Here is a 54,628-nt window from a genome sequence, read left to right as displayed (position 1 = left end):
ATGCTAAGCGGCTGCTCCGGCCAAGTGGTCGCAGACGCCGACGAAGCGGCCGCCGCCGAGGCTGTGGAATCGACGATCACGCCGACGCCCTCGGCAACACCTTCACCGACGCCGACCCCTGCGCCGGAGCCGGAACCCGAGCTCGAGCCGGAACCCGAGCCTGAGGCGAAACCCGAGCCCGAGCCGGCTCCGAAGCCAGCCACTGACCCTCGGTTCGACACCTGCGGAGACGCGATCGACGCCGGCTACGGGCCTTACATTCGAGGGGTCGACCCGGAGTATGACTGGTACCGCGACGGCGACAAGGACGGCGACGTCTGCGAGTCCTAGATGCTTTACCTCGTCATGGCATGGATGCGGTCGAAGCTGACGCTCGTCTGACCGTCATGGAATCCGGGGTCCAGGCCAGGCTCCGATCGGCTGGACCCACCGGTCGAGCAGCGCGACCCGCGCCCGCCCGTCTCCGAGCGGGCGCGGGCCGCGGCATCCGTCACCCCTTCAAGGACGTGAGCGGGCCCGTCAGTCCCCCTTCACGTTCACCACCTGCCGCAGCGTGTGCCGCACCCGCACGAGCGACGCGGCATCCGCCATCACTCGGTCGATCGGCTTGTACGCCGCCGGGATCTCGTCGATGAACGCGTCGGTGTCGCGGAACTCGATGCCGGCCATCGCCGCCCGCAGCTGCTCCTGCGTGAACGTCCGCCGGGCGGCGGAGCGCGAGTACGTCCGACCCGCGCCGTGCGGCGAGGAGTTCAGCGACATCCGATCACCCAGGCCCTCGACCACGTACGACGCCGTGCCCATCGAACCCGGGATCAGGCCCGGCCGGCCCGCGTCTGCCTGGATGGCGCCCTTCCGCGACACCCACACCCGCTTGCCGAAGTGCTCCTCGCTCTCGGTGAAGTTGTGGTGGTGGGTCAGTTCAGCAGCGCGAAGTGCTGCGCCCACCGCAGCTCGGCCCGGCAGAGCTCCTGCGCGACCCGGATGTGGTGCTGCGCGATCCGGTTGCCCACGCCCCGGCTTCCGGAGTGCAGGAACAGCCACACGGCATCCGCCTCGTCGAGCGAGACCTCGATGAAGTGGTTGCCGCTGCCGGGCGAGCCCAGCTGCAGCCGCCAATCGCCCCGGTAGTTGGCCGGGTCGAACCCCGTTGCCTCGGCGAGGGCCTCGAGCTCGGCGATCCGCGTCGTCCGCTCGGTGCGCGCCATCCGTCACGCCTCGAACGACTGACGATCAGTACCTACCTCTCGATCGCCAAAGCGATACGCCGGAGCCCTTCGGGCGCACCGTCGACGCCCACGACATGTTCGGGGTGTGCGTCCGCCTTGGCGAGCATGACCCGGAGCCGCTGGCGATCCTTGGGGGTCGTCGCGCGGAGGTCGCGCGCGCTCACGAGCGGCGCGAGGTTGCAGAAGTCGATGATGTGCCGCTGGCCACGCACCCCGTCAGGGATGCTCACGGCGGCCGCCTTCGCGACGAGCGCGCCGAGCAGGTTCGGGCGCCGGATCAGGCCCACTCGACCGCCGTGCTGCACGCGAACCAGGCTCGCCCGGTCGAGCGCCTGCGTGGTTCCGGGCGCCTGAAGGGTGGTGGCACCGCCCGCACCGGTCGCGCGACCTGCCCGCTCTCCGACGCCATCGGGCAGAAGCACGTCGATCGAGGCGGTTCCACGCGTCCATCGGTGCTGGTGTCCGTCAGCGCTGATGCCGTCCGCCGAGAATCCGAGGCGCACGAGAGCACCGGTGAGTGTGCGAAGCATGGTCGGGCGGGCACGGACATCCACGACCGCATCCCCATCATCGGTCGGACGCGTCGGGACGGCGCCGCGCTCGAGACAGTGCAGCAGCACCATGAACCCGCCGATGAGGCACCAACCGTCAGGCACCTCGTCGGCGAGGTCGAGCACGCCCGTCCATGACTCATCGGCAGCGCCACCCAGGGGTGGCAGCTCGATGAGCGGTGGCTCGGGCGCGTCGCTCATCGGCGAAGCTGCTCGAGCAGCGACTCGGCCTGGCCGAGCTCGCGCGGGCCGGCATGGTCGAGGAGGTCTGCGATGACGAAGCCGATCGGCACCTGTCCCGAGTCATCGGGCGCGACATCCGAGGCATGGAGCCAGACGTTCGGGCGGTCGCTCTCGACGAGCAGGTAGTCCCTGATCAGCGCATCGAGGTCAGCCGGCGCCACATAGCCCTCGGCGACAGCGGATACCGCGAGCCCGGCGCGTGGATCGGAGATGCCCGAGCGCGCCAGCCGAGGGTCGTCGAGTAGGTCGGGCAGATCGGACGCACTCGCGCTCAGCGCAAGACGCGGCGCGCGGATTCGCACCCAGCTCCAGAGTTTCTGCAGGTCGACCTCACCGGCTCGGACTCGGCCGACCTTCTCCGCGATGCGCCGGCGGACGACGGGATCCGACGCGTCGATCTCCTGACCCGAGAGCGCCTCGAGAAGACGCGCAGCGTTATCCGCCGACATCGGCCGCGACGACGGCGACACCGCAGCCAACGCCGGCTCGGGCACGACCCACTGCGAACCCACCCGGTACGCCCCAACTGATCCGCTCCGCACGCGCTTGTACGCCGCCGCTCGGGACACCCCGAGCTTCTCCGCGTACTCAGCGACTCCATAGGGCATGACACAAGGATAACAGTTCTGATACCCATGTGTCTCCTGCTTCCCTCATCGCGGCCCGCGTTCGGGGACTCCCCCACAGGCCCACGCGGCTGTCAGGATCGAGCGACCCTACCGCCGAGGAGACCCATGAGCAGCGAACGCATCGGCTCGTCCTCCCTCACCGACCGCCGCCCCGCGGCATCCGTCATCGCCCAATGCCTGCGCGTCCAGTCGACAGTGCCGCCGAACACCGCCGCGCAGCGGTTTTTCGGCGTATCGCCGCTCGGACGCGACGCCGAACCCTGGTACGTCGGCGCACTCGGCGAGCTCGAGGTCGCGCGGCGCCTCGAGGCGCTCGGGCCGGGGTGGGTCGTGCTGCACTCGGTACCGATCGGTACCGGGTCGAGCGACCTCGACCACGTCGTGATCGGGCCGGCGGGCGTGTTCACGATCAACACCAAGCACCACCGCGGACAGACCGTGTGGGTCGGCGCGAAGCGCATCCTCGTGAACGGGCAGCGCACCGACCACCTGCGCAACGCCGCGTACGAGGCGACGCGCACGGCGAAGCTATTGTCGGCCGCCGCGGGCACGCCCGTGGAGGTCACCCCGATCATCGCGATCGTCGCGTCACGCCGCATCACGGTGCGCGAGCGTCCGGACGATGTGGTCGTGCTGCCCGAGTACGAGATCGTGCGGTGGATGAGGCGGCAGCCGATCATCCTCACGACCGACCAGGTTCAGCACATCGCCGCAGTGGCGGCGCAGCCGGCCGCGTGGAGGCGGGTGCCCGAGAGGAACGCGGTCGATCAGGCCGCGTTCGAGCGGCTCCAGGCGGCGGTCGGCCGCGCCAGGCGCCGACGCATGGGATGGGCTGTCCTCGTGGTCGCCTCGATCCCGTTCGCGTTCCTCGCGCTCTGGTCATCCCTCGTCCCGGCACTGATCGCTGTCCGCTGAGCGCCACGGCAACCACGCGCTCATCGGACTGTCCGTTGCCCGGCGGGACACGTGCCGCGCTGGGTCGGCGGTGAACATGGCTCGAACGGGTGGCGTGTCGGAGCACGGCGATGTCTTCGCGTTTCGAGAGCATGGGGTTCACTCACCTGAGCCTTTACCCCTACGAAAGGGCGCCATGAGCTTCTTCGACCGACTCTTCGGGAGAGCCGACCGCCGCAAGTCCGCACCGTCGCACCCGAGCGCTGGCGAACTTCTCCAGCAGGCGGAGGCCCGTCCTCAACAGGGCGGCGACACCCTGGAGCAGGCGAGCGTCACCGCCCACCAGGCGGTTCCCTCATTCGCAGTCATCGATGTCGAGACGACCGGCCTGTCCCCGAAAGCCGGCCGGGTCCTGGAACTGGCCGTCGTGCGCGTCGATGCGCGAGGCGCGATCATCGACGAGTGGACCAGCCGGTTCAATCCCGAGGGTCCCGTCGGTGCGACGCACATCCACGGGATCACCGATGCGGATGTCGCCGACGCACCGCTCTTCCACGAGGTCGCGGGATCCATCGTTGATCGCTTGGGCGGTCTCCCGGTGGCGGCGCACAACGCGAAGTTCGACCTCGCCTTCCTCCGTTCGGAGTTCACCCTCGCCGGCTGGGACATGCCGTGGCTGCCGTCGTTCTGCACCCTCCACGGCAGCTACCACTACCTCCCCGACATGCACCGGCGGCGACTCGCTGACTGCTGCTGGGCCACGGGCGTCGCCCTGAGCGATGCGCACTCGGCACTTGGCGATGCGCGAGCCACCGCGGGCCTCCTGCGCTACTACCTCGATCGTGCGGCTGCACGCGATGTGCACGGCGATCTGGTCGGAATCTTCGAGCAGGCTCGCGCCGTGTCCTGGCCGGATGGACCGGTCCGGGCCCCGCGCTCCCGACCTGCTTCAGCACAACCGACCACCCCTTCGACCCGGACGGGCGCGCCTCGACCGGCGCAGCCTCCGCTCCTGGAGCAGCTGACGGGACTCAGCCTGCTCGAGGTGCTGGACGAGGGCGCGCCCGAGGGCACGATGACGTACCTCGAGGCGCTCCTGGAGGCGCTCGAAGACGGCGAGGTTTCGGAGGATGAGGCAGTCGTCCTCAACGACTACGCCGCGATCTATCAACTGGATGTCGCGGACATCCAGTCCGCAAATCGGGCATTCGTGCTCGCGCTCGCACACCGAGCCGTGGACGACGGCCACGTCTCGCGAGACGAACGAGCGCAACTGAACGCGGTCGCCGAACTGCTGGACGTCGACCAGAACTCCGTGCTCGACATCGTGAAGCATGCGGACGAGGCACGGGCCGCGAGGCTGGGACAGGGGCTTCAGCCACTCTCGGTGGACTGGTCGCACGGCGAACCGCTGCGCGTAGGCGACAAGGTCGCGTTCACCGGGTGCGATGACGCCGTGCGCGATCGCCTCGAACGCCGCGCCGGAGAACTCGGCATTCGAGTCATGGGGAACGTCTCGCGGTTCACGGCGATGCTGGTCACGGATGGCTCGTTCACCGGCGGCAAGCTCAAGCGGGCACTCGAGCTGAGCACGAGGATCGTCGACCCCTCGACGTTCGAGATGTTGCTGAACCACGTGCAGCCCGCGCTCGCGACTCCACCCGCAGCGACCGACGTCGAGCGTGCGGAAGCCCCAGCGCCCTCGCCGCAGGATCGAGAAGTCGCGCCCTCGGCCGTCGTCGCCACGACGGCCGCGTACAGCGGACCTCCGCCCGCGGTGATCCGGCAGTGGGCGCTCGAGAACGGCTATTCGGTCGGAGTCCGTGGGCGCCTCCCGCGCGAGGTGCTCGAGGCATTCAACGCCGCCGGCAGCGCCTCCGGCTGAATGGCGACGAGCGACTCGGAACCGTCCCTTGCGTGCGAGGATGGCATCGAGTCATCCGCTCTTTGACACCGAGCCGCACCCCGCGGCCGGTCGTCGTACGTCGAATCGCGACGAAGGAGTGGATCATGACCGAACAGCAGATTGCCGTGGACCGGGTGGCGGAGTTCCTGAACTTCAACTACCCGTGCAAGTGCACCGACGCGGAGTGCCCCGGGGCAGCACCGATGAGGCGTTCCTCATCGTCGACATCGTGGTCGAGACGCTGCTGCCCGACGCGCACGCGTACATCCGGTCACTGCAGCAGCAGCTCGCCGAGGCCCTCGGGCTCGGCGGGGCCACGACGCCGAGGACGAGTGAGCGCGGGGCCGTCTCGCGCCGAGCGACGCGAGACGGCCCCGCCGTCCGGATCAGGCCCCGATGATCCCGCCCCGGACGTCGATGACGAACCCGCCCGGCCAGGCGCACCCGTCCGGGCCTCGCTCGATGATCTCGTCGAGCGCCCGGAGCGGCGTGACCCCGGACCGGGTCATCGGGAGCCAGTCCGTCCAGTGCTCCGCGACCAGTGCGACGGACTGGAACTCCAGCCGCTGCGTGTCCACGACGAACCGTCCGTCGCCGCGCGCCAGCAGGCGCTCGAGCCGCTGCTCGACGCAGAGACGGAGGAGGTACCAGTCGGCCGCGGTGAAGCCGATGCGGTGGAACGCGGCAGCCTGCCACGCCCAATCGTCGAGGGACGCCACGCGGCCCGATCGGATGCGCTTCTGGATGAAGAACATCACCGTCGGGCCGGGGAACACCGGCGGGAAGTCGTGCAGGGCGCGGGCCCAGTCCAGCCGTTCATCGATGGGGACCTCGCCCCACGGGTCGACCGAGGCGGGCGCGTCGGCCGATACAGCCGGCTGGGCCGGGCCGCTCGACTGCTCGGGCTCGACGGTGCTCTCGAAGTACTCATCTGCGGGCATGGTGAACTCCTCTCGCTCGGAGGCGCGTCACCTCCGTCGACTTGCCCGAGACGGATGCCGCGGGCCGGTTCTTCCCCTGGGGCACCCCGCTCGACGGAGGGGGGTTGCCGGGCAGCCGGCCAGGTACCGACAGCTGCCACTCGTGAACCTGTGACGGCGTAGAGGAAGGGTGCGTCATTCGGCCCCGCGCACGCACAACGGAACGCCGCGACCCGCGCCCGCCCGTCTCCGAGCGGGCGCGAGCCGCGGCATCCGTCACCCCTGCAAGCAGGCGACCGGCCCCTCAGTCCCCCTTCACGTTCACCACCTGCCGCAGCGTGTGCCGCACCCGCACGAGCGACGCGGCATCCGCCATCACCCGGTCGATCGGCTTGTACGCCGCCGGGATCTCGTCGATGAACGCGCCGGTGTCGCGGAACTCGATGCCTACCATCGCCTCCCGCAGCTGATCCTGCGTGAAGGTCCGCCGGGCGGCGGAGCGCGAGTACGTCCGGCCCGCGCCGTGCGGCGAGGAGTTCAGCGACATCCGATCCCCCAGGCCCTCGACCACGTACGACGCCGTGCCCATCGAACCCGGGATCAGGCCCGGCCGGCCCGCATCGGCCCGGATCGCGCCCTTGCGCGACACCCACACCCGCTTGCCGAAGTGCTCCTCGCTCTCGGTGAAGTTGTGGTGGCAGTTGATCCGCTCCCGCTCCTCCACCGGCACGCCGACCCACTCCGAGACCTGCCGGATGACCCGGTCCATCATCTCCTCCCGGTTCAGCAGCGCGAAGTGCTGCGCCCACCGCACCGGCAGAGCTCCTGCGCGACCCGGATGTGGTGCTGCGCGATCCGGTTGCCCACGCCCCGGCTTCCGGAGTGCAGGAACAGCCACACGGCATCCGCCTCATCGAGCGAGACCTCGATGAAGTGGTTGCCGCTCCCGAGCGACCCCAGCTGCAGCCGCCAATCGCCCCGGTAGCGGGCCGGGTCGAACTCCTTCGCCTCGGCGAGGGCCTCGAGCTCGGCGACGCGCGGCTCGGCGGTCGCGACGACCTTGCGGTTCGCGTGACCGGCCGACAGCGGGATGGCACGCTCGATCTGCTCCCGGACCTCCCTCCGGTCGGAGGGCAGGTCGGATGCCGCGAACTGCGTCTTCACGGCGATCATGCCGCAGCCGATGTCGACCCCGACCGCGGCCGGCATGATCGCGCCGAGCGTCGGGATGACCGACCCCACCGTGGCGCCGAGACCCAGGTGCGCGTCGGGCATCAGCGCGAGGTGCGGGTAGATGAACGGCATCGTCGACGACGTGCGGGCCTGCTCGACGGTCTTCTCGTCGATCAGGCTCGCCCACGAGACGAGCCGTGCGGAGAGCTTCTCCATGGTCCTTTCCTGTCTGGTTGCGTTGCGTTCAGTTCGCACTGTTCCGCTCCCGCGTTCGCGGGCGGACGGGTCGGTGCGGATCGCGGAGCCCGAGGGCTCCCGTCGCGCGCAGACGGAAGGAAACCCCGGGCCTCGGATGGCACGGGGTGACGCGATTCTCGCGGCCATCGGGCCGCGGCCGCGTCAGCGTGCCGGTTCGAGCACCTGCTCGAGCGTGCGAAGCCGCCGCGCTTGGCGGCGCTTCGCGGGCTCGACGAAGGACTGGCGATTCGTGTGCTGCAGATACACGGCGGCTCGTCCTTCCTCGCGCAGGTCTCCGGGATGCCACGCGGGTGCGCAGCCTTCGAACGTTAGCGGTGGGGCGGGGCGACGTCAATGGCGGGTTTCGCGGCATCCGCCCGGCCGCCGCTCCGCGGCCCAGAGCGCGCCGCACCGCGGCATCCCCCGCCCACGGTCAAGCGGCATCCGCCCACGGTCGGTGTGTGCACTCGAGGCACACCTGCAATCGACCTCGAACGCACAACACGGCCGTCCGCGTCGCCTACGCGTGCCCATCGTGCATCTGGTACCGGAGGATACTCTGGTACCAAGGAGTCGACATGGCAACCTTCACCCCGATCAAGATCGATCCGGCGACCGACCGGCTGGTCGCCGACGCTGCGCACGTGCTCGGGCGGACCAAGAAGGACATCGTCGCCGCCGCCGTCCGCGAGTTCGTCGAGGTGCACCAGGCCGAACTCCGCGCCGGCGTCACCGCGACGGCCGACCGGCTGGCGAACCCCCGCGCCAGCGCGCCGCGCGCCGGCCTCGGCCCGCTCCGCACGCGCCTGAACGCCCGGCGCGAAGAACTCGTCGCCGCGCTCGAAGAGCTCGGCGCCTCGAACATCCGCGTCTTCGGGAGCGTCGCCCGCGGCGACGAGTCTGCGACCAGCGACATCGACCTGCTCGTCGACCTCGCCGACGACGTCGGCATGTTCGGTCTCGGCACGATGCGCAGCACGGCGGAGCGGATCCTCGACGCCCCGGTCGACATCGTCCCGGCGTCGAGCCTCAAGGCGGATGTCGCCGACACCGTGCTGCGCGAAGCGAGACCCGTGTGAGTCGCTCGTCGCGCGCGCCTCGGCGACATCCTCGCCGCGTGCGCCTCGATCGAGGACTACGCCACCCGAGCCGGCGACGACCCGATCGTGTTCGACGCGATCCGCATCCGCCTCGTCGAGATCGGGGAGGCGGTGAAGGATCTCGAGCCCGCCGTGACGTCGGCCGAGCCGGACATCCCTTGGGCCGAGATCGCGCGGATGCGCGACCAACTCGCCCACCGCTACTTCGACACCACGCACAGCATCGTCATGACGACCGCGCGGCGCGACGTGCCCCGCCTCCGTGCGGCGGTCGAGCGCCTCCTCGCCGATGGTCGGGGCGAGTAGGCGGAACGCGCTCGCACCGCGCCACCCGCTCGGCAACCGCACCGCGGCATCCGCTCGGCGGCCGCGCCGCGGCATCCGCTCGGCCTCCGCCGCGCGGCATCCCCCACGCACGGTCGAGTTGTGCGGTGGAGGCACACCTGCGATCGACCTGCACCGCACAAGGCGGCCGTCGGCGCGCGCTGCTAGCCTTCGAGCACCGTGCAACCGACCGAGGAGGTGAGACCCATGAACGGAACGACGTGGGTGCTCCTCGCAGAGGTCACGGTCGGGCGATAGGTCGCCAGGGAGCGCCGCTCAGGCATCCTCCCGAAAGGCACGACCATGCACTTCACCACCGAACTCCGTCACGATGACGGCGTCGTCGAGCGCGCGTTCACGCTCGACGGCATCCCGGGCATCCTCTGGATGCCGGCGACGCCGATGCCCACGCCGCCGGCCGCGCTCGACGCCGGGTCCGCACCGGTTCCGCTGATCCTGCTCGGTCACCCGGGCGGGCTCGAGCGGATGCGTCCGCGACTCGCGGCCCGCGCCCGGCAGGCGGCGCACCAGGGCTTCGCCTCGGCCACGATCGAACTCCCCGGGAGCGGCGAACGGCCGCCGTCGCCCGACGCTGAGCAGGCGCGCGCCGAGTTGCGCGCCGCGATCCTGGCCGGCGGCCGACCGAGCGCAGACGTCGTCGACCGGCTCGTCCTCCCGCTCGTCGAGCAGGCCGTGCCCGAGTGGCAGAGACTGCTCGACGCCCTCCTCGAGCTGCCCGAGATCGGCGGCCCCGTGGGGTTCTCCGGCGGCGTGATCGCCATCGGGGTCCGGCTGGCGGCGGTCGAGCCGCGCATCGTCGCCGCCGGGCTCTTCGCCGGCAGCTACGTGCCCCGCGCGATCATCGACGAGGCGCGCACCGTCACCATCCCGCTGCACGTCCTGCTGCAGTGGGACGACGTCGACAACGATCGGCAGCAGGCCCTCGACCTGTTCGACGCGTTCGGCTCGACGGAGAAGACGCTCGTCGCCAACCTGGGCGGGCACACGGGCGTCCCGGCATTCGCCGGGGAGGACGCGGCGCGGTTCTTCGAGCGGCACCTGAAATAGCGGATGGCCGATTCAGCGCACCGACGCCGTCACCCGCACGACCCCGAGGTCGCGGCGCGCCAGGCTCAGCGACTCGCTCGCGAGGGATGCCGCGCGCAGGGCGAGCGCGATGACGCGCGCCCCGAGGTCCGGGTCGGTCGCCACGATCGTCGCGGACACGCTGCCGAGCCCGGTGCCGAGGTCGCCGAGGCAGTGCGCGAGGTCGATGCGGATGCGCTCGGACTCCGCCAGCCTTGCCATCGCCTCGGCGCCGACTCGGCCCGGGTGCCCGGCGACGGCGTCGCGCGCGGAGACGAGACGGCGGTCGACGTCCGCCAGCGCGTGCCGCACCTGGGTCACGGGCGCGACCGGCGCCGGCTTCGGTGCGCCACGGTCGGGCGGATGCCGCGCCGCCGACTGCGATGCCACGTACCCCTCGGCATGCGGCCGCGGACCCGGCTCAGGGCCCGGCCCGGGCCTCGTCGACGGCGCCCACCCGCGCCCCGCGGCGAGCGCGGCATCCAGCCGCGCGAGCGCGTCGCACAGCCGCGCGAGGTGCGCGACCGGGTCGGTGTCGACGCCGACCGCCGGTATGGCGGCGAGGCTCGCCCGGACCTCCGCGATCGCGTCCGCGACGCGGGCCGTGTGCGGCTGCCCGAGCGCGATCGTGAGGCTGCGCCGGGCCGTCTCGACGAGCTCCGACAGGGTCGCCTCGGCGCGCAGCGCCTCCACCTCGAAGCGCTCCACGCCGTCGAGCAGCGCCGCAGCGCGGTGCACCGATCGAACGGATGCGTCGAGTGCGACCTCCGCCTCGTCGCGGCGGCCGTCCATGAGTCGCCGTTCAGCGACGCCGGCGCCGTGCTCGGCGAAGCCGAGCAGTCGTTCGGCCTCGGCGGCGTCGGCGGTGGGTGCGGCGAGCGCCTCGGATGCGTAGCGCGCGGCGAGCCGATCGAGGGTCTCGCGGGCGTGCGGGAGGCGTGCGCGCAGCCGCGCGACATCGGCGCGGACGCCGGTGATGCGGTCGGGTGCACGGTGGGCCCGCGACATCCGCTCGCCCAGCGCGGCGAGCTCGTCGTCGAGCGCGCGCTGGACCTCCTCGCACAGCTCGACGATGCGCTCGGTGCGGGCGTGCACGTCCGCGGCGGTGCCACGGAGCGGGTCATGGTTCAGCCGCTGCAACCGGAACGCGTCGCCCAGCTGCCGGCGCGCCGCGACGCAGACCTCGCGGAAGCCGGCGAGGTCCTCCGCATCGAGCGCGGCCTCGGCGAAACCGAGCTCCTCGGCGGCGGCGCGCAGCCGTTCATCGGCGGCGACCAGCGCGGATCCGGCCCGCGTCGCCAAACCGGCGTCGTGGGCCTCGAGTTCGGGCGCACCCCGCCTGCGCCTGGCCCAGAACCCGGCCATGCTCGGATTCTACGATCGCCGCGCGCGATGTCCTACGGTTGCCGACCAGTCCGGCCGAGACGACTCGCGACGGCCGGTCAGACCGTCCCCGCCGGCGGCCACACCCCGATGATGATCGCCATCACGACGACCGTCACGAGCTCGTGCGCGATGTTGAGGATCGTGAGCGACGACGGACGCCCCTCGAACACGTCGTGCGTGATGACGCGCGCCGCGGTGAAGCCCGCCCACAGGATGATCGCGGTGAACAGCGCCGACATCAGGTAGCTGCCGCCGTAGAAGTGCCACGCGATCGTCGAGGCGCCCGCGAGCACCCACGCCGTCACGAAGCTCACGAGCACCGTCACCACGATCGGCATCACGGCGGTCGACGCGGCGCGATCCATGTCGACCTTCGCGAGCGTCGCCCAGCGCGTGCCGAACACCCCGCGCGCGTACCAGACCGTGCCGACGAGCATGCTCGACAGCGTCGCGAGCAGCACCGCCCAGTAGTTGATCTCGGGGACCATCATCTCCGCCTCCTCGCCGCCCGGCCGGGGCCGCGCTGTCGCCGTGCCCGCACCGCGCCGTCGCGGTGCGTCGGGGTGTCGCTCGGCGCGAGCGTACTCCCGCGCACGTCGCGGCACGCGGTGCCACTCCCACCGGCCGTGCGCCGAGTGTCCAGTTCCGGTGGGATGGCGCTCGCTCGACCCGCACGAAGTGGACGCTCGCGGCGGCGGCATCCGCCCTAGGCTTCGGTGCAGGGGTGCGCGATGGCGAAACGGATGCCGAAACCGCTGTACAAGCAGGAGCTGAAGGCCCTGCAGGCGAGGCTCGTCGAGATGCAGAAGTGGGTGCAGCAGTCCGGCGCCCGGGTCGTGGTGATCTTCGAGGGGCGGGATGCCGCCGGCAAGGGCTCCGCGATCAAGCGCGTGTCGGAGTACCTGAACCCGCGGGTCGCGCGCATCGTCGCACTGCCCGCGCCGAGCGAGCGCGACAAGACCAGGTGGTACTTCCAGCGGTACGTGCCGCACCTGCCGGCGGCGGGCGAGATCGTGCTGATGGACCGCTCCTGGTACAACCGCGCCGGCGTCGAGCGCGTCATGGGCTACTGCACCAACGAGGAGTACCAGCGCTTCCTGCACCAGGCGCCGATCTTCGAGCGGATGCTCGTCGAGGACGGCATCATCCTGCTGAAGTACTGGTTCAGCGTGTCCGACGTCGTGCAGGAGGAGCGCTTCCGCTCGCGCCTCAACGACCCGATGCGCCGCTGGAAGCTGAGCCCCACCGACCTCAGCTCCATCACCAAGTGGGAGGACTACTCGCGCGCGAAGGACACGATGTTCCTCCACACCGACATCGCCGAGGCCCCCTGGTACGAGATCGAGAGCGACGACAAGCGCCGCTCCCGCATCAACGTGATGGCCCACATCCTCTCGAAGGTGCCGTGGGAGCAGGTGCCGCAGCGCGAGATCGAGATCCCCGAGCGCCCGCCGTCGGCCGGTTACGAGCGCCCGCCCCGCCAGTGGACGAACTCGGTGCCCGACTACGCGCGCGAGCTGGAGAAGCGGGCGGGGGCGGCTGACTGACCGCATCTGCGGGCAACCCCGCGTTCGGGGACTCCCGTCCGCATCCGGCGCACTGCGAAGATCGAGCGACCCTACCGCCGACCGAGATCGACGACACATGACCCAGCCTCAACCGGTGCCGACCGCGTCCCTCGGTCACCGCCTCCCCGCGTCGTCCGTCATCGCGGAGTGCCTCCGCGTCCAGGCGGCCGTGCCGCCGAACACCGCGATCCAGCGCCTGTTCGGCGTCTCACCGCTGGGGCGCGACGCCGAACCCTGGTACGTGGGCGCGCTCGGCGAGCTCGAGGTCGCGCGGCACCTCGGCCGGCTCGGGCCCGGATGGTACGTGCTGCACTCGGTGCCGGTCGGCGCCGGCTCGAGCGACCTCGACCACGTCGTCATCGGCCCGCCCGGCGTGTTCACCGTCAACACCAAGCACCACCGCGGGCAGGACGTCTGGATCGGCGCGAAGCGCATCCTCGTCGCCGGCCAGCGCACCGACCACCTCCGCAACGCCCGCTACGAGGCGAAGCGCACGTCGAAGCTGCTCTCGGCCGCCGCGCGCATGCTCGTCGACGTCACCCCGGTCATCGCCATCGTCGGTGCGCGGCGGATGACGGTGCGCGAGCTCCCCTACGACGTCGCCGTGCTGCGCGACACCGACCTGGTGCGCTGGCTCCACCTGCGGCCGGCGATCCTCACGCCCGAGCAGGTGCAGCACGTGGCGATGGTCGCCGCGCTGCCGGTCAGCTGGAAACGGCTGCCACCGGCGGAGTCCGCCGACCACGCGGCGTTCGATCGGTTGCGCCGCGACGTCGATCGTGCACGCCGTCGCCGCGCGGGATGGCTTCTGCTCGCGATCGTGGCCCTGCCGTTCGCGGCGCTCGCGATGTTCTCAGCGGCGGTCAGCACCCTCTTCGTGCGGTGAGGTGGAAAGGTATCCGCCGGATACCTTTCCACCTCAATCGGGCGAGCACGACGGTGCCCAGCGGCGGGAACGTCAGGCGCGCAGAGGCGCGAGCGTCAGGCGCGCAGAGGCGGGCGCGGCGGGAGCGCGGCGGGAGACGCGCCGGACGCCATCACGCGGACTCGCCCTCCGGAGGCGCGCCGGTCAGCCGACCCCGCGCACCGCCACCGGCACGTCGTCGATCGAGACTCCGACCCGCTCGCCGAACTCGACGCGCTCGCCGACCGGGTGCTGCATGCGCAGCAGCCCGCCGCCCTCGGTGCGGAGCAGGGTGCGGCGGAGGCTGCCGAGGAAGGTGCTCTCCTGCACGACCGCGATGATCGGGCCGCCGAGGCGGACGTTCTCGGGGCGCACGAAGACCTCGGCCGGGCCGTCGGGGTGGTCGCCGATCGCGGGCAGCGACATCCCGAGCACCTCGGCGCGGCCGCCGGCGATCGTGGCCGGCACGATGCTCGAGAGGCCGACGAACTCGGCGACGTGGGCGGTCGCGGGGCGGAGGTAGAGCTCCTCGGGCGTGCCGATCTGGTCGATGCGACCGGCGTTCATCACGGCGATGCGGTCGGAGACGGCGAGCGCCTCCTCCTGGTCGTGGGTGACGAACACGGTCGTGATGCCGAGGCGCAGCTGGATGCGGCGGATCTCGTCGCGGAGGCTCACACGCACCTTCGCGTCGAGCGCCGAGAGCGGCTCGTCGAGGAGGAGCACGCGCGGCTCCGTGACAAGGGCGCGCGCGAGCGCGACGCGCTGCTGCTGACCGCCCGACAGCTCGTGCGGGAACCGGCCGGCGAGGTGGCCGAGCCCGACGAGTTCGAGGGCACCCGCCACGCGGGCCGCGGCATCCGCCTTGGGCACCTTGCGCATGCGCAGCCCGAACGCGGTGTTCGCGGCGACGTCGAGGTGCGGGAAGAGCGAGTACGCCTGGAACACCATGCCGAGGTCGCGCCGGTTGGTCGGCACGGCCGAGACATCCGCCCCGCCGATGCGGACGACGCCGCCGTCGGCGCGCTCGAGCCCGGCGAGCACGCGCAGCGCGGTCGTCTTGCCGCAGCCCGACGGGCCGAGGAGCGACACGAACTCCCCCGGCTCGATGGCGAGGTCGACGCCGTGCAGCACGCGCGTCGCGCCGTACTCCTTGACGACGCCCTCGAAGGCGACGGGGGTACCCGCGCCGCGGGCGGCGAGCACCGCATTGTCGACGGTGGCGATGAGGGCGGAGTCGGTCATGGGCGGGCCTTTCGAGAAGTGCGCGGGGCAGGTCGGGAGCGCCGGGCGCCGGCCCGGCCGATGACGACGAGCAGCAGGAACGCGAACGCGAGCGAGCAGAGCGAGAGGATGACCGAGGCGTACGGGTCCTGCTTGCCGACCACGACGAGCGCGGTCTGCAGGTTCTGCCGACCGAGGAGGGAGGCGATCGTGTACTCCCCCAGCACGACGGCGACCGAGATGAGGGATGCCGCGACGAGTCCAGGTCGCAGGTTCGGCGCGAGCACGCGCCAGAGCACCTGAAACCAGCTCGCGCCGAGCGAGCGCGCCGCCTCGGCGAGCGTCGCGAGGTCGACGGCGTCGATGGAGGCCTGGATGGCGCGGTAGGCGAACGGGAGCACGGTGACCCCGTAGGCGAAGGCGAGCGTCCAGATGCCGGTGCCGAACGTGCGGCCGATCACGAGGTAGACGGGCGCGAGCCCGACGACGAGCACGATCGCGGGGATCGTGATCGGCAGTAGCGCGAGGAACTCGAACGGACGCCGCAGCTTCGGGAACCGCAGGTGCACGAGCACCATGGTCGGGGCGAGCAGCACGAGCACGATCGCGACGGTCACGAGCGCGAGCACGAGCGAGTTGCCGAGGCCCGTCCAGATCGGGCGGTACCGTCCGGCGTTCGCGGGGTCGGCGAGTGCGGCCCAGTTCGCGAGGGTCGTGCCGCCGTCGACGTCGCGCAGCGTGTAGAGCAGCATCGACACGATCGGGATCGCGAAGAACGCGACGAGCACGACGCCGATCAGGGTGCGGGCGGCGGGCGAAGGGGCGAACGCCGGTCGTGCGGCGCTCATCGCTGCCACCTCGCGGCGCGGCGCTGGATGGCGGCGTACGCCCACATCGTCAGTGCCATCACGGCGATCATGCCGAGCGCGAGCGCGCCGGCGAGGTTCTCGCGGCCGAGCAGGGTCTCGCTCGTGAGGGCGGTGCGGATCTGCAGCGGCACGATCTGCGAGCCCTGGCTCGCGAGGGCGGCGGCCGTCGCGTACGACGAGAACGCGTTCGCGAACAGCAGCAGCAGGCTCGCGACGAACGACGGCGCGAGCACGGGCATGCCGATGTGCCGCCAGAAGCCCGCGTGGGTGCCGCCGAGCGTGAGGTTCGCCTCGGCCCACTGCGGCTTCAACGACGCCATCGCCGGCATGAAGGTGATGATCATGAGCGGCACCTGGAAGTAGACGTACGGGAGGATGAGGCCCGGCAGCGCGTAGATCCACGCGCCGTCGGCGTACAGGTCGACGCCGAGGGCGTCCTGCAGCCACAGCGTCACGACGCCCTGCAGGCCGATCGTCGCGATGAACGCGAACGCGAGCATGACGCCGCCGAACTGCGCGAGCACGCCGCTCGCGGCATCCACCAGCCCGCGCACGCGAGTGCCCTCGAGGCCGAGGAGGGCGTAGCAGGCGAGCGCGCCGAGCACCGCGCCGACCACGGCGGTGAGCGCCGACAGCCAGGCCGAGTTCCAGAACGTGGCGAGGATCACCGGATCGGCGAGCCCGGCGACGTTCGCGAACGTGAACCCGCCGTCGCCGTCGAAGAACCCGCTCGCGACGGCGAGCAACGTGGGCAGGGCGAGGAACAGCAGCACGTACGCGGCGAACGGCACGAGGCCGAGCCAGGCGGGGGCGCCGGATGCCGCGCGGCGCGGCATCCGGTCGGGTGACGCCGCAGGGTGCGGGGCCGGCGCTCCGGCCGTCCCCGCACCCGTCGTGGGCGTCGCGGTGGTCGCGACGATCATGGTCAGCCGACCGCCGAGGCCCACTTCTCGCCGAGCAGCGTGCCGGCGTTCGTCGACTGCTCCTCGGTCGGGACGACGGTCTCCTCGGGGGTGGCGGGGAGCGCGTCGAACAGGTCCTGGTCGATCGTGCCGGCCTCGGCCATGGCATCGGCGCGCACCGGGCGGGCGCCGCCCTTCAGCCAGAGATTCTGCACCTCGTCGCTGTAGAGGAACTCCTGCCAGAGGCGCGCGGCCGCCGGGTGCGGGGCGTCGACGTTGATGGCCTGGTTGTAGTAGCCGGCGTAGCCGGTGCCCGGGAGGATCACGGTCGTCCAGTCGGGGTTGTCGGCCGTGTGCGCGGCGTTGAGGTAGTCCCAGTCGAAGACGACGGGGGTCTCGCCCGAGGCGACGGTCGCGGTGGTGACGTCGACCTTCAGCATGTTGCCCGCGTCGTCGAGCTGCGCGAAGAAGTCGATTCCCGGCGTGAAGTCGTCGAGCGTGCCATCCGACTGCACCGTCGCGAGGCCGACCGCGGCGAACGCCGCGCCCGCCTGCGTCGGGTCGCCGTTGATCGCCACGGCGCCCTTGTAGGCCGAGCCGAGCAGGTCGTCGAGCTCGGCGGGCCCGTCGAACTTCGACGCGTCGTAGCCGATCGACATGTACCCGCCGTAGTCGCCGACGAAGAGGCCGCTCGGCTCCTTGAGCGCGTCGGGGATGTCGTCCCACGTCGACACCTGGTACGGCGCGAACCGGTCGGTGTTCTGCAGTGCAACCGTGAGGCCGAGGTCGAACACGTCGGGCGCGGTGTCGAGGCCCTCGTTCGTCTCGGCGGCCTGGATCTCCTCGGCGCTCGAGCCGTCGGGCAGGGCCTCGTTGATGGTGATCTCGGGGTAGCGCTCGGCGAACAGGTCGAGGATCTCGCCGTAGTTCGCCCAGTCGCGCGGCAGCGCGATGACGTTGAGCTGGCCCTCGGCCTTGGCGGCCTCCTCGAGCGCGGCGAGGTCGCCGAAGTCGGCGAGGCTCGTGGCCGTCGCGGCCTCCGTCGACCCGTCGCCCGACGCCCCCGCGGCGCCGCTGGCGCAGCCGGTCAGCCCGAGCACGGCGGCGGCCGAGATGCCGAGCACCGCCAGGGTGGTCTTCTTCGTGAACACGTGTCCTCCGATGGGCACCCGGCAGCCGCCCGGTGGAGAGCGGGCGTGAGGACTGCGGGGGACCGCACGGAACGCTAGGAGGCCGATCCGACCGGATGGCGCCGCAGCGATGAACCGCGGATGAACCGGGATCGACCGGACGGCGTCGCGGCTGCCGGTGCCGGTGCCGGTGCCGGTGCGATCAGTGCGAAGCGGATGCCTCCAGCCCAGCCACGCACGCACCGAGCAGTTCGCGCAGCCGCACCTCCTGGTCGGCATCGAGTCGCGCGCTCATCCGCGCCTCTACGGCGCGAACCACGACGCTCGCCTCGGCGATGCGCTCGCGCCCGAGCGGGGTGAGCTGCGCCGGCAGCGCGCGACCGGCGACCGGCTCCGCCGGCCGGGTGACGAGTCCGTCGCGCTCGAGTCCCTGCAGCAGGACGTTCATCGACTGGCGCGTCACGAACGCACCGCGGGCGAGCTCGGAGTTCGAGAGCCCGGAGCGCTGTGCGAGCAGCTCGAGGCACGCGTACTGGGGCACCGTCAGGCCGAGCGGCCGCAGCGCGGCATCCATCGACGAGCGCAGGGCGCTCGCCGCCTGCTTGAGGAGGTAGCCGAGCGAGGAGTCCAGGTCGATACCGGCGGGAACCCGATCCATGTCAGTAGTCTGACATAGCGTCGTTTATGTCAATGTTCTGACACACAGGAGGAAACGACATGTCCACCATCGGTCCCGACTTCATCTCGCTGCAGGTCCGCGACCTCGAGCGCTCGGCCGCGTTCTACGAGGCGCACCTCGGCCTGGCCCGCGCCGAGGTCTCGCCGCCCCACGCCGTGGTCTTCGCCACGCAGCCCATCGCCTTCGCAGTGCGCGAGCCACTGCCCGGCGTCGACCTCGACGCGCTCCCCCGCCCCAGCGGCGGCGTCGGCCTCTGGCTCCGCGCCGACGACGCGCAGCAGCTGCACGACGACCTCGTCGCCGCCGGCACCGAGATCGCCGCAGCCCCGATCGACGGCCCCTTCGGGCGCACCTTCACCCTCGTCGACCCCGATGGGTACCTGGTGACGATCCACGACGCCGGTTGACCGCGCGGCGGTGCCACTGCGCGATGCACGGCGCACCGGGCGAGAAGCGATCTCCAGCGCGCACCGGGTGAGATGAGGCCCACGTGATCGGAGGGGGAAACGGTATCCGCCGGATACCTTTCCCCCTCCGCGCGCGAACCGACCATCGCTTTCCCCTGGCTCGAGGCCTCCCCAAAACCACCCGTTCTGGGCACAACCGCCCCCAGATCGCCGGCTCGCGCTCTGCGACGATCGGGGCATGAGTGATCCGAACACCCCTCCGGCCGGCTGGTACGACGACGGTTCCGGCACGATGCGCTACTGGGATGGCACGGCGTGGACCGACCACACCACTCCGAAGGCGGATGCCGCCGCCGACGCAACCGTCGTCGCCACGCCCGTCGAGACCGCCGGAACGGCCGAGGGAACCGCAGCGATCCCGCCGGTCGAGCCGGCAGCGCCTGCGGCCGCGACGGCCGCGCCGGTCTCCACCATGGCCGCGCCGCAATCGGACGCCGCGTTCGCGGCAGTTCCCGGGTCTGCCGACGCCAAGCCGCACGTGCTCGGGATCATCGCCCTTATCGTCGCCGCGGTGGGGTTCATCTTCGCGTGCATCCCCGGCGCGCTCATCGTCGGCTGGATCCTGCTGCCGATCGCCTTCATCCTCTCGATCGTCGCGCTCTTCCTGAAGGGCCGGAAGTGGGCGGCGATCGCCGGCCTCGTGGTGTCGATCGTCGGCACCATCGTGGGGTTCGTGGTCTTCTTCGCGGTGGTTGCGACGTCGTTCGAACAGGCGTTCGGCCCGATCGAGGGATCGACGTCCGGCGGCTCGTCCTCGCTCACGGATGAGGGCACGGACGAGGCTCCGGACGAGTCCGTCGTGGATGAGGAGCCCGCTGCCGAAGCGCCCGCCAACCTCGGCTTCGGGGACACCATGGCCTGGGAGGACGGCGTCGAGCTGACCGTCTCGGCACCCGAACCGTACACGCCGTCGGAGTACGCCGCCGGCGCGGACCTCGCCCACAACGTCGTCTTCACGATGACGATCACGAACAACTCGAGTGAGAACCTCGAGCCGCTCGTCTACACGCGCCTCGCCTCGGGCGGCCAGGAGGCGAGCCAGATCTTCGATATCGACAACGGGAACGGCGAGATCGGCCTGTCGCCCACGACGGTCATCCTCCCCGGGCAGTCGGTGACGTGGCAGGAGGCGTGGTCGGTCGCCGACCCGGCATCCCTGACCATGCAGATCTCGCCGAACTGGGAGTACGAGGACGCGATCTTCGCCCAGTAGCGCACCAGGCGACCATGGTCGACCGCGCGACGAGGTGGAGAGGTACCCGAAGGCACCGCTCCACCTCGGCGCCTGAGCGGAAGCGGATGCGGCCAACGGGGTGAGGGTCGAGGTGTCGTAGGGAGTGGCGGTGGGGTGCCGACCGGCCCGCGGCCACCCCGCGAACGAACCGATGCGTCGGCCGGTTCCGGATGCCGCGGCGGTCCGATATGTTCGTCCGCGTCGGGGTCGACGGCCCGCGAGGTCGGGTCGACACCCGGTGAAGCCGGGGGTGACGCCGGCGGGACGGAGGGCGCGTGGGCCAGGAGCAGCGGCTCGCGTTCCTCGCGGTCGAAGGGCTCGACGACTGGCGCGTGGCGTACTGCGGGCCGATCGCGCGGTTCGCGACGGGCTCGGTGCGTGCCGGGGCGGCGTTCGCCGCGGCCGTCGCGGAGCTCGACGAGCTCGCGGGGCATCCGCCGCTCGTGGACGTCCGGCCGGACGGCGTGATCGTCCGGATCGTCGCCGACCTCGCCGAGCTCGACGACGGCGCCGCGGAACGGGCACGCGCGATCTCGGCCGTCGCCCGTGCGCAGGGGCTCACCGCCGACCCGGGACGCGTGCAGGATGTGCAGGTCGCGGTCGCCACGCGGCTGCCGATCGACGAGGTGCTGCCGTTCTGGCGGGCCGTGCTCGGGTACGCCGACCACGTCGGCGACGACCTCGTCGACCCGCTCGGGCGGATGCCGTCGATCTGGTTCCAGCCGCTCGATCCCGCGAAGCCGCTGCGCCACGCCATGCACCTCGACCTCTCCATGCCGCGCGAGGTCGCGTCCGCCCGCCTCGCGGCGACGCTCGCGGCCGGAGGACGGCTCGCGTTCGATGCCGAAGCACCGCAGTACTGGACCTGCGCGGATGCCGCCGGCAACAAGGTCGACCTCGTCACCTGGCCCGACCTGCCCGTGCCCGAGGACGCGCCCGCGTCGCTCGACGTGGTGGCCATCCCCCGCGCCGGGGCGCGCGACGGCGCGACCCGGCCCGACATGGCGCAGGGCCCCGTCGGGGCATCACCGGAACGTCGCCCGCGAGTCGCCGCCGGACCGGGCGACCTCGAACACGGCGAGGCCATGTGGATGGCCTTCCGCGCCGCATCCGACCTCGTCGACTGGCCCATCGTGTCGTGGGGCCCGACCGCCTGGTTCCGCACCGGGTCGCTCGCGGCGAGTGCCGCCCTGGCCCGCGACCTCGCCGACCTGGCGGGGTCCGACCGGATGCACCTCGACCTCCGCGCCGACGGCATCGCGGTGCGGCTGGCCCGCGACGAATCGCGCCTCGTCGAGGCGGACCTCGCGCTCGCGCGCCGCGTCTCGGAGACGGCCCGCGCCGCGGGCGCCCGATCTGATCCGTCGATGGTGCAGACCGTGCAGATCGCGATCGCGTCGAAGGCCGACGACGACGTGCGGCCCGCGTGGCGCGAGCTGTTCGACTACGCCGAGCTCGGCACCGAGGACCTCGTCGACCCCGACGGACGCGGCCCCGGTCTCTGGTTCCAGGAGCTTCCGGCGGAGAAGCCGCTGCGACACGCGTTCCACCTCGACGTCTCGGTGCCGCGCCCCGTCGGACGGGCGCGTGTCGCGGCCGCCGTGCGCGCCGGCGGCCGCATCGCGGCGGGATCGGAGGCCACCGGATGGTGGACCCTCGCCGACCCCGCCGGCAACAAGGCGGACATCTCCGTCTGGGCCGACCGCGCCGACGGAGTCGGCCGCGCCGAGCCCTGACGGCCCTTCGGCTCGCGTCACCCCGACGCGCCATTGACGCCGGCGCCCCGCGGGCGGAGGCTGGCCCCATGGCCGAGCCCACCGCAGCGAACCAGCGCGCCGTCGACCGCTACCTCGTCGACACCCTCGTCGGCGACGACGCCGACCTCGCCCAAGGCCTGGCGGATGCCGCCGCAGCCGGACTGCCCGCGATCGAGGTCACGCCGCTGGGCGGCAAGCTCCTGCACCTGCTTGCCCGCATGGCGGGCGCGAAGCGCGTGCTCGAGGTCGGCACGCTCGGCGGCTACTCGACGACGTGGCTCGCCCGCGGCATCCCCGACGACGGGCGCGTCGTGACGCTCGAGCTCGAACCGCACCACGCGGAGGTGGCGCGCGCGAACCTCGAGCGGGCCGGGGTCTCCGAGAAGGTCGAGATCGTCGTCGGACGTGCGGTCGACTCCCTCCCGAAGCTCGCGGAGCGCGGTGACGCGCCCTTCGACCTCGTGTTCATCGACGCCGACAAGGAGTCGAACGCGACCTACCTCGACTGGGCCGTCCGCCTCGGGCGCCCGGGCACGGTCATCGTCGTCGACAACGTCGGCCGCGCAGGCGAGGTCGCGAACCCCGGCACGACCGACCCGATGGTGCAGGGTACGCGGCGCGCGCTCGAACTCCTGGGCTCCGACCCCCGACTCGATGCGACCGCGCTGCAGACCGTCGGCGCGAAGGGCTGGGACGGCGTCGCGCTCGCGATCGTCACCTGACGGCCGGGCGGCGGACCGGGCTCGCCGGCCGTCCGAGCGACCCCGGGCGCGGACCGTCGTGACCGGATCGCAATCGTCGTGATGTGATCGCAACCGTGCAACGGGTCCGCCCGCGGCCGATCGACGCCAAGATGAGCTCGAGCCAGTCCGCGAGGGGGAAACGATGGCGGATCCACGCGACCCGGGCGGCGAGCCGCTGCCCGGTCCCGCCGGGGCTGTGCCGACGCCGCCGTCGGCATCCGCTACGGCCGTCGCGGTCGAGCCGACGGGGATCCGGCTCGCGGCCGTCCTCGCCATGCTGCTCGCCGCGCTCGCGGTGCTCGCGCTCGCGTCGGGTGGGCCGCTCGGGGTCGGAGCGCGCCCGCTGATGATGCTTCCCGGTGCCGCCGCGATGGTCCTCGGGATCGTCGCGTGGCGCTGGGCCCGCCGGAAGCGCTACCGCGCATCGTGGATGGCGGTGATGGGCGTGCTGGTCGGCGGGTTCGCCACCCTGCTCGGCAGCTTCCAGTTCCTGATCGTCTACGTACTCGCCGAACGGTTCGACCCGGAGCCGCCGCAATCCGTCCGGTCGTCCCAGCTCGCCACCCTGTCGGAGCAGCAGGTGCTCGAGGATGCCGCGGCCCTCGCGGCGAGCCGCCTGGTGCTGCTCGCAGGTCGCGCCGACGGCGTCGAGGTGACGGAGACGGTGCCGACGACGCGCTTCCCATCGCGCCTCGCGGTCACGACCGACGGCGAGGTGCTGATCACGCCCGACGGCGACGTCCTCGCGGGGATCCCGGCGCGCACGCGCGTCAGCTACAGCACGTTCGACGACGGCAACCACTTCGAGCTCGCACTCGCCGGACCGCTCGGCGGCCATGCCTGGACCACGGACGCGCCGACCCAGGACCCGCGGCGCTGAGCCGCCCCCGAACCGAGCGTTACGCGGGCCCGGGCCGTTCCTCCTCGAGCCGCGTCGACTCGCGCCCCCACCAGGTCGTCACGTCGACCTTGTGGTTCTCGGCGTCGGCGAGCGTCCACCACTCCGGGGCGAACGAGTCGTCGACGATCCGCCCTCCCGCGGCGAGCACGGCCGCGATGCGCGACTCCACCTGGTCGTGCGGCACGCACACGTCGACGTGCATGCGACCGCGGCCCTCCCGCACGAACTCGGTCGGCTGCAGGAACACCGACGAGCTCCGCCGCAGCGGGTCGACGAGGTGCGTGTCGTTCGGCCGCACGTAGCCGAGCACCGCCTGCCAGAACGGCGTCACGTCGGCCGCCTCCGGCGACGCGACCGCCGTCTGCACGACCTGCAGCACCGAGGGGTCCGCGACGAGGCCGTGCTCCCGAGCGATCGCGGAGACCAGCCGCGCGACCTCCACGTCGCGCACGCTCAGGTCGCGGACGTCGCGGCTGATGAGCTTCACCGCCACGCCCTCGTGGCGCAGGTCGACGTCGGGCTCGTGCCGGGCGACCTCGTCGCGCGACGTGATCGCCGCGACGAAGGCGGCGCCCTCGGCGTACGACGCGGCGCGGAAGAACGCGTGCGCGCCCCAGTACAGCACCCGCCAGTCGTCGACGCCCTCGGCGTCGTGGAAGGCCTCGGGCGAGAGCTGCCGCGGCAGGTCGCGGGCCGGCGGTTCGGGCGTGGCATCCATGCGGTTCATGCTGACGGCCGCCGCCGACACGGGCAAGCCCGTCGCCACCCGCGCCAGGGAGGTCGCCGCGCTCAGTACTTCCAGCGCACGAGGTCTGCGACGTCCTCCGGCACGTGCTCGCCGTACGCCTCCCACTCGTGCTGCCGGGTCGCGACGTACGCGTCGACGAGCACGTCGCCGAACACGCCGCGGTAGAAGTCGCTCGATTCGAGGCGGTGCAGCGCCGAGCCGAGGTCGGCGGGCAGGGGGCGCACCCCCGACGCTCGACGCTGGGCCGCGGTGAGCGTCGACGGGTCCACGCGGACGGGCTTCGGCGGCGCCACCTTCCGGGCGGAACCGTCGAGCGCGGCCGCGATGATCGCAGCGACCGCGAGGTACGGATTCGCGGCGCCGTCGACGGGCTTGACCTCGATGTTCGACTGCTCCGCACCCATGCCCGCCTGACCGGGCACGAAGCGGATCGCCGCCTCGCGGTTGCCCGGTCCCCAGCAGATGTCGGCGCCGGCCCACGCATGGGGGCGCAGGCGGGTGAACGACAGCACGCTGCCGCCGAGCAGGGCGACGCCCTCCTCGAGCCGGTCGAGGATGCCGCCGATGAGGTGCCCGCCCTCGGGCGTGACGCCGAGCTTGGCCGACGGGTCGGCGAAGACGTTGCGGCCGTCGCGGCGGGCGGAGAGGTGCACGTGGCATCCGTTCGTCGAGCCGCCCACGATCGGCACCGGCGCGAACGAGACCAGCAGCCCGTGCTGCCGCGCGACCCGCGAGAGCACCACGCGGGCGAGCACGAGGTCGTCGACCGCGCCGAGCGGGTCGCGTGGGCCGAACGCGAACTCGATCTGCCCCGAGCCGAACTCGGGGTGCACCTGGTCGACGGGCACGCCCGCCAGGTCGAGCGCGGCGATCGCGTCGGTCGCGAACCCCTCGACCTCGAGCAGGGACGTCGTCGAGTACGCCGGCCCCGTCGTCGCGGGCACCGGGGGCCCGCCCGCCTCCGCCGCCGGCCGGAACAGCGTGCACTCGAGCTCGACGCCGACCGTGAACGTCAGCCGCACGTCCTCGGCGTCATCGACGACTCGGCGGAGCGCCGTGCGCTGGCAGGTCGGATGCGGCGTGCCGTCGAGCCGGTACAGGTCGGCCGGCGCCCAGGCCAGGCCCGCCTCCCGGTCGATGAGGGCCATCGCGGACGAGTCGGCGATGCCGCGCAGGTCGCCGACGATGGGGTCGACGTCGGGCGTCGCGTTGAGGTGGTCGTCGACGGAGAACAGCACGCCGACGCTGTTGGAGATCGTCACGCCGTGCGTGCTCGCCGACAGCAGCCTGCGGTGCGGCAGCACCTTCACGCGCGAGATGCCGGCGTTGTCGACATGGCACACGAGCAGGGCGCGGATGTCGTCGAAGCGCACGGATCGGTTCATCCCGGTCTCCTCACCTGCCGGGGTCCGGTTCGGGGGGAGGTGCGGTCCCGGCGCACGGGTTCAGTATGCACCCGGCGCGTTTCGCGCGGTTTTCGGGACGGGGTCGGGCGCCGGCGGGCGGGCGCCGGCGCGCGGGGCGCGCTGCTCAGGCGCCGGCGGGCTCGCCCTTCAGCTCGGAGTAGCGCTGGGCGTGCACGTGGGCGAGGTCGATGGACCCCGTCATCAGCGCCTCGGCGCATTCGCGTGCCGCGGCGTCGAGTTCGAGCTCGCGTGTGGTGCCGTCGGCGCTGGCCTGCAGAGCCCGCTTCAAGCGGTCCCGGTCTTCGTAGATCATGGTCTCCTCTTCTCGGTCGTCGGAGCGATCATGACGTCGTCGTCAACCGGTGCAGAGGAAGATACCGCGTCCCGCCGTCACCGCCAAACACCGTTCGGTCATCCGGCCGTCATCTTTCGTCGCCCTGCCGACCCCGTCCGGTCGCATGCGCGTCCGCCGGCCGCGGTCCGGGCAGTCCTCGCGGGTTCGGGCGCACGGTGACCCGCCACGACTGTCCGGACGCCCGCCCGCACTCACCGGCGAGGCGATCGGACGAAAACGGGCGGCCGGCCGGGCGCCGGAGCGCCGGTTTCCGTCCGATCGGGAGGGAGGGAGAGAGGGAGGAAGGGGGGAAGGGAGGAAGAGGGCGGATGCCGCGCGGCCGGGCCGTCAGGCGGCGGTCGGACGCTCGGCGCGCGCCAGGTTGTCGATGAGCTCGGCGCGCGTCTGCACGTTGCCCTCGTACGCCGGCTGGTCCCGCTCGACGCGCCAGCTCTCCGAGAGGGGTCCGACGTTCACCGCGTCGAAGCCGAACTCGTCGTACAGCTCGGTGACGAAGGCCGCGGCATCCTCGAAGTCGCTCGAGGTGGCGAGCGCCCGGCGGCGCGGATCTCCGGCGGGCGCGCCATCCGTCGTCAGGTCGGCCGCCATGATGTGGTTGAAGCCCTTCGCGACGCGGCTGCCCGGCAGGTGCTCCTGAAGCATGCCAGAGACCGTCACGCGGCCCTCGTCGAGCGCCGGCACGTGGCCGTCGCGCTCCCAGTAGTAGTTGTTCGTGTCGATCACGACCTTGCCGTCGAGCGGCTCCACCGGGATCGCCCCGTACGCCGTGAACGGCACGGTCACGACCACGGCGTCACCCGCTGCCGCCGCCTCCGCGGCCGTCGCCGCGCGCGCCGACGGGCCGAGCTCGTCCACGAGCCCCGCGAGCGTCTCCGGCCCGCGCGAGTTCGCGATCACGACGTCGTAGCCGTTCGCGACCGCGAGACGTGCGAGCTGGCTGCCGATGTTGCCTGCCCCGATGATTCCGAGAGTGGTCATGGTGGGGGCAACGGATGCAGCGGCCGCGCCCTTCCCGATCGGCGTCGATCCTCAGGCAGCACTCAGGACGTGCCGCGCACCCACGATCCGACCTGGAGGAGCAGGAGGACGGCCACCACCGTGAGCGCGATCGAGATGACGGCGATGCCCACGACCGCCGCGGTGAGCAGGAGGAGTCGCCGCAGCAGCCCGTCGCCGATCGGCTCGGCGCGATAGGCGGGCGCGTCGGCATGCGCACGAAGCATCAGCCCCGAGAGCGCGAACGGGCCCGCCATGCCGAGTCCCAGCAGCGACGGCCAGAAGCCCGGCGACTGCACGCCCAGGATGCCGGGTCCCGCCGAGATGCCGCCGGGCGGGCTGGTCGCGCCGATCAGGAAGACCGGCGTCCACGCGATCGCCAGTGCGACGGCGATCGGCAGCTGGACGTGCCCCGCCCACCACACGCCCCGCGCGAACCGGGTCGACCCTGCCGGCGGGCGTCGACGCCACCACCAGCCGATGCGCCCAGCCCTCGCATCAGCATCGCGCGCACCGGTCGCGCGAGCTGGATCGGGAGCGGGCCCGTTGGGCTCCGCCCCTGAGCCGGTCCCCGGCTCGACCGTCGGCATCCGCTCGCCCACGCGCTCAGCGCTCCACGTCGAAGACGTTCTTGACGACTCCGTTCGAGTACGCCTCGTGCTCGACGAGCTTCAGCTTCCCCTGCTCGTGGCCGTCGAAGAGGCGCTTGCCCTCGCCGAGCGCAACCGGGAAGACGAGCAGGTGGTAGCGGTCGACCAGGCCGGCCGCGGCGAGGCCCTGCGCGAGCGTCGCGCTGCCGTGGACGATGATGGGGCCGCCCTCGCCCTCCTTCAGCGCGGCGACTTCGTCGAGCGAGCGCAGCACCGAGGTGCCCGCCCACTCGGGGTCGGTGAGCGTCGACGAGACGACGTACTTCGGCATCGCGTTGTACTGCGGGAACTCGTCGGTCATCTTCGGCCAGATCGGGGCGAACTCGTCGTAGCTCACGCGGCCCATGAGCATGGCGCCCGCCTCGAGCTGCTCGCGGCCCTTGATCTCGTACGCCTCCTCCACGAACGGGACCTCCTTGAACGTCCAGCCGGCACGCGGGTGCTCGCCGCCACCGGGCGAGTCGATGATGCCGTCGAGGGTGATGAACTCGGTCACGATGAGGGTGCGCACGGGATGTCCTTTGCTCGGTTCGGGCGAGGCGGGAAGTTCCGCTCTCATTCTGGACGTCGAACGGGCGCGGGCCCGATCGACATCGTGGTCGACGTCATCAGCATCGTCGTGGAACCGGTGCGACCCGGACCGACTCATGAGGTCGGGCTCACGGTCTCGCGATCGGTGCGTCCGGCTCCGTCTCCGTCGTCGGCGCACCGTCCCCGAGCATCAGCGATGCCTGCTCAGCGGAGGCCTCCTCCACTCCTTCGGCCGCGACCTGCTCCCGACGCTTCCGCGTGACGAGGTAGGAACCGCTGAGGACGAGCACGAACCCGACGATCGTCCACACCGTCACGCGCTCGCCGAGCACGAGGACGCCGGCGAGGATGGCGACGGCCGGATTGACGTACGTGATCGCGGTCGCCTTCACCGGCCCGATCTCACCGATGAGCGCCACCATGAGCAGGAACGCGAGTGCGCTGCAGATCACGGCGAGGACGACGATCGACACGATGACGGGCGTCGACGGCCATGCCGCGGGCCAGGCGCCCGTGAACAGCACGAACGGCACGTAGACCACGGCGGTGACGGCGAGCGAGACGGCGACGACGCCGACGCCGGGCAGGTCCGGCATCCAGCGGGAGAGGATCGCCGGGCCGAGCGCGTACCCGACCACGACGACCGCCATCTCGGCGACCGCGATGAGGTCGGAGCCCGCCACGTCGAGCCCGACGAGCGCCGCGACCCCCAGCATGCCGAGCGCGATGCCGAGCCAGTTCACCCGGGTGAGGGGTTCGGGTCGACCCATGATGAAGGCGATGGCCACCCCGGCGAGGGGGACCGTCGCGAGGAGGAGGCCGGCGGTCGAGCTCGGGAGCCGCTGCTCGGCGGAGCTCAGGAAGTACCACGGCAGGATGATCTCGACGACCGTGTACGCGAGCATCGGCTTCCACCGACGGACCACCTGCCAGACCTCGCGCCGGTAGAACGCCAGCGGCATCAGGAGGAGGGCGGCGAGCGCCGATCGCCCGAGCACCACCATCGCGGGCTCGAGCTCGCTGACCGCGACCTTGATGAACAGGTACGGGATGCCCCAGGCGACCCCGAGCGCAGCGAAGAGCAAGAACCCACGACGAGTCACCAGGACATTCTCGCGCGCACCGCCGACACCGTCAGGCCATCGGCGACCTCAGCCGCTTCCCCTGAGCCCGCCGGAGACGCGAATCGCGTCGGCGGGGGCTCCACTCCCCCGCCGACGCGATGTCGGGGCCGGCCGGCCCGGGGAGCGTGATCCCGGGCCGACCGGAGTCGGTTGCGACCGGCGACCGGTCGCGATCAGGCCGCGGTCAGGCGGCGAGCAGGCCGAGCGTGTCGATGACGCGGTTCGAGAAGCCCCACTCGTTGTCGTACCAGGCGACGACCTTGACGTGCGTGCCGTCGACGCGGGTCAGCGCCGCGTCGAAGATCGACGAGTGCGGGTTGCCGACGATGTCGCTCGAGACGAGCGGCTCCTCGGAGTACTCGAGCACGCCCTTCAGCGGGCCCTCGGCGGCGGCGCGGTACGCGGCGAGGATCTCCTCGCGCGTGACCTCCTTCGACACGGTCGCGTTGAGCTCGACGATCGAGCCGACCGGCACGGGCACGCGCATGGCGTCGCCGTTCAGCTTGCCGTCGAGGTTCGGCAGCACGAGGCCGATCGCCTTCGCGGCACCGGTCGAGGCCGGGACGATGTTCTCCGCGGCGGCGCGCGAGCGGCGGGCGTCGGCGTGCGGGGCGTCCTGCAGGTTCTGGTCCTGCGTGTAGGCGTGCACGGTCGTCATGAACGCGTGCTCGATGCCGGCGAGGTCGTCGAGCACCTTCGCGAGCGGGGCGAGCGCGTTCGTGGTGCACGACGCGTTCGAGACGATGGTGTGCGACGCCGGGTCGTAGGCATCCGTGTTCACGCCGTAGGCCAGCGTGACATCCGCGCCCTTCGACGGGGCGCTCACGAGCACCTTCTTCGCGCCGGCCTCGAGGTGCGCCTTCGCGGCCTCGGCGTCGGTGAAGCGGCCGGTCGACTCGAGCACGAGGTCGACGCCGAGCTCGCCCCAGGGGAGGTTCGCGGGGTCGCGCTCGGCGAGCACCTTGACGCGGCGGCCGTCGATCACGAGGACGTCGCCGTCCACCTCGACGGTGCGGCCGAAGCGGCCGCCGACCGTGTCGTACTTGAGCAGGCGCGCGAGCGCGGCGGGGTCGGTGAGGTCGTTCACGGCGACGAGCTCGAGGTCGGGGTCGCGCTCGATGAGGGCGCGGACGACGTTGCGGCCGATGCGGCCGAATCCGTTGACGGCGATGCGGGTCATGACGTCAGTGGTCCTTTCTGTTGCCGCATCCCACCTTCGTCACCCGACGACGGCTTCGGGAGTGGCCGGAGAGACAGCATGCGAAAGGATCTCGCCAACCCTCGCCACGGATTCCGGCGACACGGAGCCCGCACCCAGCGAGGACACAGGGTCGCTCGCGACCATCGGAAGATGCGCCCCTCGAAAGCCGCCGCAGTACTGCTCCTCGCGTACGCCGCCGCCGTGATGTGGGCGACGCTGGGCCCGGCTCCCGGCGCGGTCATGGGCAACCAGGCCGCACGCGGCGTGCTCGACCCGAGCATCTGGTTCGAGTCCGATACGTGGACGATCGGCTCGCCGACCGAGTTCCTGCTCAACGTGCTGCTGTTCGTGCCGTTCGGCCTGCTGATCGCGTTCGCGCTGCGCGGAGTGCCCGCCATGGTGTCGGTCATCATGGCCGGCGGGTTCGCGCTGCTCATCGAGGTGGCCCAGATCCCGATGGCGGATCGCATCTCCGACCCGCGCGACCTCGTCGCCAACACCGCCGGCGCGATCATCGGCATCACCATCGCCCGCGCGTCCGACGCGGTCGCGAGCATCCCGGCCGCGATCCGACGCCGTCGCCGTGCGGCGCGCGCGGCCACGATGCCGCCGCCGCGCCCGCCGCGCCCCGCCGCCACGACCACGCGCTCGGACGACCGCGTCCCCGTCGGCCGCGGCATCCGCTGACCCCCTGTCCCCGGCACATGGCGTTTCTCAGGAGCGATCGCGCGATCGCGCCGGTTTCTCAGGAGGACACGCCGATGGATGCCGCGACGCGCCGCCGTGCGTCCTGAGAAACGCAACGGGCCCCCGCACGTCGGCGAGACGGCGCGCGCGTCAGGCGGCGAACGTGTGGCGGTACTCGCTCGGCGAGGTGCCGAGGATGCGGTGGAAGTGCAGCCGCAGGTTCGCGCCCGTGCCGAGGCCGACGCGGTCGGCGACCTGCTCGACGCCGAGGTCGGTGCGCTCGAGCAGCTCGCGCGCGAGGTCGATGCGCGCGCGCAGGATCCACTGCATGGGCGTGTAGCCCGTGTCGTCGACGAACCGTCGCGAGAAGGTGCGCGCCGAGACGTTCGCGTTGCGCGCGAGGTCGGCGAGCGTGAGCGGCTCCTGCAGGTGCTCGATCGCCCACTGCCGCGTCGCGGCGAACACCTCGCCGAGCGGCTCGGGCAGCGCGCGCGGCACGTACTGCGCCTGCCCGCCGCTCCGGTAGGGCGCCGCGACGAGCCGGCGCGCGGCGTGGTTCGACGCCGCGACGCCGTGGTCGCGCCGCACGAGGTGCAGGCAGAGGTCGATGCCGGATGCCGCGCCCGCCGAGGTCAGCACCTGGCCCTCGTCGACGAACAGCACGTTCTCGTCGACCCGGACGAGCGGATGCCGCGCCTGCAGCGCGCGCGTGTAGTGCCAGTGCGTCGTGGCCCGGCGCCCGTCCAGCAGCCCGGTCGCGGCGAGCGCGAACGCCCCCGTCGAGATCGCCGCGAGGCGCGCGCCGCGCGCGTGCGCGGCCCGCAGGGCGTCCACCACCGGGGCGGGCGGGTCGTCGAGGTCGGGGTGCCGGTAGCCGGGGATGAAGATCGTCTGCGCCCACTCGAACGCCTCGAGTCCGTGGTCGACGTGGTACGAGAGGCCGTCGCCGCCGGTCACGTGGCCGGGCCGGGCGCCGCACACGCGGACCTCGTAGGGCATGCTCGCCCGCGTCGTGAACGTCTGCGCCGGGATGCCGACGTCGAGGGGCTTCGCGCCGTCGAGCACGAGGACGGCGACCCGGTGGTTGGCGTGCGACATGCGACCTCCCGACGCGCGCTCGACGATCGCTGCGACCGCGAGCGACCGTGGCAAGGATGCCACGGTCCGCAAGGATCACGCACCCAGGGCTGCCCGACGGTCGCGCGATCGTCGGGCGGAGCCCGTCACTTCCCGCTCGGCCACCACCCCGGCATGAGCGAGGCGAGCCGGTCGGCGGCGGCCGCGGCATCCGTGCCGTCGCCCATCGCCCAGGTCTCGAGTGCGCCGACGAGTCCGCCCGCGATGAAGGCCGCGGCCTCGTCGATCGCATCGTCGTCACGCGGCGCCCCGGGCACGCCCTGCGCACGCCACACCTCGAGCGCGATGCGCGCCCGGCGACGCAGTCGCGCGTCGAGCGCCGAGCGGAAGACGCCCCGGCTCGTCGAGCCGAACAGCGCCCGGTAGCCGGCCCGGTCCTCCGCGACGTGCTCGAGCACCGCGACGAGCGAAGCGAGGTAGCGCTCGGCGACGTGCTCGGGCGTCTCCGCCCCGGGTTCGACGGCCACCGCGGTGAGCCGGTCGACGTCGAGCGTGAACACGTCGAGCGCGAAGGCGTGCACGTTCGGCGCGTGCGCGTAGAAGGTCGTGCGGTGCACGCCCGCCTCGCGACAGAGTGCGGCGACCGAGATCGCGTCGAGCGGCTCACGCGCGAGCAGCCGGAGCAGGGCCTCGACGAGGGCCGCGCGCGTGCGCCGGTGCCGTGGATCGTCGGCGGGAGCCGCCGGCCCCGGCGTGGCATCCGCTTCGCTCATGCCGTCACCCTAGCGAGCGCGCACGCCCGGCCGACCGCCGAGCGCGCCGCCCGAGCCCGGCCCTCGGACGGAGGAGTAGGGTCCGAGTCGGGAGGCGATCATGGGCGACGAACTGGTCCTGGTCACCGGCGGCACGGGCTTCGTCGGGATCACCTGCATCATCCGGCTGCTGCGCGACGGCACGCGCGTGCGGACGACCGTGCGCGACCTCGCGCGTGCCGACGAGGTCCGCGAGCTCGTGCGACGCGGCGGGGCCGACCCGGGCGGCGTCGAGGTCGTGGCGGCCGACCTCCTCGACGACGCCGGATGGAGCGACGCGGTCGCCGGCGCGACGGCCGTGCTGCACGTCGCCTCGCCGTTCCCGGTGCGCCAGCCGAAGGACGCGGACGAGCTCATCGTGCCGGCCCGGGAGGGCGTGCTGCGGGTGCTCGCCGCCGCGCGCGACGCGGGCGTGCGACGCGTCGTGCAGACCTCGTCGTTCGCGGCGATCGGCTACGGCCGGCCGAATCCCGGCCGCCCGTACACCGAGGAGGACTGGACCGACCCGGAGGGCCCAGGAGTCACGCCGTACGTGCAGTCCAAGACGCTCGCCGAGCGCGCCGCGTGGGAGTTCGTCGACCGCGAGGGCGGCGGACTCGAACTCGCGACGGTCAATCCGGTCGGCATCTTCGGCCCCGCGCTCGGCACCGACCTGTCGACGTCGCTCGAGCTCCTCCGGCAGTTGCTCGACGGTGTCTACCCGGTCGTGCCGAACGGCTCGGTCGGCGCGGTCGACGTGCGCGACGTCGCCGACCTGCACGTGCTGGCGATGCGTCACCCGGATGCCGCGGGCGAGCGCTTCCTCGCCGTCTCCGGCGACGCCATCACGTACCTCGAACTCGCCCGCCTGCTGCGCGCAGGCCTGGGCGACCGCGCCAAGCGCGTGCCGACCCGCGTGATCCCCGACTGGATCGTCAGGGCCGGAGCCCCGTTCAGCCGCGAGCTCCGGCAGATGTCGCACGAGCTCGGCCGCCGCGGCGACGCCTCGCACGCGAAGGCCACGCGACTGCTCGGCTGGACCCCGCGTCCGCGCGAGGACGCGGTGCTCGCGTCGGCGCGCAGCCTCGTCGAGCTCGGGCTCATCCGCGACTGAGCGCAGCTCGCGGGCACTGGAACGACGACGGGCGGATGCCGCGGCGCGGGGCCGCGACATCCGCCCGTCGGTGCGCATCTCGCGCCCGGTCAGCTCTCGTAGTGCGCGAGGCCGGCGGTCTCGCCGCCGTCGGCGACGAACTCGGCGCCGGTCGAGAAGCTCGACTCGTCGCTCGCGAGGAACAGGATGAGGTTCGACAGCTCGATGGGCTCGCCGACGCGGTGCAGCGCGACGTGGTTCTGCGGGGTGTCGAGCGCCTCGGTCATGGGCGTGCGGATGACGCCCGGGTGCACCGAGTTCACGCGGATGTCGTAGCGGCCGAGGTCGAGGGCCGCGTTCTTCGTGAGGCCGCGGACGCCGAACTTCGCGGCGTTGTACCCGGGCAGCGCCTCGTAGCCCTGGAGGCCCGCGGTCGAGGAGATGTTGATGATGGAGCCCGCGCCGGACTCCTTGAGGGCGGGGATCGCGGCCTTGATGCCGTAGAAGACGCCCGTGAGGTTGATCTTCAGGATCGTGTCCCACGCCTCGAGCGTGTAGTCCTCGATCGGGCCGAAGTTCGCGATGCCGGCGTTGTTCACGACGACGTCGAGCCGGCCGAACGCCTCGGTGGCGACCTGCACGGCCGCCTCCCACTGCGCGTAGTCGGTGACGTCGAGGTGCACGTACCGGGCGTTCGCCTCGCCGAGCTCGGCGGCGAGCGCGGCGCCCTCGTCGTCGAGCAGGTCGCCGATCACGACCTTGGCGCCCTCCTGCACGAGGAGGCGGGCGTGCGAGGCACCCATGCCCCGTGCTCCACCGCTGATGAGTGCGACCTTGCCGCTGACGCGTGCCATTGCTGACGCTCCTTGTCTCGCCGCGGGCGTCGGCCCTGCGGCGTGCGTTGCCTGCTGGGCCCGGGGTCGGATGGCTCCGGGTTCCGGACTAATCTACACCTGTCGATTACGGTTCCCTGAGCGTGCGCTGAACCGGAGACGCGCCTCGACTCGTGACGTCGCCGAGACCGTCGTGATCGGATCGAGACCGACGTGACCTGATCGAGACCGGCAGGCGACCGAAACCGGCGTCATGCGCCCACGCACCGCGGGAGGATGTCGTGAGCATCACCGCGAGCTGGGACGACGACGTACCGGATCTCCCGGCACGCGGGCACCAGCACGCGAACACCCGGGGGAATGGACATGTCGGCAGCCGAGTCGCACGAGCAGGGCGAGGATCGCCTGCGCGTCGGCGACCCCACGGCCTCCTCCGGTCGCGCACTCGGATCGGCGGCGCTCGTCGTCGGGCTCGCCACGATCGTGCTCGCGTTCGCGACGCCCTACCGGGAGTCCCTCGGGTCCGCCGTGCTCGCCGCGCTCGCGGTGTTCACCTCGACCCTCGGACTCGTGGCCCGCAGCCGCGCCCGCCGCGCCGGCGACCGACCGTCCACGGCCGCGATCGCCGCCGTCTGGCTCGGCATCGGCGCCCTCGCGATCGTCGGCATCTCGGTGCTGCCCGCGCTGCTCATGCCGGCCGCGACCGGCGCGCTCCGCTGACGCGGCCGACCTCAGCGCAGGCGGACCAACCGGCGCACGTCGTCGTCCGGCAGCTCGTCGGCGACCGCGGTCACCTCGACCGAGTCGAGGCGGACGAGCCCGCCGTACGACGACAGGAACGCGGTGTCGGCCGCATCCCGCCCGGTCGCGATCCGCACGAGCGTGTCGCGCGGCGCGAGCGTCGTCGCATCCACGACGTGCCACGCGTCGTCGACGAACGCCTCGGCCACGGCGTGGAAGTCCATCGGGTCCAGGCCCGGCGCGTAGACCGCGACGAGCCGCGCCGGCACGTCGAGCGCGCGGAGCAGCGCGACCACGAGATGCGCGTAGTCCCGGCACACCCCCTGACGGGCGAGGAGCGTCTGCACCGCGCCGTCGGTCGGACTGCTCGACCCGGGCACGTACGACAGCCGGGTGCCGACCCACGACGACACGGCTGCGAGCCGATCCGCACCCTCGATGCCGGCGAACTCGGCCGCCGCCGTCGCCGCCAGCCGGTCCGACTCCGCGTAGCGGCTCGGTCGCAGGTACGTCAGCAGGTCGACCTCGTCGACGGATGCCTCGGGCGCGCGCTGCGACACCTCCGCCGTGTACGAGCACTCGAGCGGCCCGGTCGGCGCGTCGACGACGTGGAGGCGGTTGCCGGCGGCATCCGTCAGCTCCCTCGGTTCCACCGGCCGGCCGGCGGCGCGGAACTCGAGGCGCTCCACCGCCTCGACGTCGCGCGCCACGGCCACCTGGAACGCCAGGCGCGCCGGATCATCGACCTGGAGCCGGATCTCGCAGCCGACCGAACGGGCCGTCACGACCGGCCGTCGCGCCAACCGTGCTCGGGCTCGAAGCCGAGCTCGTCGCGCGCACGCTCGATCGAGAACAGCGACTCGGTGCCGGCGAAATCGCGCTTCAGCGAGACGCCGGGGAAGAACTCCTCGACGAGGTCGCGCGTCGGCCGGCTCATCACCGTGTCGGCGTTCGCGATCACGTACGCGCGGGCGCCGTCGACGTCGGCCTCGAGCGCGCGTCGCACCGACTGCGCCGCATCGCGCACGTCGATGTAGCCGAACGCGTTGAACAGCCGCGAACGCGGGTCGTCCTCGAACGACGGGAACTCGGCGTACTTCTCGGGGTCGATGACGTTCGAGAAGCGCAGCGCCACGAAGGGGATGCCCGTCCAATCCGACACGTGCTCGGCCATGGTCTCGCCGAGCACCTTCGACAGCGAGTACGTCGAGTTCGGCTTCGGATAGTGGTCCTCGTCGAGCGGCAGGTAGTCGGGCAGCCCGTCGGGGCCGAAGTCGAGCCCGAGCGTCGTCTCGCTCGACGCCCACACGACCTTCTCGAGGCCGACCTTCGCCGCCGCGAGGAAGACGTTCGAGTTGATCGCGTTGTTGACGTTCAGCGTGCGCGCGGGCGTGAAGATCGTCGGCGCCGGGATCGCGGCGAGGTGGGCGACCGCGTCGACGTCCTGCAGCACCTCGACCGCGTCGCCGAAGTCGGTGAGGTCGGCCTGCGTGTACACGAGGTCGGGGCGCGACCACCGTGCCGGCAGCTTCGGCGACGGCGGCGTGACATCGGTCGCGAGCACCTCGTACCCGTGGTCGAGCAGGTCGAGCACGACGGCCCGTCCCGCGAGTCCTGACGCGCCCGTGACGCAGATCCGCTTCGGCATATGGATGCTCCTCCTCGTGGTCGTCGTCTCCGACCATCCTGCCGCTCGGTGGGCCGTCGGTCACCCGGGTTGCGCCGGACCGGACCCTGCGGCACGCTCGGCCCGGGCCGCGAGGTGCTCGCGCACGGCGGGGTCGGACGCGAGGTCGGCGGCCCGCCGGAACGCCCCGGCGGCCTCGTCGGCGCGACCGGCGCGCTCCAGCAGGTCGGCCCGGGCCGCCCACCAAGGCTGGAAACCGGACGCCTCGCCGGGCAGCGCGGCGAGCCCCGCCTCCGGTCCGTCGAGGCGACCGACGACGACCGCGCGCGCCACCTCCGCGCCGAGGCTCGGCGCCGTCGCGAGCAGCGCGTCGTAGAGGGTGCGCAGCGCAGCCCAGTCGGTCGTACCGGTCCGGCGGGCGCAGTGCACGGACTGGATCGCCGCCTCGAGCTCGAAGCGGCCCGGCGTGGCGAGCCGTCCTCGCTCGCGGGCGGCGCGGCGCAGGTACGCGTCGCCCTCGTCGATCGAGGCGGCGTCCCACGTCGATGGGTCCTGCTCGTCGAGCGGCACGAACCCGGCGGCATCCGGCCCGCGCCGCGCGAGCGCGAGGGTGGTCAGCGCGGCGAGCGCCCACGCCTCGGGCTCGTGCTCGAGCAGCCCGGCGAGCACCACGGCGAGGTACTGCGCCTCGCCGGCCGGGTCGGCGGCCCCGCCGCGCCAGTCGAGCGCCGCACAGCCGTAGATCGCCTCGAGCACGGGCGGCAGCCGCTCGGGCATCGCGTGTCGGTCGGGCACCGCGAACGGGATGCGCGCCTCGCGGATGCGCCGCTTGGCGCGCACGAGCCGCTGCGCCATCGTGGCGGCCGGCACCGCGAACGCACGCGCGACCTCGGACGCCTCGAAGCCGAGCACCGCCTGCAGCATCAGCGGCGTGCGCACCGACGCGTCGATCGCGGGGTGGGCGCATGTGAAGAGCAGCTCGAGCCGACGGTCCGGGATGCGGTCGGGGTCGACGTCCGCGAGCGGGTCGTGCCCGAGGGACGGCGCCCGCGCGGGGGCATCGGATGCCGGCGCCGCGGCCGCGGCATCCGTCGGCCCGGGGGCGTCGTCCGTCGGCAGCGGGACGGTGCGACGGCGGGCGGCGGACTTCCACTCGTCGCGTTCGCGGTTCCTGGCCACGGTGAGCAACCATCCGTCGGGGTTGTCGGGCACGCCGGACTCCGGCCAGGTGCGCAGCGCGCGCTCGAAGGCGTCCGCGAGCGCGTCCTCGGCGAGCGCGAGGTCGCCGGTCGATGCCGCGAGCAGCGCGACGAGCCGACCGTACGACTCGCGCGCCGCCCGCGCCGCCGCGGTGCATGCCGCGGCGGCGTGCGCGTCCCGATCCGGGGCGGTCAGTCGTTCGGCGTCCACGCGCCCGCGACGGTGTACACGGCGCCCGGCCGCACCTCGATCGCGCCCCACGCGAGCGGCGGCGCCTGTCGCGCCCAGTCGATCGCGGCGTCGAGGTCGTCGACGTCGAGCACGAGCGTGCCGCCGAGCTGGTCCTTCGTGTCGGCGAACGGGCCGTCCTGAACCTGCAGTGCGCCGTCCTCGAGGCGCAGCGTGGTCGTGTTCGTCGACGGCTGGAGCACCTCGGCGGACACGAGCACGCCCGCGCCCTCCAGCGTCTCGGTGTAGCTCGCGAAGGCGCGCTGCGCCTCCTCGATCATCGCGGGGTCGAGTTCGTCGGCCACCTCGGGGTAGTGCATCAGCAGGGTGTAGCGCATGGCGGTCTCCCTCCGACCATCAGCGGTCACTGTACCGGGCCGATCCGGCCCGTCGACATGATGACGATCGCGCCCGCCCCCGATCGACACCCCCTTCGCTCTTCTCAGGAGGCGAGGCGCGAATCGCCCCGTTTCTCAGGAGGACGCGCCGCGGAGCGCAGCGACGCTCGGCGTGTCCTCCTGAGAAACGCATCAGGCGTGCGACGGATGCCGCGGCGGGCACCGCACGTACGATCGACGCATGACCGACCCCGCGCGCGAGCCCGCCGAACCCGACGATCGCGACCGGCGCGACGAGCCCGACGATCGCGACGAGCGCGTGCCGCAGCCGTGGTTCGGCGACCAGTACGACGTCGGCGGGCTCGGCATGGGTCGCCTGTTCGCCTGGGGCGCGGTGGTCCTCGGCGCGGGCGCGCTCGCGATCGGGCTGTTCGCCCCGCTCGCGGGCCAGGCGCTGCGCACGGTCTGGATCGCGGGCTTCGGCGCCGCCGCCATGTGGGTCGCCTGGATGGCGCCGTCGCGCTACCGCCGCGCCGGCGTGCGCGTCACGCCCGCCGTCCCGATCGCGATGGTGCTCGGCGGGCTCGCCATCGGCGTCGCGATCTACGCGTTCGTCGTCATCGCCGCGGCGAGCGGCGGGGTCGAGCTGCCGGCTCCCGACTACTGGTTCGCACCGTCGGCGACGGTGACGCCGGGCGTGCCGACCTGAGCCGGAGGCATCCGCCGCCCGTCCGCCGGCGCGCTCACGCGCTCCCGAGCGGGTCGTCGTACCCGTCGATGACGTCGTCGGCGAGGTCGCGCGAGACGACGCCGAAGCGCTCCCACGACGGCTCGGCGAGCGTGCCGCCGACGATGCAGTTGCTCGCGCCGACGTCGACCTGGTCGGCCGGACGATTGCCGTCGTCCACCTCGATGTAGGCGAACCAGAGGCCGTCGGTCCGCTGCAGCACCGTCGCATCGGCGAACGGCGCGTACTCGAGCAGCGCGAAGTCGCCGGGGTAGTAGGCGAAGGTCTGCGCCCGGCACAGGGCGTACGCGTCGAGCGCGGTCAGCGGATGGTCGGCGTCCGGCGCGACCGGCGCGTCGGACGCCGGGGGCATCGCGGTCGGCGACGTCTCGGGCTGCGGGACCGGCGTCGTCGCCGGAGGCACGGAGGTCTCGGGCGTCGCCCGGTCGCCGCCCGGGGCGCATCCGGCGAGGACCGCGGCGAGGCTCGCCGCGGCAAGGAAGACGGCACCCGTGCGGACGGGCCGACCGGTTCCGCGCGTCCGACGGTCGGCGCGACGATCCGCGAGAGGGTTCGGGTCCATGCGGCGAGGCTACCGGGCGCGCACCCGACCGTCGCCGGGACCCGCCACGGAGGACCTCCGCCCGTTGCCGCCGCGATCCTCCCGGAGTAGAACGGCACTATGGTCATCGCGGATCGATGGCAGGAGGGCGCGGCGTACGAACGGTACGTCGGCCGGTGGAGTCGGCTGGCCGCCGAGCAGTTCGTCGACGGGCTCGATGCCGCACGCGGCATCCGCTGGCTCGACGTGGGGTGCGGGACCGGGGTGCTCACCGCCACGATCCTCGAGCGGTGCGCACCGTCGTCGGTGGTCGGCGTCGATCCGTCCGAGGGCTTCCTCGCGACCGCGCGCGAGCGGCCGGGCATCGCCGGGCGGGACGACGTGCGATTCGCCTCCGGCGACGCGGAGCACCTGCCGGTCGGGGACGACGAGGTGGACGCCGTCGTGTCGGGCCTCGTGCTCAACTTCGTCCCGGATCCTGCGGCGGCCCTCGCCGAGTTCGCCCGCGTGGGCGCCCCCGGTGCGATCATCGCGGCGTACGTCTGGGACTACGCCGACGGGATGCGGCTCCTCCGGATGTTCTGGGCGGCCGCGAGCGCGTGCGACCCCGACGCGGTCGACCTCGACGAGGGCCGCCGCTTCCGCCTGTGCCGGCCCGAGCCGCTGCGTGCGCTCTGGACCGGGACCGGTGGCATGGACGCGGCATCCGTCGACGTCCGGCCGATCGACGTCGACACGGCCTTCACCGACTTCGACGACCTCTGGTCGCCGTTCCTGGGCGGTCAGGGACCGGCGCCCTCGTACCTCGCCTCGTTGACGGACGCCGCGCGCGGAGCGATCCGCGATCGGCTGCGCGACATGGTCTCGCCGTACGTGCACGAGGACGGCTCGATCACGCTCGGCGCGCGTGCGTGGGCGGTCAGCGGCCGGCTGGGCTGATCGGCGCGGTCGTCAGGTCCAGAAGCCGTCGTGGACGGCGGCCGCCTCGGGCAGGTCCGCAGGACCGTCGACCGTGACCACGCGCCCGCCGCGTGCGAAGACCTCGCGCGACGGCAGGCTCAGCGTCGGCACGCCCTCCTGCTCGGCGACGAGCTCGCGGAGCGCCGCCTCGGACAGCGCGAAGACGACCCGCGGGATGCCGCTCCAGTAGATGGCGCCCGAGCACATCGCGCACGGCTCGGTGCTCGTGTACAGCGTCGCGGCGGCGAGCGCCTCGTCGTCGAGCACCGTCGCGGCCTCGCGAACGACGTTGGTCTCGGCGTGCCCGGTCGGGTCCCGCCGCGTGACGACGGTGTTCATGCCCTCGACGACGCGGCCGTCGGCCGCGACCACGATGGAGCCGAAGGGATGGTCGCCGCGCTCGCGCGCCCGTCGCGCGAGTTCGATGCAGCGCCTGAGATGCGCGAGGTCGTCGCCGTCGATCGTCGTCGCGTCGCCCATGCGGTGCCCCCTTCGTCGGCGGATGCCGCTGCGCTCCATTCTGGCGGCACCCGCGACGGCGCGGGGCGACGGGCCCGGTTCAGCCCGCGCCGGCCGGGCGACGCGCCGCGACGAGCGCCAGGCCGCCGAGGATGAAGAACGCGATCGCGATCAGCCCCGAGGTGACCGCCGGACCGGCGTGGTCGATGAACATGAAGGCCGCCGGTTCACCCGTGACCGCCGTCGACAGCCAGTAGCCGAGGGACTGCACGGCCGAGAGCACCCCCAACCCCATCAGCACGATCGCCGCAGCGACCCACCAGTTGCGTCCACGTCGTGTCGACATCGTCGCCACCCCCACCGTCGAGAACGCGGCCAGTATATCGCCTAGCGATACATCGCGCCATGATCGATTGTTCGAGGGCTGTGGATGACGCGCCGGCTGCCGCGCCTGATCTTCTACCTTTGACCGCATGCCCCGCCCCGTCCGTCGGCTCACCGCGCTCGCGCTCACCGCCACCGCGCTGCTGGGGCTGGCCGCATGCGCTCCGGACGAGGAGGCACCGACGGCGCCTCCGACGACGGATGCCACGTCGGCAGCGGTCTTCGCGAGCGACGAGGAGGCGCTGGCAGCGGCAGTCGAGGCGTATGAGGCCTACCTCGCCGTGAGCGCCAGCATCAGCGCGTCTGGCGAAGGATTTGATCGCCTGGCAGCCGTTACGAGCCGCGAATACGGTGAGACACGTACTCAGGAGCTGGAGACATTCGCCGATGCGGGGTTGAGACTCTCGGGCAGCTATCGCCTCGACACGACGTCGCTCATCTCAAGGTCCCGTCTCGGGGCCTCTGAACTCGTGTTGATTTATGCATGCCAAGACGTCTCGCTCACTCGGATCGTCAATGCCGACGGAGTGGACGTCACACCAGTGGGCCGAGATGAGCGGGCTCCAATGACAGTTGAACTGCAACTGACGGCCGACGGCGGCGTAGTTGCCGGGAGCGAACTTTGGTCTGGCGAGAACTTCTGCTGAGCGTAGCTGTGGGCCTTTCCACAGCCACGCCGAGCTCGACGCCGACCTGCACGGAGGAACTCCTTGCGGCCGGCGTCTGCGGAGTTTCAGGCGACGTCTACGACAGCGAAGCGACACTCGAAGGCCAATATGAGTCGGTAGCGAATCCCTCCGGCCCCAATGATCGCAGCGACAACGAGCCCGCGAAGTCGGAGATCAGCACCGATGCATCGACCGATCCGCCTGCGCCCCCACCCCCGCCCGACATCTGCACGCCCGAGAACCCCGAGCCGTGCTCCTTCGAGGGCGGCGAGCCCGATGATCCACCGACCGGCGAGCCGACCGTCACCCTGCGCGATATCGCGTCGTTCCGGCCGACTGCACCAGCCGGCGCGATGGAACCGGAGGGCTGGGCCGTCGTCGGCCTGCCGGCGAACTTCATCGGGGCGGCATCCGTCGAGACGCGGTCGGGCACGTTGCTCGGCCGCCCGGCCGAGGTGCGCTTCCACCCGGTCGGCTACCGCTGGACGCACTCCGACGGCACCGTCGTGGCGACCTCGGATCCCGGCGCCCCGTGGGGCGATCTGGGTCTCGCCGAGTTCTCGCCGACGCCGACGAGTCACGTGTTCGGGACCTCGGGCGTCCACCCGGTCGAGCCGTCCGTCGTGTACGCGGCGGAGTACCGCTTCGACGGGTCTGCCTGGCGCTGGATCGACGGGACCCTGACGATCGCGGCACCGGGCGTGACCGTGCTCGTCGGCGAGTTCGACACGGTGCTCGTCACGGGCGACTGCACGGTCGCGCCACGCGGCCCCGGCTGCTGACGCGTTCCGCTACTCGCCGGAGCCGACCCGGTCGAACGCCGCGAGCAGGCGCGGCACCGCGCCGCCCAGGTTCCACTCCCCCGCGAGGTCCTCGAGGGTCTCGCGACGCGCACCCGTGACGGGGGCGAGGCGGGCACCGAGCTCTTCCGCCGACGGCAGGTCGAGGTCGCGCACCACGTTCACCACGGTCGGCGCGACCGCGAGGTAGTCGTGCGCGCCCGTGAGCTTCGCGCGCATCGAGGCCGACATCGTCGCGGGCGCCGCCTCCGCGGCATCCGCGTCGCCCGACGCCACGGCGAGCATCGCGTCGAGCGAGCCGAAGTCGCCGAGCAGGCCGGCCGCGGTCTTCTCGCCGATGCCGGCGACGCCGGGCAGCCCGTCGGACGAGTCGCCGCGCAACGTCGCGAAGTCGGCGTACTGCGACGCCTCGATGCCGTACTTCGCGACGACCCACTCGTTCGTCACGAGCTCGAGCCGGTTCATGCCCCGCGCCGTGTAGATCACGCGGACGCCGCGGTCGTCGTCGACGAGCTGGAACAGGTCGCGATCGCCCGAGACCACGTCGACCGGCATCGTCGCCGTGGTCGCGAGCGTGCCGATGACGTCGTCGGCCTCGTGCGCCGCGACGCCGACGATCGGGATGCCGGCGAGGCCGAGCGTCTCGCGGATCATCGGGATCTGCGCCTCGAGCGGGTCGGGCACCTCCTCGACGTCCGGTCCGGCGGGCACGACCGTCTCGACGCGGTGCGCCTTGTAGCTCGGGATGAGCTCGACGCGCCAATGCGGGCGCCAGTCGTCGTCCCAGCAGGCGACGAGGTGCTTGGGCTCGAACTCGGTGACGAGCCGGGCGATCATGTCGAGCAGCCCGCGCACCGCGTTCACGGGCGTGCCGTCGGCCCGCTTCAGCGAGTCGGGCACGCCGTAGAACGCGCGGAAGTAGAGCGACGCGGTGTCGAGCAGCATGAGTCGATCGGCCATGCGCCGATCCTCCCACCTCGCGCCGACGCCCGGCGCGCGCTCTCGCGCTCGCGCGAGCACGACGGCCGTCCGAGCTAGTCACAGCGAACCCACAGGAACCGGGCGCATCCTGCGGAACACATACCGCCCCTCGCCGGTTCTTCCTGTTGGACGCAGAGGTAACCGGCCCAGCCGGTGTCACTGATCCACGGGCGGCACAGCCGGTGCCGCCGGAGAAGGAGCAACCGTGTCACACGACTATCGCAGGACTCCCGAGGCGGTCGACCGCCTCTCCCCCTTGCAGCGCAAGGTCACCCAGGACGACGCGACGGAGCCCGCGTTCCGCAACGAGTACTGGAACCACCACGAGCCGGGCCTCTACGTCGACGTCGTCTCCGGACAGCCCCTGTTCGCGAGCGTGCACAAGTACGACAGCCGTTCCGGCTGGCCGAGCTTCACCCGCCCGATCGACCAGACGGCCGTCGTCGAGCACGTCGACCGCTCGTTCTTCATGAAGCGCGTCGAGGTCCGCTCGGCGGGCGCCGACAGCCACCTCGGCCACGTCTTCGACGACGGCCCGACGGATGCCGGCGGCCTGCGCTACTGCATCAACTCCGCCGCGCTGCGCTTCGTGCACCTCGACGAGCTCGAGGCCGAGGGCTACGGCGAGTTCCGCCACCTGTTCGAGACCACGGATGCCGCAGCATCCCGCACCACCGAGGAGACCGCATGACCACGCCCGGCGCCATCACCACCGTTCCCGGAGCCGAGACCGCCGTCCTGGCGGGCGGATGCTTCTGGGGCATGGAGGACCTCGTCCGCAAGCTGCCCGGCGTGCTCGACACGCGCGTCGGCTACTCCGGCGGCGACGTCGAGAACGCCACCTACCGCAACCACGGCTCGCACGCCGAGGCGCTCGAGGTCGTGTTCGACCCGGCGAAGCTGAGCTACCGCGAGCTGCTGGAGTTCTTCTTCCAGATCCACGACCCGAGCACGAGGAACCGCCAGGGCAACGACGTCGGCACGAGCTACCGCTCGGCGATCTTCCCGACGAGCGACGCCCAGTACGACACGGCGATCGACACCATCGCCGACGTCGACGCCTCCGGCATCTGGCCGGGGCCGGTCACGACGGAGGTCGCGCCGGCCGGGAAGTTCTGGGAGGCCGAGCCCGAGCACCAGGACTACCTGGAGCGCATCCCGTGGGGCTACACCTGCCACTTCGTGCGGCCCGGATGGCGCCTGCCGAAGCGCGATGAGGCCGGCACCGAGTCGGCCGCCGCGAGCTGAGCGGGGGAACCGGGGCCCGCGACCGCACGGTCGCGGGCCCCGCGCCGTCGGGCCCCGCGCCGTCGGGCACGCGCGAGAGGCGCCCGCTAGCGTGAACCCCATGCGGTTCTCCGATCGGTTCCGTGCCACGCGGCGGGCGCCGATCCTGCAGGTGCTGAAATCCGCGGTCGCGACCGTCGCGGCCTGGCTCATCGCCGGGTGGCTGATACCGGGCCCGCTCCCGGTGTTCGCGGCGATCGCCGCGCTGCTCGTGGTGCAGCCGAGCGTCAACCAGTCGCTCGGCAAGGCGCTCGAGCGCAGCGTCGGGGTGATCGCGGGCGTCGTCATCGCCTCACTGCTCGGGCTCGTCTTCGGTCCGAACTCGTGGGTGATCCTCGCGGCGATCCTCGTGGCGCTGCTCGCCGCGTGGGCCGGGCGGATGACGGCGGGCACCTCGAACCAGGTGGCGATCAGCGCGATGCTCGTGCTCGCACTGGGCGGCACGTCGCCCGAGTACGCCCTCGACCGCGTGATCGAGACGCTCATCGGCGCGATCATCGGCATCGTCGTCAACGCCGTCATCGTGCCGCCGGTCCTCGCCGGTCCCGCCCGCGAGCAGCTCGCACGGCTCGGCAGCGAGCTCGCGGCATCCGTGGATCGCCTCGGGGAGGCGCTCCTCGCGCCGCAGCGCTCCGCCGGCCTCACGGAGCTGATGCTCGAGGTCCGGCTCATGCGGCCGATGCGGGATGCCGCCGGTGCGGCGATCACGGACGCCGAGGAGTCGCTGACCCTCAACCCGCGCCGGTCGGCCCACCGCGCCGACATCGCCGAGCAGCGACGCCTGCTGGCACGCCTCAGTCCGATCGTGACCCAGGTGGGCGGGATGACGCGGGCGTTCGTCGATCACTACGACGACGGCCTCGCGACCGAGCCGACGGTGCGGGCGATCGCCGAGCAGCTGCACCGGGTCGCGCACGACATCAGGCTCGCGGTGCACCTCGCCGACGTCGATCCGGAGCCGTTGACGTCCGCCATCCCCGCGCTCACGGCGCCGCTGCAGATCCTGCCGCCGAAGTCCGACCACTGGATCCTGATCGGCTCGCTCATGGAGGACCTGCGCCGCATCCGCGAGGAGCTCGTCGAGGAGGACGTCGACACCGGCCCGCCCTCCTGACACGTCCGCCCACCCACGCTCGCGCGATGCCCTCCGGTCCGCCCCGTGTCAAGGTCTGGGGCAGGCTCTGCCGACTCGCCTACGCTCGCGGGGTCGGAGCGCCGCGGACGCGGTGCGGGAAGGACCACGATCACCGCGACCACCGAGACCCCCACGCCGGAGCGCATCCGAAGCGCACTCCGCCGCACGCCCGCGTGGCTGTACGCCGCGATCGGCGGCGCCGCCACGGTCGCGATGGCCGTCGTGGTCACCCAGCCCTGGGTCGTGCCGACCGACCTCGTGCGCGACGGACAGGTCGTCGCCGCCGCACGGGGCGCGGCCAGCCCGGCGTTCGGCCTCGTCTCGAACCTGGGGATCGTGGTCACGGTGCTCGCCGCCGGCGCGGCGATCACGGCCCTCGCCCTCCTGCCCCGCGGCGCCGACGCGCGTCGACTGCTCGCGTGGTGCCTGGGGCTGAGCCTCGTGGTTGCGCTCGACGACCTCCTGCTGCTCCACGAGACGGCGGCGTTCGGACCGGGATCCGGCACCGTGCTCGCCGCCCTCTACGCCGCCGCCTTCCTCGCGTTCACGATCCGGTTCCGAGACATCGTCGTCGACCGCCTCGACCCGGCCCTGCTCGTCCTCATGTTCGCGGGCCTCGGCACCTCGGCCATCGTCGACGTGCTCGTCGAGCCGGCGACGCGCGCCTCGGTGCTCGTCGAGGACGGCGCGAAGCTGCTCGGCCTCCTCGCATGGTCGGCGTTCGTCGCCCGCGCGGCGATCCTCACCCTCCGCGCCGAGCGCCTCCGCGAGCGCAACCGCGACCGCGACCGCGACCGACGCTGAGACCTGACCCCTCGGGGCCGGACACGACGAACCTGATGCGTCCGGGCCCGACGCGTCGGGGCTTCTCCGCGCTGCCGCGCGGGCCGAGCAGCCCTGCACCGGGCGCAGCATTTCGCTGCAATCCACAGTTCCCTGACTGAACCGGGTGGAAAGGTATCCGCCGGATACCTTTCCACCATGTCCATCACGCGAACCGCATCCGGGGCCGAGCCGGCCAACGGCAGCAGCGGCCGTGGCGACCCGCGCTGCCGACACGACGGGCACTGCCGACGCGACCGGCACTGCCAACGCGACCGGCACTGCCGACCCGACCGACACTGCCGGCACTGCCGACGGCCACGCACCGCGCGCCGATCGATCGGCATGGGCCCGTGACCGAACTCACGACGGTCAAGGTGGACCGCGACACGCATCGATTGGTCGGCGACCTCGCACACCTGCTGGGGCGCAGCCGCCGGGCGGTGGTGCGCGATGCGGTGAACGCCTTCGCGGCGTGGCGCGAAGCGCTACTGGAGGACGGGCTCGACGGCTCCGCGCAGCGCATCGTGGTCGCGGGAGCACGCCACGCGGCCCGCGCGGCCGGCGCGACCCACCCGGACGGACCGCTGGCGGGGAGCCGACATCGGATCGGCGCCGCGAGGGACTCGGAGGCCGTGGATGAGCGGCTCACCATGCCGGAGCGGTTCGAGCGGCACCATGCGGCCATCGAGCGCGACTTCGCCGAGCTCGGGGCCCGGCATCCACGACTCGTCGATCCACGGCGCGTCGGCCACCCGGCCGAGTCGGTCGTCATCGCCGTCGACTTCGTCGATCCGGATCGGCCGACGCGCGGGCGCCTGGTGCTCGCGGCGCTGGAACGGTTGGGCGTGGCGCCGATCATCGTCGCCAGATCGGAGGTGCGGTAGGGCTCAGGAGAGGAGGTCGCGGACGGCCTCGCCCCACTCGAACCCGCACTCACGGCAGTCGAAGATCGGGGCCTCGGCGGCGAATCCGGAGGCGGCGGCATCCGCCTCGACGGCGAGGTCGAGGGGGCCGTACACGATGGCGCGCACCGCGGTGGAGCCGCAGCGCAGGCAGGGCTCGTCGAGCACGTCGGGCTCGAGCGTCGGGGGCATCGGGTTCCTCATGGCCGAAACGGTACGTGCGCCCGCCGACATCCGCCGCACGTCCGCCGCGCGTCGCCTGCGCGGTGGACGAACGGTCCGGCCCTCGACACGACGGCGATCGGCCGGCGGCATCCGTGCTGGCTAGGGTCGAGGCGGAAAGGGGCGCACCATGGGCCAGCGCGCGAGCGTCAGCGGATTCGACTTCTTCACGGCGGGCGAGCTGCCCGCGCCGGCGCTGCCGGCCGACGAGGTCGTGCGGCTCGTCCGCGAGCACTGGGGGATCGACGTCGACCTCGAGCCGCTCGGCAGCCAGCAGGACCAGAACTTCCTCGCCCGCACCCCGGACGGCGACCCCGTCGGCGTCGTCAAGATCACGAACCCCGCCTTCACGGCCGACGAGGTCGACGCGCAGGACCACGCTGCCTCCCTCATCGCCGCGGCGTGGCCCGACCTCCGCATCGCGACGACCGGTCGAGGGGCGGACGGCACGCCGCGCGCCGTGGTCGCCGCCACCGGCGAGGGCCCGCTGATGCTGCGCCTGCTCGAGTTCCTGCCCGGCGGCACCTTGCACGGCCCCGGTCACCTCTCCCCCGCTGTCGTCGCCCGGATGGGCGACCTCGCCGGCCGCGCGAGCGTCGCCCTCGCCGACCTCGACCACGTCGGGCTCGACCGCGTGCTGCAGTGGGACCTCCGCCACGCCCACCGCGTCGTCGACCTGCTGGCGCCGTTCCACCCCGACGCGACCAAGCGGGCGCTCGTCGAGGACGCCGCGGCCCGCGCCTGGGCCGACCTCGACGCCATCGCGGACGAGCTGCCGCAGCAGGCCGTGCACCTCGACCTCACCGACGACAACGTCGTGTGCCGCGTCGACCGCGGCATCCGCACGCCCGACGGCATGATCGACTTCGGCGACGTGACCCGCACCTGGGCCGTCGCCGAGCTCGCGATCACGATCTCGTCGGTGCTCCACCACGCCGGCGCCGACCCCGTCTCGGTGCTGCCCGCAGTGCGGGCCTTCCACGCGCTCCGGCCGCTCTCGACCGCGGAGATCCGCGCGCTCTGGCCGCTCGTCGTGCTGCGCGGCGCCGTGCTCGTCGTCAGCGGCGAGCACCAGGTGCAGATCGACGGCGGTGCGAACGACTACGCCGCCTCCGGCGTCGAGCGCGAGTGGCGCATCTTCGAGCAGGCGACCTCGGTCCCGACGGCCGTGATGACCGCCGTGCTCGCCGAGGCGCTCGGCGTCGCTCCGGCGGAGGTCGGCGCCGGGGCTCCGCACGCCACGACCACCCGCCTCGCCGCCGAACCGGCCATCGGGCCCGATCGGGCCGTGCGCCTCGACGTCTCGATCACGTCCGACGCCGTCGACGCCGGCGCGTGGCTCGACCCCGACCTCGAGGAGCGACTCGCCGCAGCGGCGCTCGACGGCGGCGCCGCGGTGGCGTGGCTCGAGCGGGCGACCCCGCGCCTCACGGCGAGCCGCCCGCTCGCGGCCGAACCCGCGGCGACCGTGCCGACCGGCATCGACGCCTGGTTCGCGACGACGACGCACCTCTCCGCCGACGGCGACGCGCGGCTCGTCGTCGAGGGCGCGGACGGCGTGACGATCCTCGACGGCACCGTGCCCGCGCGCACACGCGCGCGCATCCGCCTCGAGGCCGGCGACGGCCCCCACGTGCCGCACCTGGTGCGTCCGGGATTCGCGACCGGATGGCTCGCGCTCACCGAGGACCCGGCCCGCGCCCTCGGCCTGACGGGCGACGATGCCGACACCGCCGACCGCACCACCGCGGAGCGCGACGCCGCCGACCTCGTCGCCCGCCGCGACCGCACCTACGCCGAGGTCCAGGAGCACTACTACGAGGCCCCGCCGCGCATCGAGCGCGGCTGGCGCGAGCACCTCGTCGGCACCGACGGGCGCGTCTACCTCGACATGGTCAACAACGTGACGCCGCTCGGCCACGGGCACCCGGGGCTCGCCGCCGCCGTCGCGCAGCAGCTGCGCACGCTCAACACCAACTCGCGCTTCAACTACGGCGCGGTCGTCGAGTTCGCCGAGCGGCTCGCAGGCGTGGCGCCCGACCCGCTCGACACCGTGTTCCTCGTGAACTCGGGCTCCGAGGCGACCGACCTCGCCATCCGCGTCGCGCTCGCCGCGACCGGGCGACGAGACGTCGTGTCGGTCCTCGAGGCGTACCACGGCTGGACGTACGCCTCCGACGCCGTGAGCACGTCGACGGCCGACAACCCGAACGCGCTCGCGAGCCGGCCCGACTGGGTGCATCCGGTCGACGCTCCCAACCCGTTCCGCGGCCGCCACCGCGGCGCGGACGCCGCACGGTACGCCCCCGAGGCGGCCGAACGCATCCGCGAGCTCGCGGCATCCGGTCGCCCGCCGGCGGCCTTCATCGCCGAGACGTTCTACGGCAACGCCGGCGGCATCCCCCTGCCCGACGACTACCTCGCCGAGGTGTACGCGGCCGTGCGCGAGGCCGGCGGCCTCGCGATCGCCGACGAGGTGCAGGCCGGGTACGGCCGCCTCGGCAACTGGTTCTGGGGCTTCGAGCAGCAGGGCGTCGTTCCCGACGTCATCGCGGTCGCGAAGGCCGCGGGCAACGGCTACCCGCTCGGGGCGGTCATCACGACCCGCGAGATCGCGGCGCGGTTCCGCACCCAGGGCTACTTCTTCTCATCGACCGGCGGCAGCCCGGCGTCGAGCGTCGCGGGCCTCACCGTGCTCGACGCGTTCCGCGACGAGGGCCTGCAGCGCAACGCGGCCGAGACGGGCGCGCACCTGAAGGGCCGGCTCGAGGCGCTCGCCGAGCGGCACCCGCTCATCGGCGCCGTCCACGGGCTCGGGCTCTACCTCGGCGTCGAGTTCGTGCGCGACCGCGCCACGCTCGAGCCTGCGACCGAGGAGACCGCGGCGATCTGCGACCGCCTGCTCGAGCTCGGCGTGATCATGCAGCCGACCGGCGACCACCAGAACGTGCTCAAGGTGAAGCCGCCCCTCGTGGTCGCGCGGGAGAGCGCCGACTTCTTCGTCGCGATGCTGGATCGGGTGCTCTCCGAGGGCTGGTGACGGGCCCCTCGAGCCCCCTCCGACTGCACATGTGCAGGGCGTCCGGAAGCCCTTGACACCCGTTCCGCCCGGGCGCACGCTCCGCATATGACCACCTTCGGCATCGAGGAGGAGTTCTTCTTCCTCGACCCGGTGACGATGCTCCCGACGGATGTCGCGGACGACGTCCACCGTCGGCTCGCCGCCGACCCGCGCTGGGAGGGGCTCGCGCAGCGCGAGTTCCTCGCCTCGCAGGTCGAGTTCGCCACGCCCGTCTTCGAGGACCTGGGCGATGCCGGCGCCGCGCTCATCGCGTTCCGGCGCGAGGTCGACGCCGAGGCGGCGCGGCGGGCGCTCAGCGTCGCGAGCGTCGGCACGACGCCGGACGCGCCGCACTTCCCGTCGATCACCGACACCGACCGGTACCACCGCGTCGTGCGCGACATGGCCGGCGTCATCGCCGACCACCAGATGAGCGGCCTGCACGTGCACGTCGGTGTCCCGAGCCGCGAGCACGGAGTGGCCGCGCTCAACGCGGTGCGCCCATGGCTGCCGCTGCTCACCGCCATGACCGGCAACTCGCCGCTCTGGCGGCGGCACGTGACCGGGTACGAGAGCTGGCGGACCGTGCAGCTGCGACGATGGACGACGTCGGGCTGCCCGCCCCGGTTCACCGGCGCCGACGACTACGACCGTCGCATCCACGCCATGCTCGGCATGGGCGGCCTCACCGACCTCGCACTCATCGCGTGGAACGTGCGCCTCTCCGAGCACGTGCCGACGATCGAGTTCCGGATGGCCGACGCGCAGCTCACGGCCGACGACACCCTGCTGACGACGGCGCTGTGCCGGGCCCTCGTCATCAGGGCCGTCGACGAGTTCGACCGATTCGGCGCCGACCTGTGGCGACCCGTCCGGCCCGCCGACGATCCCGACCCCGACCTGCAGCCCGAACTCCTCAGCGCCGCGACGCTGCACGCCGCGCACTCGGGGCTCTCCGACGGCGCGTTCGACCCCGCGACCGGCGTGCTCGTGCCCGCGCACGACCTCATGCGCCGGCTCGAGCGTCACCTCGCCGAACCGCTCGAGCGGACCGGCGACCGCGCGCTCGTGCACGAGCTGATCGGCCGGCTCCAGCGCGACGGCACCGGCGCCGCCCGACAACTCGCCGCGTGGCGCCGGAACGGACTCGCCGGCGTGCGGCGGCTGTTCGCCGCCACGATCACCGCGCATCCGAGCACGGCCGCCTCGACCCGGCGGAGCGACGGGTTGCCCGTCGTCGCCGCGGACCCGGCCGGGCCGATTCCATCGAACGGTTGACGCGCCCGGGGCGGGCCCGACGTACGGTGAGCACCGGACGCCGCCGAGGACGACACCGAGCAGCCGAGGGGACGAGGATGCGACCGACGACCGAGATGCACGCACCGAGCACGGAGGAACGCCGACCCGCCGGCCCGGCCGACGTCGTCCGGCAGGTCGTGGTGCTGGTCACGTCCCTGCTCGCGATCGCGGCCGCGTTCGTCGGGTCCGGCGCCGCCGGCGGCACGCCGATCCAGGAGGCCGCGGGCGGCTGGCTCGACGCCGACTCGACGCTCATCGCCCCCGCCCGTCCGGCGTTCTCGGTCTGGAGCGTCATCTACGCGGGCATGCTCGCCCACGCGATCTGGCAGGCGCTGCCCGCCCAGCGGGCCGCGGAGCGGCAGCGGCGCATCGGGTACGCGGTCGCCGGCTCGCTCGTGCTCAACGCCGTCTGGATCGGCGTGGTGCAGGCCGATCTCCTCGGCTTCAGCCTGCCCGTGATCGTCGCCCTCGTCGCCGTCCTCGCCTGGATCTTCGTCCAGGTCCGACGGATGCCGCCGACGGGCGTCGTCGACGCCGCGCTCACCGACGGGCCGGTCGGCCTGTACCTCGGCTGGGTGATCGTCGCGACGGCGGCCAACGCGACCGCCGTGTTCCAGGCGGCGGGATTCCGCGGGTGGGGGCTGGCCGAGGAGACCTGGGCGGTCATCGTGATC

General features: G+C 72.7%; 59 protein-coding genes, 2 pseudogenes and 1 riboswitch (2 of these 62 only partly in view). Of the genes and pseudogenes, 29 read left to right on the top strand and 32 right to left on the bottom strand.

Annotated features, from left to right (window positions below; all coding sequences use genetic code 11):
- Positions 1-330 carry the 3' portion of an excalibur calcium-binding domain-containing protein gene (locus tag ABD230_RS10335; RefSeq protein WP_344372802.1) on the top strand. 30 nt of this gene lie to the left of the window's left edge, so the window shows 330 of its 360 coding nt (coding positions 31-360); its start codon lies off the left edge, out of view; the stop codon is at positions 328-330.
- 189 nt (positions 331-519) lie between these two features.
- Here ABD230_RS10335 and ABD230_RS10330 read toward each other — a convergent pair.
- The 3 genes and pseudogenes from ABD230_RS10330 to ABD230_RS10320 all read right to left on the bottom strand — a co-directional run.
- Positions 520-1,184, bottom strand: a pseudogene (locus tag ABD230_RS10330) (RtcB family protein); the annotation flags it as partial.
- Between the two features lie 56 nt (positions 1,185-1,240).
- Entirely contained in the window at positions 1,241-1,981 is a 741-nt protein-coding gene (locus tag ABD230_RS10325; RefSeq protein WP_344372799.1) for a hypothetical protein, read from the bottom strand.
- Positions 1,978-2,517, bottom strand: coding sequence for a hypothetical protein (locus ABD230_RS10320; RefSeq protein ID WP_344372797.1), 540 nt, complete (start codon positions 2,515-2,517; stop codon positions 1,978-1,980). The genes ABD230_RS10325 and ABD230_RS10320 overlap by 4 nt, the downstream gene beginning before the upstream one ends.
- Positions 2,518-2,757: 240 nt before the next feature.
- Here ABD230_RS10320 and ABD230_RS10315 point away from each other — a divergent pair, with 240 nt between their 5' ends.
- The 3 genes from ABD230_RS10315 (at position 2,758) to ABD230_RS10305 (ending at position 5,852) form a co-directional block, all read left to right on the top strand.
- Positions 2,758-3,567 (top strand): nuclease-related domain-containing protein, encoded by an 810-nt coding sequence (locus ABD230_RS10315; RefSeq protein WP_344372792.1) that lies wholly within the window; start codon positions 2,758-2,760, stop codon positions 3,565-3,567.
- A gap of 175 nt (positions 3,568-3,742) precedes the next feature.
- Positions 3,743-5,431, top strand: coding sequence for an exonuclease domain-containing protein (locus ABD230_RS10310; protein ID WP_344372789.1), 1,689 nt, complete (start codon positions 3,743-3,745; stop codon positions 5,429-5,431).
- A 205-nt stretch (positions 5,432-5,636) separates the two neighbouring features.
- Positions 5,637-5,852, top strand: a complete 216-nt coding sequence (locus tag ABD230_RS10305) for a hypothetical protein (RefSeq protein ID WP_344372784.1) — start codon at positions 5,637-5,639, stop codon at positions 5,850-5,852.
- Here the strand turns inward: ABD230_RS10305 and ABD230_RS10300 are convergent.
- Together ABD230_RS10300 and ABD230_RS10295 are read right to left on the bottom strand one after the other, a co-directional pair.
- Positions 5,839-6,393 (bottom strand): hypothetical protein, encoded by a 555-nt coding sequence (locus ABD230_RS10300; RefSeq protein ID WP_344372781.1) that lies wholly within the window; start codon positions 6,391-6,393, stop codon positions 5,839-5,841. The genes ABD230_RS10305 and ABD230_RS10300 overlap by 14 nt on opposite strands.
- A 32-nt stretch (positions 6,394-6,425) precedes the next feature.
- Positions 6,426-6,541: riboswitch (SAM riboswitch) on the bottom strand.
- Positions 6,542-6,676: 135 nt separating this feature from the next.
- Positions 6,677-7,761, bottom strand: a pseudogene (locus ABD230_RS10295) (RtcB family protein).
- A 599-nt stretch (positions 7,762-8,360) separates the two neighbouring features.
- Here ABD230_RS10295 and ABD230_RS10290 point away from each other — a divergent pair.
- From ABD230_RS10290 to ABD230_RS10280, 3 genes are all read left to right on the top strand, one after another.
- Complete coding sequence (locus ABD230_RS10290; protein ID WP_344372778.1) at positions 8,361-8,861, top strand: nucleotidyltransferase domain-containing protein; 501 nt, start codon at positions 8,361-8,363, stop codon at positions 8,859-8,861.
- A 27-nt stretch (positions 8,862-8,888) separates the two neighbouring features.
- A complete protein-coding gene (locus tag ABD230_RS10285) occupies positions 8,889-9,188 on the top strand; it encodes a HepT-like ribonuclease domain-containing protein (protein WP_344373307.1) in 300 nt (99 codons plus the stop codon).
- Between the two features lie 321 nt (positions 9,189-9,509).
- The gene (locus tag ABD230_RS10280; RefSeq protein ID WP_344372775.1) at positions 9,510-10,274 is read left to right on the top strand and encodes a dienelactone hydrolase family protein; all 765 of its coding nucleotides are present in this window, start codon (positions 9,510-9,512) and stop codon (positions 10,272-10,274) included.
- A gap of 12 nt (positions 10,275-10,286) precedes the next feature.
- On the opposite strand, the gene ABD230_RS10275 is transcribed toward ABD230_RS10280, so the two are convergent.
- Both ABD230_RS10275 and ABD230_RS10270 read right to left on the bottom strand, forming a co-directional pair.
- Positions 10,287-11,657, bottom strand: a complete 1,371-nt coding sequence (locus ABD230_RS10275) for a hypothetical protein (RefSeq protein ID WP_344372772.1) — start codon at positions 11,655-11,657, stop codon at positions 10,287-10,289.
- A 77-nt stretch (positions 11,658-11,734) separates the two neighbouring features.
- On the bottom strand, positions 11,735-12,166 hold the full coding sequence (locus ABD230_RS10270; RefSeq protein WP_344373305.1) for a DUF1761 domain-containing protein: 432 nt from the start codon (positions 12,164-12,166) through the stop codon (positions 11,735-11,737).
- A 255-nt stretch (positions 12,167-12,421) separates the two neighbouring features.
- Between ABD230_RS10270 and ppk2 the strand changes: the two genes are divergently transcribed.
- Positions 12,422-13,225, top strand: a complete 804-nt coding sequence (gene ppk2 / locus ABD230_RS10265) for a polyphosphate kinase 2 (protein WP_344372769.1) — start codon at positions 12,422-12,424, stop codon at positions 13,223-13,225.
- A gap of 97 nt (positions 13,226-13,322) precedes the next feature.
- A complete protein-coding gene (locus tag ABD230_RS10260; RefSeq protein WP_344372764.1) occupies positions 13,323-14,132 on the top strand; it encodes a nuclease-related domain-containing protein in 810 nt (269 codons plus the stop codon).
- Positions 14,133-14,315: 183 nt separating this feature from the next.
- Here ABD230_RS10260 and ABD230_RS10255 read toward each other — a convergent pair whose 3' ends face one another.
- The 5 genes from ABD230_RS10255 to ABD230_RS10235 form a co-directional block, all read right to left on the bottom strand.
- Positions 14,316-15,395, bottom strand: coding sequence for an ABC transporter ATP-binding protein (locus ABD230_RS10255; RefSeq protein ID WP_344372762.1), 1,080 nt, complete (start codon positions 15,393-15,395; stop codon positions 14,316-14,318).
- Positions 15,392-16,222: an ABC transporter permease gene (locus tag ABD230_RS10250; protein WP_344372759.1), complete on the bottom strand. Its 831-nt coding sequence runs from the start codon at positions 16,220-16,222 to the stop codon at positions 15,392-15,394. The genes ABD230_RS10255 and ABD230_RS10250 overlap by 4 nt, the downstream gene beginning before the upstream one ends.
- A complete protein-coding gene (locus ABD230_RS10245) occupies positions 16,219-17,166 on the bottom strand; it encodes an ABC transporter permease (protein ID WP_425546211.1) in 948 nt (315 codons plus the stop codon). The genes ABD230_RS10250 and ABD230_RS10245 overlap by 4 nt, the downstream gene beginning before the upstream one ends.
- 2 nt (positions 17,167-17,168) lie before the next feature.
- A complete protein-coding gene (locus ABD230_RS10240; RefSeq protein WP_344372755.1) occupies positions 17,169-18,296 on the bottom strand; it encodes an ABC transporter substrate-binding protein in 1,128 nt (375 codons plus the stop codon).
- A 181-nt stretch (positions 18,297-18,477) separates the two neighbouring features.
- Positions 18,478-18,933, bottom strand: a complete 456-nt coding sequence (locus ABD230_RS10235; protein WP_344372752.1) for a MarR family winged helix-turn-helix transcriptional regulator — start codon at positions 18,931-18,933, stop codon at positions 18,478-18,480.
- A 59-nt stretch (positions 18,934-18,992) separates the two neighbouring features.
- On the opposite strand from ABD230_RS10235, the gene ABD230_RS10230 reads away from it, so the two are divergent.
- The 5 genes from ABD230_RS10230 to ABD230_RS10210 all read left to right on the top strand — a co-directional run bounded on the left by ABD230_RS10230 (position 18,993) and on the right by ABD230_RS10210 (position 24,035).
- A complete protein-coding gene (locus ABD230_RS10230) occupies positions 18,993-19,361 on the top strand; it encodes a VOC family protein (RefSeq protein ID WP_344372750.1) in 369 nt (122 codons plus the stop codon).
- Between the two features lie 238 nt (positions 19,362-19,599).
- Positions 19,600-20,634: a DUF2510 domain-containing protein gene (locus ABD230_RS10225; RefSeq protein WP_344372748.1), complete on the top strand. Its 1,035-nt coding sequence runs from the start codon at positions 19,600-19,602 to the stop codon at positions 20,632-20,634.
- A gap of 296 nt (positions 20,635-20,930) precedes the next feature.
- A complete protein-coding gene (locus tag ABD230_RS10220; RefSeq protein ID WP_344372745.1) occupies positions 20,931-22,391 on the top strand; it encodes a VOC family protein in 1,461 nt (486 codons plus the stop codon).
- Positions 22,392-22,459: 68 nt separating this feature from the next.
- A complete protein-coding gene (locus tag ABD230_RS10215; protein WP_344372742.1) occupies positions 22,460-23,134 on the top strand; it encodes an O-methyltransferase in 675 nt (224 codons plus the stop codon).
- Positions 23,135-23,297: 163 nt separating this feature from the next.
- Positions 23,298-24,035: a DUF4190 domain-containing protein gene (locus ABD230_RS10210; RefSeq protein WP_344372737.1), complete on the top strand. Its 738-nt coding sequence runs from the start codon at positions 23,298-23,300 to the stop codon at positions 24,033-24,035.
- 19 nt (positions 24,036-24,054) lie between these two features.
- On the opposite strand, the gene ABD230_RS10205 is transcribed toward ABD230_RS10210, so the two are convergent.
- The 8 genes from ABD230_RS10205 to gap form a co-directional block, all read right to left on the bottom strand.
- The gene (locus tag ABD230_RS10205; RefSeq protein ID WP_344372734.1) at positions 24,055-24,774 is read right to left on the bottom strand and encodes a VOC family protein; all 720 of its coding nucleotides are present in this window, start codon (positions 24,772-24,774) and stop codon (positions 24,055-24,057) included.
- Positions 24,775-24,845: 71 nt separating this feature from the next.
- Positions 24,846-26,189, bottom strand: coding sequence for a type I glutamate--ammonia ligase (locus ABD230_RS10200; RefSeq protein ID WP_344372731.1), 1,344 nt, complete (start codon positions 26,187-26,189; stop codon positions 24,846-24,848).
- 145 nt (positions 26,190-26,334) lie between these two features.
- Positions 26,335-26,523 (bottom strand): hypothetical protein, encoded by a 189-nt coding sequence (locus ABD230_RS10195; protein WP_344372728.1) that lies wholly within the window; start codon positions 26,521-26,523, stop codon positions 26,335-26,337.
- 369 nt (positions 26,524-26,892) lie between these two features.
- A complete protein-coding gene (locus ABD230_RS10190; RefSeq protein WP_344372725.1) occupies positions 26,893-27,543 on the bottom strand; it encodes an NADPH-dependent F420 reductase in 651 nt (216 codons plus the stop codon).
- Positions 27,544-27,605: 62 nt separating this feature from the next.
- Complete coding sequence (locus ABD230_RS10185; RefSeq protein WP_344372720.1) at positions 27,606-27,986, bottom strand: hypothetical protein; 381 nt, start codon at positions 27,984-27,986, stop codon at positions 27,606-27,608.
- Between the two features lie 181 nt (positions 27,987-28,167).
- Positions 28,168-28,722 (bottom strand): dihydrofolate reductase family protein, encoded by a 555-nt coding sequence (locus tag ABD230_RS10180; protein WP_344372717.1) that lies wholly within the window; start codon positions 28,720-28,722, stop codon positions 28,168-28,170.
- Positions 28,723-28,870: 148 nt separating this feature from the next.
- A complete protein-coding gene (locus ABD230_RS10175) occupies positions 28,871-29,845 on the bottom strand; it encodes a DMT family transporter (RefSeq protein WP_344372713.1) in 975 nt (324 codons plus the stop codon).
- A 205-nt stretch (positions 29,846-30,050) separates the two neighbouring features.
- Positions 30,051-31,046, bottom strand: a complete 996-nt coding sequence (gene gap, locus ABD230_RS10170; RefSeq protein ID WP_344372705.1) for a type I glyceraldehyde-3-phosphate dehydrogenase — start codon at positions 31,044-31,046, stop codon at positions 30,051-30,053.
- Positions 31,047-31,217: 171 nt separating this feature from the next.
- Between gap and ABD230_RS10165 the strand changes: the two genes are divergently transcribed.
- Positions 31,218-31,754 (top strand): VanZ family protein, encoded by a 537-nt coding sequence (locus ABD230_RS10165; protein WP_344372701.1) that lies wholly within the window; start codon positions 31,218-31,220, stop codon positions 31,752-31,754.
- A 150-nt stretch (positions 31,755-31,904) separates the two neighbouring features.
- Here the strand turns inward: ABD230_RS10165 and ABD230_RS10160 are convergent, their stop codons facing one another.
- Complete coding sequence (locus ABD230_RS10160; protein ID WP_344372698.1) at positions 31,905-32,852, bottom strand: GlxA family transcriptional regulator; 948 nt, start codon at positions 32,850-32,852, stop codon at positions 31,905-31,907.
- Positions 32,853-32,977: 125 nt separating this feature from the next.
- Positions 32,978-33,604, bottom strand: a complete 627-nt coding sequence (locus tag ABD230_RS10155; protein ID WP_344372695.1) for a TetR/AcrR family transcriptional regulator — start codon at positions 33,602-33,604, stop codon at positions 32,978-32,980.
- Between the two features lie 100 nt (positions 33,605-33,704).
- Between ABD230_RS10155 and ABD230_RS10150 the strand changes: the two genes are divergently transcribed.
- Positions 33,705-34,736 (top strand): SDR family oxidoreductase, encoded by a 1,032-nt coding sequence (locus tag ABD230_RS10150; RefSeq protein WP_344372692.1) that lies wholly within the window; start codon positions 33,705-33,707, stop codon positions 34,734-34,736.
- A gap of 89 nt (positions 34,737-34,825) precedes the next feature.
- Here the strand turns inward: ABD230_RS10150 and ABD230_RS10145 are convergent, their stop codons facing one another.
- Positions 34,826-35,569 carry a glucose 1-dehydrogenase gene (locus tag ABD230_RS10145; protein WP_344372689.1) on the bottom strand — a complete coding sequence of 248 codons (744 nt, stop codon included), beginning with the start codon at positions 35,567-35,569 and terminating at the stop codon, positions 34,826-34,828.
- 345 nt (positions 35,570-35,914) lie between these two features.
- On the opposite strand from ABD230_RS10145, the gene ABD230_RS10140 reads away from it, so the two are divergent.
- Positions 35,915-36,268, top strand: coding sequence for a hypothetical protein (locus tag ABD230_RS10140; RefSeq protein WP_344372686.1), 354 nt, complete (start codon positions 35,915-35,917; stop codon positions 36,266-36,268).
- Positions 36,269-36,279: 11 nt separating this feature from the next.
- Here the strand turns inward: ABD230_RS10140 and ABD230_RS10135 are convergent, their stop codons facing one another.
- From ABD230_RS10135 to ABD230_RS10120, 4 genes are read right to left on the bottom strand one after another with little or no spacing between them, the layout of a single operon-like run.
- Positions 36,280-37,074 carry a transglutaminase-like domain-containing protein gene (locus tag ABD230_RS10135; RefSeq protein WP_344372683.1) on the bottom strand — a complete coding sequence of 265 codons (795 nt, stop codon included), beginning with the start codon at positions 37,072-37,074 and terminating at the stop codon, positions 36,280-36,282.
- Positions 37,071-37,937 carry an NAD-dependent epimerase/dehydratase family protein gene (locus tag ABD230_RS10130; protein ID WP_344372680.1) on the bottom strand — a complete coding sequence of 289 codons (867 nt, stop codon included), beginning with the start codon at positions 37,935-37,937 and terminating at the stop codon, positions 37,071-37,073. The genes ABD230_RS10135 and ABD230_RS10130 overlap by 4 nt, the downstream gene beginning before the upstream one ends.
- Positions 37,938-37,997: 60 nt before the next feature.
- Complete coding sequence (locus ABD230_RS10125) at positions 37,998-39,326, bottom strand: RNA polymerase sigma factor (protein ID WP_344372677.1); 1,329 nt, start codon at positions 39,324-39,326, stop codon at positions 37,998-38,000.
- Positions 39,308-39,682 (bottom strand): YciI family protein, encoded by a 375-nt coding sequence (locus ABD230_RS10120; RefSeq protein WP_344372674.1) that lies wholly within the window; start codon positions 39,680-39,682, stop codon positions 39,308-39,310. The genes ABD230_RS10125 and ABD230_RS10120 overlap by 19 nt, the downstream gene beginning before the upstream one ends.
- Positions 39,683-39,923: 241 nt before the next feature.
- On the opposite strand from ABD230_RS10120, the gene ABD230_RS10115 reads away from it, so the two are divergent.
- On the top strand, positions 39,924-40,391 hold the full coding sequence (locus tag ABD230_RS10115; protein ID WP_344372671.1) for a hypothetical protein: 468 nt from the start codon (positions 39,924-39,926) through the stop codon (positions 40,389-40,391).
- A gap of 34 nt (positions 40,392-40,425) precedes the next feature.
- On the opposite strand, the gene ABD230_RS10110 is transcribed toward ABD230_RS10115, so the two are convergent.
- Positions 40,426-40,992 carry a hypothetical protein gene (locus ABD230_RS10110; protein ID WP_344372668.1) on the bottom strand — a complete coding sequence of 189 codons (567 nt, stop codon included), beginning with the start codon at positions 40,990-40,992 and terminating at the stop codon, positions 40,426-40,428.
- 99 nt (positions 40,993-41,091) lie between these two features.
- Between ABD230_RS10110 and ABD230_RS10105 the strand changes: the two genes are divergently transcribed.
- On the top strand, positions 41,092-41,910 hold the full coding sequence (locus ABD230_RS10105) for a class I SAM-dependent methyltransferase (RefSeq protein WP_344372665.1): 819 nt from the start codon (positions 41,092-41,094) through the stop codon (positions 41,908-41,910).
- A gap of 12 nt (positions 41,911-41,922) precedes the next feature.
- Here ABD230_RS10105 and ABD230_RS10100 read toward each other — a convergent pair whose 3' ends face one another.
- The gene (locus ABD230_RS10100; RefSeq protein ID WP_344372661.1) at positions 41,923-42,411 is read right to left on the bottom strand and encodes a nucleoside deaminase; all 489 of its coding nucleotides are present in this window, start codon (positions 42,409-42,411) and stop codon (positions 41,923-41,925) included.
- Between the two features lie 79 nt (positions 42,412-42,490).
- Entirely contained in the window at positions 42,491-42,736 is a 246-nt protein-coding gene (locus ABD230_RS10095; RefSeq protein WP_344372657.1) for a hypothetical protein, read from the bottom strand.
- A 127-nt stretch (positions 42,737-42,863) separates the two neighbouring features.
- Here ABD230_RS10095 and ABD230_RS10090 point away from each other — a divergent pair, with 127 nt between their 5' ends.
- Entirely contained in the window at positions 42,864-43,421 is a 558-nt protein-coding gene (locus tag ABD230_RS10090; RefSeq protein ID WP_344372654.1) for a hypothetical protein, read from the top strand.
- A complete protein-coding gene (locus ABD230_RS10085; protein ID WP_344372651.1) occupies positions 43,397-44,224 on the top strand; it encodes a hypothetical protein in 828 nt (275 codons plus the stop codon). The genes ABD230_RS10090 and ABD230_RS10085 overlap by 25 nt, the downstream gene beginning before the upstream one ends.
- A gap of 9 nt (positions 44,225-44,233) precedes the next feature.
- Here ABD230_RS10085 and ABD230_RS10080 read toward each other — a convergent pair whose 3' ends face one another.
- On the bottom strand, positions 44,234-45,202 hold the full coding sequence (locus tag ABD230_RS10080; protein ID WP_344372648.1) for a 5'-3' exonuclease: 969 nt from the start codon (positions 45,200-45,202) through the stop codon (positions 44,234-44,236).
- Between the two features lie 226 nt (positions 45,203-45,428).
- Here ABD230_RS10080 and msrB point away from each other — a divergent pair, with 226 nt between their 5' ends.
- The 5 genes from msrB (at position 45,429) to ABD230_RS10055 (ending at position 49,354) form a co-directional block, all read left to right on the top strand.
- Complete coding sequence (gene msrB, locus ABD230_RS10075; protein ID WP_344372645.1) at positions 45,429-45,914, top strand: peptide-methionine (R)-S-oxide reductase MsrB; 486 nt, start codon at positions 45,429-45,431, stop codon at positions 45,912-45,914.
- A complete protein-coding gene (gene msrA / locus ABD230_RS10070; protein WP_344372638.1) occupies positions 45,911-46,471 on the top strand; it encodes a peptide-methionine (S)-S-oxide reductase MsrA in 561 nt (186 codons plus the stop codon). The genes msrB and msrA overlap by 4 nt, the downstream gene beginning before the upstream one ends.
- Positions 46,472-46,571: 100 nt before the next feature.
- A complete protein-coding gene (locus tag ABD230_RS10065; protein ID WP_344372636.1) occupies positions 46,572-47,624 on the top strand; it encodes an FUSC family protein in 1,053 nt (350 codons plus the stop codon).
- A 45-nt stretch (positions 47,625-47,669) separates the two neighbouring features.
- Entirely contained in the window at positions 47,670-48,449 is a 780-nt protein-coding gene (locus ABD230_RS10060) for a hypothetical protein (protein ID WP_344372633.1), read from the top strand.
- 371 nt (positions 48,450-48,820) lie between these two features.
- Positions 48,821-49,354, top strand: coding sequence for a hypothetical protein (locus ABD230_RS10055; protein WP_344372630.1), 534 nt, complete (start codon positions 48,821-48,823; stop codon positions 49,352-49,354).
- 3 nt (positions 49,355-49,357) lie between these two features.
- Here ABD230_RS10055 and ABD230_RS10050 read toward each other — a convergent pair whose 3' ends face one another.
- Positions 49,358-49,576, bottom strand: coding sequence for a hypothetical protein (locus ABD230_RS10050; protein WP_344372627.1), 219 nt, complete (start codon positions 49,574-49,576; stop codon positions 49,358-49,360).
- Positions 49,577-49,724: 148 nt separating this feature from the next.
- Here ABD230_RS10050 and ABD230_RS10045 point away from each other — a divergent pair, with 148 nt between their 5' ends.
- From ABD230_RS10045 to ABD230_RS10035, 3 genes are all read left to right on the top strand, one after another.
- Positions 49,725-52,634, top strand: coding sequence for an aminotransferase class III-fold pyridoxal phosphate-dependent enzyme (locus ABD230_RS10045; RefSeq protein ID WP_344372624.1), 2,910 nt, complete (start codon positions 49,725-49,727; stop codon positions 52,632-52,634).
- Between the two features lie 87 nt (positions 52,635-52,721).
- Entirely contained in the window at positions 52,722-53,933 is a 1,212-nt protein-coding gene (locus ABD230_RS10040; protein ID WP_344372621.1) for a carboxylate-amine ligase, read from the top strand.
- Positions 53,934-54,010: 77 nt separating this feature from the next.
- Positions 54,011-54,628 carry the 5' portion of a tryptophan-rich sensory protein gene (locus ABD230_RS10035; protein ID WP_344372617.1) on the top strand. It continues 252 nt past the right edge of the window, so the window shows 618 of its 870 coding nt (coding positions 1-618); the start codon lies at positions 54,011-54,013; its stop codon lies off the right edge, out of view.

It is taken from the genome of Agromyces tropicus, from assembly GCF_039531345.1.
Classification (GTDB): domain Bacteria; phylum Actinomycetota; class Actinomycetes; order Actinomycetales; family Microbacteriaceae; genus Agromyces; species Agromyces tropicus.
The sequence above is the reverse complement of the archived record's forward strand: the minus strand, read 5'-3'. Positions and strand labels throughout refer to the sequence as shown.

Excerpts from the sequence above, each read along its gene's own strand:
- ABD230_RS10150 (WP_344372692.1), top strand. The coding sequence starts at position 33,705 with ATGGGCGACGAACTGGTCCTGGTCACCGGCGGCACGGGCTTCGTCGGG.
- ABD230_RS10190 (WP_344372725.1), bottom strand. The coding sequence starts at position 27,543 with ATGACCACTCTCGGAATCATCGGGGCAGGCAACATCGGCAGCCAGCTC.
- ABD230_RS10095 (WP_344372657.1), bottom strand. The coding sequence starts at position 42,736 with ATGTCGACACGACGTGGACGCAACTGGTGGGTCGCTGCGGCGATCGTG.
- msrA (WP_344372638.1), top strand. The coding sequence starts at position 45,911 with ATGACCACGCCCGGCGCCATCACCACCGTTCCCGGAGCCGAGACCGCC.
- ABD230_RS10255 (WP_344372762.1), bottom strand. The coding sequence starts at position 15,395 with ATGACCGACTCCGCCCTCATCGCCACCGTCGACAATGCGGTGCTCGCC.
- ABD230_RS10145 (WP_344372689.1), bottom strand. The coding sequence starts at position 35,569 with ATGGCACGCGTCAGCGGCAAGGTCGCACTCATCAGCGGTGGAGCACGG.
- ABD230_RS10090 (WP_344372654.1), top strand. The coding sequence starts at position 42,864 with ATGCCCCGCCCCGTCCGTCGGCTCACCGCGCTCGCGCTCACCGCCACC.
- ABD230_RS10245 (WP_425546211.1), bottom strand. The coding sequence starts at position 17,166 with ATGATCGTCGCGACCACCGCGACGCCCACGACGGGTGCGGGGACGGCC.
- ABD230_RS10110 (WP_344372668.1), bottom strand. The coding sequence starts at position 40,992 with ATGGACCCGAACCCTCTCGCGGATCGTCGCGCCGACCGTCGGACGCGC.
- ABD230_RS10230 (WP_344372750.1), top strand. The coding sequence starts at position 18,993 with ATGTCCACCATCGGTCCCGACTTCATCTCGCTGCAGGTCCGCGACCTC.
- ABD230_RS10215 (WP_344372742.1), top strand. The coding sequence starts at position 22,460 with ATGGCCGAGCCCACCGCAGCGAACCAGCGCGCCGTCGACCGCTACCTC.
- ABD230_RS10310 (WP_344372789.1), top strand. The coding sequence starts at position 3,743 with ATGAGCTTCTTCGACCGACTCTTCGGGAGAGCCGACCGCCGCAAGTCC.
- ABD230_RS10300 (WP_344372781.1), bottom strand. The coding sequence starts at position 6,393 with ATGCCCGCAGATGAGTACTTCGAGAGCACCGTCGAGCCCGAGCAGTCG.
- ABD230_RS10105 (WP_344372665.1), top strand. The coding sequence starts at position 41,092 with ATGGTCATCGCGGATCGATGGCAGGAGGGCGCGGCGTACGAACGGTAC.
- ABD230_RS10050 (WP_344372627.1), bottom strand. The coding sequence starts at position 49,576 with ATGAGGAACCCGATGCCCCCGACGCTCGAGCCCGACGTGCTCGACGAG.
- ABD230_RS10250 (WP_344372759.1), bottom strand. The coding sequence starts at position 16,222 with ATGAGCGCCGCACGACCGGCGTTCGCCCCTTCGCCCGCCGCCCGCACC.
- ABD230_RS10120 (WP_344372674.1), bottom strand. The coding sequence starts at position 39,682 with ATGCGCTACACCCTGCTGATGCACTACCCCGAGGTGGCCGACGAACTC.
- ABD230_RS10270 (WP_344373305.1), bottom strand. The coding sequence starts at position 12,166 with ATGGTCCCCGAGATCAACTACTGGGCGGTGCTGCTCGCGACGCTGTCG.
- ABD230_RS10210 (WP_344372737.1), top strand. The coding sequence starts at position 23,298 with ATGGCGGATCCACGCGACCCGGGCGGCGAGCCGCTGCCCGGTCCCGCC.
- ABD230_RS10065 (WP_344372636.1), top strand. The coding sequence starts at position 46,572 with ATGCGGTTCTCCGATCGGTTCCGTGCCACGCGGCGGGCGCCGATCCTG.
- ABD230_RS10235 (WP_344372752.1), bottom strand. The coding sequence starts at position 18,933 with ATGGATCGGGTTCCCGCCGGTATCGACCTGGACTCCTCGCTCGGCTAC.
- ABD230_RS10140 (WP_344372686.1), top strand. The coding sequence starts at position 35,915 with ATGTCGGCAGCCGAGTCGCACGAGCAGGGCGAGGATCGCCTGCGCGTC.
- ABD230_RS10325 (WP_344372799.1), bottom strand. The coding sequence starts at position 1,981 with ATGAGCGACGCGCCCGAGCCACCGCTCATCGAGCTGCCACCCCTGGGT.
- ABD230_RS10165 (WP_344372701.1), top strand. The coding sequence starts at position 31,218 with ATGCGCCCCTCGAAAGCCGCCGCAGTACTGCTCCTCGCGTACGCCGCC.
- ppk2 (WP_344372769.1), top strand. The coding sequence starts at position 12,422 with ATGCCGAAACCGCTGTACAAGCAGGAGCTGAAGGCCCTGCAGGCGAGG.
- ABD230_RS10275 (WP_344372772.1), bottom strand. The coding sequence starts at position 11,657 with ATGGCCGGGTTCTGGGCCAGGCGCAGGCGGGGTGCGCCCGAACTCGAG.
- ABD230_RS10160 (WP_344372698.1), bottom strand. The coding sequence starts at position 32,852 with ATGTCGCACGCCAACCACCGGGTCGCCGTCCTCGTGCTCGACGGCGCG.
- ABD230_RS10195 (WP_344372728.1), bottom strand. The coding sequence starts at position 26,523 with ATGATCTACGAAGACCGGGACCGCTTGAAGCGGGCTCTGCAGGCCAGC.
- ABD230_RS10040 (WP_344372621.1), top strand. The coding sequence starts at position 52,722 with ATGACCACCTTCGGCATCGAGGAGGAGTTCTTCTTCCTCGACCCGGTG.
- ABD230_RS10225 (WP_344372748.1), top strand. The coding sequence starts at position 19,600 with ATGAGTGATCCGAACACCCCTCCGGCCGGCTGGTACGACGACGGTTCC.
- ABD230_RS10280 (WP_344372775.1), top strand. The coding sequence starts at position 9,510 with ATGCACTTCACCACCGAACTCCGTCACGATGACGGCGTCGTCGAGCGC.
- ABD230_RS10045 (WP_344372624.1), top strand. The coding sequence starts at position 49,725 with ATGGGCCAGCGCGCGAGCGTCAGCGGATTCGACTTCTTCACGGCGGGC.
- gap (WP_344372705.1), bottom strand. The coding sequence starts at position 31,046 with ATGACCCGCATCGCCGTCAACGGATTCGGCCGCATCGGCCGCAACGTC.
- ABD230_RS10205 (WP_344372734.1), bottom strand. The coding sequence starts at position 24,774 with ATGGATGCCACGCCCGAACCGCCGGCCCGCGACCTGCCGCGGCAGCTC.
- ABD230_RS10290 (WP_344372778.1), top strand. The coding sequence starts at position 8,361 with ATGGCAACCTTCACCCCGATCAAGATCGATCCGGCGACCGACCGGCTG.
- ABD230_RS10315 (WP_344372792.1), top strand. The coding sequence starts at position 2,758 with ATGAGCAGCGAACGCATCGGCTCGTCCTCCCTCACCGACCGCCGCCCC.
- ABD230_RS10115 (WP_344372671.1), top strand. The coding sequence starts at position 39,924 with ATGACCGACCCCGCGCGCGAGCCCGCCGAACCCGACGATCGCGACCGG.
- ABD230_RS10100 (WP_344372661.1), bottom strand. The coding sequence starts at position 42,411 with ATGGGCGACGCGACGACGATCGACGGCGACGACCTCGCGCATCTCAGG.
- ABD230_RS10080 (WP_344372648.1), bottom strand. The coding sequence starts at position 45,202 with ATGGCCGATCGACTCATGCTGCTCGACACCGCGTCGCTCTACTTCCGC.
- ABD230_RS10130 (WP_344372680.1), bottom strand. The coding sequence starts at position 37,937 with ATGCCGAAGCGGATCTGCGTCACGGGCGCGTCAGGACTCGCGGGACGG.
- ABD230_RS10260 (WP_344372764.1), top strand. The coding sequence starts at position 13,323 with ATGACCCAGCCTCAACCGGTGCCGACCGCGTCCCTCGGTCACCGCCTC.
- ABD230_RS10200 (WP_344372731.1), bottom strand. The coding sequence starts at position 26,189 with ATGAACCGATCCGTGCGCTTCGACGACATCCGCGCCCTGCTCGTGTGC.
- ABD230_RS10155 (WP_344372695.1), bottom strand. The coding sequence starts at position 33,604 with ATGAGCGAAGCGGATGCCACGCCGGGGCCGGCGGCTCCCGCCGACGAT.